Source organism: Azospirillum sp. VT-I1 (genome assembly GCF_055698305.1).
Genome location: NZ_CP168806.1, coordinates 56,206 through 112,929, shown reverse-complemented (window position 1 = coordinate 112,929; position 56,724 = coordinate 56,206). Strand labels below are relative to the sequence as shown.

Here is a 56,724-nt window from a genome sequence, read left to right as displayed (position 1 = left end):
TGCTGGGTCTGGCGGCGGCGCTGCTGGTGGCCGTCGCCGTGTTCGGCATGCCGATGGCGATGGCGGGAAAGACCGCGTTGCTGGGTGCGGCTTACGGCCTGCTGCCGATCGGCTGGATCGTCGTCAACATCATCTTCCTCTACCACCTGACCGAGCAGCGCGGCCAGTTCAAGATCCTGCAGGAAAGCATCACCGGCATCACAAACGACCGCCGGCTCCAGCTTCTGCTGATCGCCTTCTGCTTCGGCGCCTTCTTCGAAGGCGCGGCGGGATTCGGCACGCCGGTCGCCGTGACCGGCGCCATGCTGATCGGCCTGGGTTTCACCCCGCTGGCAGCCTCGGGCCTGTCGCTGATCGCCAACACCGCCCCGGTCGCCTACGGCGCGCTCGGCACGCCGGTGATCGCGCTGGCCGCCGTCACCGGCCTGCCGCTGCTCGACCTGTCGGCGATGATCGGCCGGCAGCTTCCCTTCTTCTCGGTGCTGGTGCCCTTCTGGCTGATCGTCGCCTTCGCCGGCTGGCGCGGCATGATCCAGATTTGGCCGGCCATCCTGGTCGCCGGTGTGTCCTTCGCCGTTCCGCAGTTCCTGGTGTCGAACTATCACGGCCCCTGGCTGGTTGACGTCGCCGCCGCCATCGTCTCGCTGGTCTGCGTCACGCTGTTCCTGAAGGTCTGGCACCCGAAGGCCATCTGGCACACCGCCGGCGGCGCATCCGCCCTGACGCATGCCGTCGGCGCCGCGGTGGTCCACGGCGAGGCGCGCCGCAGCCACGGCTACAGCGCCGCCGAGGTCCGCCGCGCCTGGACGCCCTGGGCGATCCTCAGCGTCGTCGTCTTCCTGTGGGGCATCCCGGAGGTCAAGGCCTTCCTCGACGGCATCTCGATCTTCAAGTTCCCGATCGAGGGCCTGCACAACATGATCCTGCGCGTTCCCCCGGTGGTGCCAAAGGCCCATCCGGAGGCCGCCGTCTACACCCTGAACTGGCTGTCGGCCACCGGCACCGGCATCTTCATCGCCGCCATCATCTCCGGCTTCGTGATGGGCTACTCGCCGGCCGCGATGCTGAAGACCTACGGCCACACGCTGTACGCCATCCGCAACTCGCTGCTGACCATCTCGGCCATGCTGGCGCTGGGCTATACCACCCGCTTCTCGGGCCTGGACACCACGCTGGGCCTCGCCTTCGCCAACTCCGGCTTCCTCTATCCGTTCTTCGGCACCTTCCTGGGCTGGCTGGGCGTGGCGCTGACCGGGTCGGACACAGCGTCCAACGTTCTGTTCGGCAGCCTGCAGAAGGTGTCTTCGGAGCAGCTCGGCCTGCCGCCGACGCTGATGGCCGCCGCCAACAGCTCGGGCGGCGTGATGGGCAAGATGATCGACGCCCAGAGCATCGTCGTCGCCGCAGTCGCCACCAAGTGGCATGGTCATGAGGGCAAGATCCTGCGCTACGTCATCTGGCATTCGCTGGCGCTGACCACGCTGGTGGGCCTGCTGGTGATGGCCCAGGCCTATCTGTGGCCCTTCACCGAAATGGTCATCGGCCGCTAACGCGGCCTTCCCTCCCACCGGCAGGAGCCGCCGCCGATGCTGCCTTCTCCTTACGACCATGTGCTGGCCGAGCTTCGGTCCGTCATCCCGCAGGCCCGGCTGATCACCGATCCGCTGCGCACGCTGGCCTATGGCACCGACGCCAGCTTCTACCGGCTGATCCCCAAGATCGTCGCGCTGGTGGAGACGGAGGAGGAGGTGGTGCGGCTGCTGCGCGCCACCCGCGGTCACAAGGTGCCGGTGACCTTCCGCGCCGCCGGCACCAGCCTGTCCGGGCAGGCGGTCAGCGACAGCGTGCTGGTGGTGCTGGGCGACGGCTGGCGCGGCTGCAGCATTGGCGCCGCCGCGGCCACCGTCACCCTGCAGCCGGGCGTGATCGGGGCGGAGGCGAACCGGCGCCTCGCCCCGCTCGGGCGCAAGATCGGTCCCGACCCGGCCTCCATCGCCACCGCCAAGATCGGCGGCATCGCCGCCAACAACGCCAGCGGCATGTGCTGCGGCACCGCGCAGAACAGCTACCGCACGCTGGAATCGATGCGGCTGGTGCTGGCCGACGGCACGGTGCTGGACACCGCGGATGCGGCCAGCCGCGCCCGCTTCCGCGACAGCCACGGCGCACTGCTCGACCGGCTGGCGGAACTTGGCGCCCGCACCCGCGCGGACGAGGCGCTGGCGACCCGCATCCGCGACAAGTTCCGCATCAAGAACACCACCGGCTACAGCCTGAACGCGCTGGTCGATTACGAGGACCCGGTCGACATCCTCCAGCACCTGATGATCGGGTCGGAAGGGACGCTGGGCTTCATCTCCGCGATCACCCTGCGCACCGTGCCGGAGCATCCGCACAAGGCCAGCGCGCTCCTGTTCTTCCCCGACATCGGCGAGGCCTGCCACGCCGTCTCGCTGCTGAAGGCGGCCCCGGTGGACGCGGCGGAGCTGATGGACCGCGCCTCGCTCCGCTCCATCCAGGACAAGCCGGGCATGCCGCCGCAGATCCGCGGCTTCGGTCCCGACGTGGCGGCGGTGCTGGTGGAGACCCGCGCGGAGAGCGCCGCGGCGCTGGAGGCCAACGTGGCGGCGATCGCCGCCGTCCTGGCCGACTGCGTCACCATCGGCGACACCCGCTTCACCACCGACGCCAAGGCGTGCGAGGGCTTCTGGAAGATCCGCAAGGGCCTGTTCCCGGCGGTCGGCGCCATCCGCCAGACCGGCACCACCGTCATCATCGAGGATGTCGCCTTCCCCCTGCCCCGGCTGGCCGAGGCGACGCGCGAGTTGCAGGCGCTGTTCGCCCGCCACGGCTATCACGAGGCGATCATCTTCGGCCACGCGCTGGAAGGGAACCTCCACTTCGTCTTCACCCAGGCCTTCGACACCCAGGCGGAGATCGACCGCTACCGCCGCTTCATGGACGATGTCGCCGTGCTGGTGGTCACCCGCTATGACGGCTCGCTGAAGGCGGAGCACGGCACCGGCCGCAACATGGCCCCCTTCGTCGAGATGGAATGGGGGCCGCAGGCCTATGGGCTGATGAAGGAGATCAAGGATCTCTTCGACTCCGACGGGCTGCTGAATCCCGGCGTCATCCTGAACGGGGATCCCGAGGCCCACCTGAAGAACCTGAAGCCGCTGCCCCCCGCCGACCCGCTGGTCGATACCTGCATCGAATGCGGATTCTGCGAGCCGACCTGCCCGTCCCACCGCCTCACCCTGTCGCCGCGCCAGCGCATCGTCGGCCGGCGCGAGATGGCGCGGCTGGTGGCCGCCGGCGACGACGCCCCCCGTCTGGCCGAGATCGCCGCCGCCTACGATTACCAGGGCATCGACACCTGCGCCGCCTGCGGCCTGTGCGCCACCGCCTGCCCGGTCGGGATCGAGACGGGTCTGCTGGTGAAATCCCTGCGCGGCGAGCGCCGCGGAGCCATCGCCCGCAAGGCGGGGACGCTGGTCGCCGACCATATGGAAGGCACGCTGGGCCTCGCCCGCACCGGGCTGCGGCTGGCCGACCTCGCCCGCCGCACGGTCGGGCATGGCGTTACCCAGGCGGCGGCGCGGGTGCTGACCGGCGGCACCCTGCCGGCCCTGCCCCGCAACCTGCCCACCGCCGCGACCTTCACGCCGCACCCCGACACCCCCGGCGCCGACGATGTGCCGACAGTGGTCTACGCCCCCAGCTGCGTCAGCCGGACCATGGGTCCCGCCGCCGGCGACCCGCAGCAGCGCCCGCTGCCCGAGGTCGTCGAGTCGGTGATGCGCAAGGCCGGCTTCCGCATCCTCTATCCGGAGGCGGCGGACGGCCAGTGCTGCGGCATGCCGCTGGAGAGCAAGGGCCTGATCGAGGCCGCCGACGCCAAGGCCGACGCCATGCTGGCCGCGCTGTCGAAGGCGAGCCGGGGCGGCCGCTATCCGGTGGTGATGGACACCAGCCCCTGCGCCCTGCGCCTGAAGAAGCGCTTGACCGACGCGGGCCTGCGGATTCTCGACGTGGCGGAGTTCCTGAGCGAGTTCGCCATGCCCCGCCTGGAGATCGCCAAGACGGCGGAGCCGGTGATGCTGCACCTGACCTGCTCCACCCGCCGGATGGGCCTGGACGGCGCGCTGACCGCGGTGGCGAAGACCTGTGCCGAGACGGTTGTCGTGCCCCCGGATGTCGGCTGCTGCGGCTTCGCCGGCGACAAGGGCTTCACCACGCCGGAACTGAACGCCCACGCGCTGCGCCACCTGCCGGCCGCTGTGCCGGAAGGCTGCGCGTCCGGCTACTCCACCAGCCGCACCTGCGAGATCGGGTTGTCCGACAAGGCGGGCGTGCCCTACCGGTCGATCGTCTATCTGGTCGACGCCTGCGCAACGGCGAAGGTGGAGGAGAAGCTGCGGGTGGCGGAGGTGGCTTTCTAGGGGGGCTGAAACCCCCGGCAACACTTACCCCCACCCTAACCCTCCCCCGCTGGGCGGGGAGGGGACTGCCGCCGAACGCCGACAAAGCTCCTGTCCCCCTCCCCGCCCAGCGGGGGAGGGTCGGGGTGGGGGCAATAACCAAGACGGTGAGGAAACGCCCATGGACCACCAGCCCCCCAAACCCACCCGCGTCTATTACTTCGGCACCTGCCTCGTCGACCTGTTCTTCCCCGACGCCGGCATGGCGGGGATCGAGCTGCTGCAGTCCCAGGGCCTGACCGTCGTCTTCCCGCAGGGCCAAAGCTGCTGCGGCCAGCCCGCCTATAACTCCGGCTACCGCGCCGACGCGCTGAAGGTCGCCCGCGCGCAGCTGGACCTGTTCCCCGGCGACGATCCAATCGTCGTGCCGTCGGGGTCCTGCGCCGGCATGATGAAGAAGCACTGGCCCGACCTGTTCCGCGGCGAGCCGGACGAGGCCAAGGCCGTCCAGGTCGCGGCCCGCGTGTGGGAGCTGACCCAGTTCCTGGTCCATGTCCTCGACGTCCAACTGACCGACAAGGGCGAGCCGCTGCGCGTCACCTGGCACGCCTCCTGCCATGCCCAGCGCGAGATGGGCGTGGTGGAGGAGCCGAAGGCGCTGCTGCGCCAGCTCGCCAACGTCGAGCTGGTGGAGCTGAAGCGGGAGAAGGAATGCTGCGGCTTCGGCGGCACCTTCGCCGTGCGCCATCCGGAGATCTCCGCCGCGATGGTCGGCGACAAGGTGGCGGACATCGAGGGCACCGGTGCCGCCCGCGTGGTGTCGGGCGACTGCGGCTGCCTGCTGAACATCGGCGGCGCGCTGGAGGCCGGAGCCAAGGCCGCGCGCGGCCAGCACATCGCCCAGTTCCTGAAGGAGCGCATCCATGGACGGTAACGCACCGGATTTCGCCGCCGCCTCCCGCGCGGCGCTGGCCGACCCGCAGCTGCGCGGCAATTTCCGCCGCGCCATGGACGGGCTGATGACCAAGCGTGCCGCCCAGTTCGCCGACACGGGCGAATGGCATGGCGTGCGGGCGCTCGCCGCCGCGGTCCGGCTGCGCGCCCTGTCGAAGCTGCCGGAACTGCTGGAAAAGCTGGAGGAGAACTGCACCCGCAACGGCATCACCGTCCATTGGGCCGCCACCACGGACGAAGCCAACGCCATCGCGCTCGACATCCTGCACAAGGCGAACGCCAAGCTGGTGGTCAAGGGCAAGTCGATGGTGACGGAGGAGATGCACCTGAACGCCGTTCTGGAAAAGGACGGCATAGAGGTGCTGGAAAGCGACCTCGGCGAATACATCGTGCAGCTGGACGGCACCATGCCGTCGCACATCATCATGCCGGCGATCCACCTGAACACCAAACAGATCGCCCATCTGTTCAAGCGCAAGATCAAGGATGCCGAAAGCCGGGAGGATGCGGCTTATCTGACCGACCTCGCCCGCCGGGTTCTGCGCGCCAAGTTCCAGGCCGCCGACGTCGGCATGTCCGGCGTCAACGCCGCAGTGGCGGAGACCGGCACCCTCTGCCTGATCGAGAATGAGGGCAACGGCCGCATGTGCACCACGGTGCCGCCGGTCCACATTGCCTTCATGGGGCTGGAGAAGGTGGTGGAAAAGCTGGAGGACGTGCCGCCGGTCATCAGCCTGCTGCCGCGCTCCGCCACCGGCCAGCCGATCACCACCTACGTCAACATGATCTCCGGACCCCGGAAGGACGGCGAGAAGGACGGCCCGCGCGAGGTGCATCTGGTCATCCTCGACAATGGCCGGTCCGGCATCTACGCCGACCCGGAGCTGCGCGACACCCTGCGCTGCATCCGTTGCGGCGCCTGCATGAACCATTGCCCGGTCTACACCAAGGTCGGCGGCCATGCCTATGAGGCGCCCTATCCCGGCCCCATCGGCAAGATCCTGGTGCCGCAGATCGAGGGGTTGGACAAGCGCGGCGCCATGCCCCACGCCTGCACCATGTGCAACGCCTGCGTCGAGATCTGCCCGGTGAAGATCCCCATCGTCGAGATCATGGGACGGCTGCGGGTTGAGGCGGTGAAGCCCGGCGGTGCGGTGAAGGACGGCGGCGCCAAGGCCAGCCGGGCGGAATCCATGGTGTGGAGCGGCTGGGCGGCGATGAACGCCTCCCCCACCGCCTACCGCATCGCGACGGCGGCGATGAGCAAACTCGGCAATGCGGCGCCGTCGTCGCTGCCCCTGTTGAAGGAGTGGACGAACGTCCGCACCAAGCCGCGCTTCGCCGGCCGCACCCTGCACGACCTCGCCCGCGCCAAGGGGGTTCCCGATGTCTGACGCCCGCAACTCGATCCTGACGAAGCTGCACGCCACCCGCGACGCCCACCCACTGACCCCGCCCGCCTCGGACTTCGCGCCCATCGAGGCGAAGCGCTGGCCGCCGGAGGAGCGCCTGCCCCGCATCCGCCGCCTGATGGAGGCCGTGCATACGGAGTTCCTCGACGCGACCGAAGCCGACTGGCCGGCGGTGCTGCGGGAGTTCCTGGCGCGGGAGGGGGTGGGGTCGCTGCTCTACGCGCCGGCGACTGAGACGGGGAAGCGGTTGGCCGAGGGGTGGAAGGCTGCATCCCCTCTCCCCCCGGGGAGAGGGTCGGGGTGAGGGGGAAGCACCGCATGAGTCCCCCGAAGGTCCCACCGCGCATCCCCCTCACCCTAACCCTCTCCCCGGGGGGAGAGGGGATTTGAAGGGATGGGAGAGGGACCGGCCCTCATCCCCTACGACCGTCCCCTCGAAGACCTCAAGCCCCAGCTGTTCGAATCCATCGAGGCCGGCCTGACCACCACCCGCGGCGCAATCGCCGAGACCGGCAGCCTGATCCTGTGGCCGACGGCCGAGGAGCCGCGCACCCTCTCGCTGGTCCCGCACATCCACGTCGCGCTGCTGCGCGCCGACGCCCTCTACGACACCTTCCTGCAGGCCATGCGCGAGCAGGGATGGGCACAGGCGATGCCGACCAACGTGCTGCTGGTGTCCGGCCCCAGCAAGACCGCCGACATCGAGCAGACGCTGGCCTACGGCGTCCACGGTCCGAAGCGGCTGATCGTCCTGGTGGTTCACCCATGACGGCCCGCCCGTCAGCCGCCCGCCCGACGGCGGAGCCGGCGACCCGGCTCTACGAGGCGATCCTGCATCTCAGGCGCCTCGGCCACCGGGTGGAGAAATGCGAAGGGCGGCGCGGGCGACATCGGCTGGATGGGGCCGAGATCACCGACGCCGCCCTTCTGGAGCTGGCGATGACCCGCGTCCGCCGGGCGGCGCGGGTCACCCTATCCCATTAGGCCGGACGGACGGCGGCCGGGCGCGACACTGCCACCGACGGCTTGCGGCCGTAGCGCTCGACGCTCAGGCCCTCCATGTCGATCTCGGTCTGGCGGCCGCTGACCACGTCGGCCAGCACGCGGGCGGAGCCGGCCGACATCGTCCAGCCCAGCGTGCCGTGGCCGGTGTTGAGGTACAGGTTGCGGACATGGGTCGGCCCCAGGATCGGCGTGCCGTCCGGGGTGTTGGGGCGCAGGCCGGTCCAGAACTCCGCCTTCGACAGGTCGCCGCCCTTCGGGAACAGGTCGCTGACCACATGGTCCAGCGGCCCGCGGCGGCTCTCGCGCAGGGTCAGGTCGAAGCCGGTCAGCTCCGCCGTGCCGCCGACGCGGATGCGGTCGCCCAGGCGGGTGACGGCGATCTTGTGCGTCTCGTCCATCACCGTGGATTCCGGCGCGTGGGCGGCGTCGGTGATCGGCAGCGTCAGCGAATAGCCCTTCACCGGATAGACCGGCAGGTCGATGCCCAGCGGCTTCACCAGCTTCGGCGAATAGCTGCCCATGGCGACGATGTAGCTGTCGGCGGTCAGCGTGCCCTGGTCGGTCTGCACGCCGGTGATCTTGCGCCCGTCGCTCTCCAGCCCGCGGATGGAGACGCCATAGCGGAACTCCACCCCGCGCTTGGCGGCATAGGCGGCCAGCTTGTTGGTGAACTGGAAGCAGTCGCCGGTCTCGTCCCCCGGCAGGTGCAGCGCGCCGACCAGCTTGTCCTTCACATGGGCCAAGGCCGGCTCGACCGAGGTCAGGCCGTCGCGGTCGAACAGGCTGTAGGGAACGCCGTAGCGCTCCAGCACCGCCATGTCGTAGCCGGCGGCGTCCATCTGCTTCTGGGTGCGGAAGACCTGCAGCGTGCCCTGGGTGCGCTCGTCATAGGTGATGCCGGTCTCGGCGCGCAGAGCCTTCAGGCAGTCGCGGCTGTATTCGGCGACGCGGACCATGCGGCTCTTGTTCAGCTGATAGCTCGCCTCGTTGGCGTTGGCCAGCAGCTTCAGGCACCAGGACCACATGGCCGGATCCAGCTTCGGCCGGATCACCAGCGGCGAATGTTTCATCATCATCCACTTGGCGGCCTTCAGCATCAGCCCCGGCGCCGCCCAGGGAGCGGAATAGCCCGGCGACACCTCGCCCGCATTGGCGTAGCTGGTCTCCAGCGCCGGGCCGGCCTGACGGTCGATCACGGTCACCTCATGCCCGGCGCGCGCCAGATAATAGGCCGTGGTGACACCGATGACGCCGCTGCCCAGAACGATCACGCGCATGAGACTGGCTCCCAAGGGGATGGATGACTTCGCTTGGGGAGCGATGTCGCAAAGGGCGTGCCAGAGACGAAAATGGCGGATTTGCTGTGGTGCGGGGGGAGTGATGGGGCGTGGGGTGTATGCAGAAGTTTACAGGGGAGAGACGATGAGGGCTGTGGGTGTTGTGGAGCAAGGGGTTGGTCGGGTGTAAAGATTTTGATACGGCGTAACGATATGTGTACAGTGGTCGCTGATTGCCCCCTCCCCAACCCTCCCCGCCCTCGGCCGGCCAAAGGCCGGTCCGATCGCGGGAGAGGGAGTTAAGCGCGAGAGCAGCGGAGTTCCCTCTCCTGCGGAACGCGGGGAGGGTTAGGGAGGGGGCAACAAGTACCTCCTAACCCCAACAGCCCCCCATGCGCATCGAAGTCACCTTCACCGACCGCGTCGGCATCGCCCATGAGATCCTCGCCGTGCTGGCGCTGCGCCGGCTCAACGTCGTCGGCGTCGAGGTCGATCCGCCGCTGATCCACATCGACGCTCCCGGCCTCGATCCGGCCGCGCTCCCCGCCCTGTCGGACGCGCTGCGCACCATCGCCGGCGTCCAGTCGGTGGCCGCCATCGACATGCTGCCGGGCACGCGGCGACGGCTGCATCTGGATGCGCTGCTCGCCGCCCTGCCCGACCCGGTGCTGGCGGTCGACCGTGCGGGCAGTGTCGTGGTGGCGAGCGCCGCCGCCGCCCAGGTCGCCGGACTGCCGGAATCGCGCCTCGCGGGCCTCGACCTCGGCGAGCTGTTCGGCGAACCCGGCCTGACGCGCGAGCTGGCCGACGGCGGCTTCCGCATGTCCGGCCGCGAGGTGACGCTGAACGGCCAGCCCTTCCTGCTGGAGGTGACGCCCATCGTCGATGTCGAGGCGGCGGGCGCCGTCATCACCCTGTTCACCCCGTCTCGCCTGGGCGAGCGTCTGAATGCGATCCAGAATTTCGATGAGGGCGGCTTCGACCGCATCCTCGGCGAATCGCCGCCGGTGCGGGCGCTGAAGGCGCGGGCCGCGCGCGTCGCCGCCATGGAGGCGCCGCTGCTGATCCTGGGGGAGACCGGCACCGGCAAGGAGCTGATCGCCCACGCCTGCCACCGCGCCAGCCCGCGCCGCGACAAGCCCTTCCTGGCGCTGAACTGCGCCGCCGTGCCGGAGAATCTGGCGGAGAGCGAGCTGTTCGGCTACGCCCCCGGTTCCTTCACCGGGGCGCAGCGCGGCGGCAAGCCCGGCCTGCTGGAACTGGCCCATGGCGGAACCGTCTTCCTGGACGAGATCGGCGAGATGTCGGCCTATCTCCAGGCCAAGCTGCTGCGCTTCCTCAATGACGGCAGCTTCCGCCGGGTCGGCGGCGAGCGCGAGCAGAAGGTGGACGTGCGCGTCATCAGCGCCACCCACCGCTCACTGGAGGCGATGGTCGCCGACCACAGCTTCCGCGAGGACCTGTTCTACCGCCTGAACGTGCTGACGCTGAGCGTCCCGCCGCTGCGGGAGCGCGGGCAGGACATCCTGTTGCTGGCCCGCCATTTCATCGCCCGTGCCGCAGCGCAGGCCCGCCGGCCGCCCGGCCGCCTGACCCCGGCGGCGGCGGCGGCGCTGCTCGCCAACCGCTGGCCCGGCAATGTCCGGCAGTTGGAGAACGTCATCTTCCGCGCCGTGACCATGAGCGACGGCGGCGCGCTGGACGCCGCGGACCTGGAATTGGCCGGCGCCGGGATGCAGTCCGCCGAGATGCCGGCGGAGGAGGCCGAAAGCTGGGAGGAGGCGGTGGACGGTTTCGAACGGTCGCTGCTGCGCCGGCTCTACCCGCGATTCCCGTCCAGCCGCAAGCTGGCGGCGCGGCTGAACACCTCGCACACCATGATCGCCAACAAGCTGCGCAAACACGGCATTCCGGAGCGCTGACCCCCCCGGATCGGTGGCCGGATCAGTGGCCGGAGGGCTTGGCCGCAGCCGGCTTCTCTGGCGCCTTCTCGGCCGGAGTCTTGGCGGCCGGAGCGTCCAGACCGGGCGGCGGGGCGCCGAAGGTGATGGTCACCTCGGTCACCGGGCCGGGATCCGGCTGGCTGTGGTGGAAGCTCACCACCGCACCCGGCAGCAGCACGGGCGCGGACGGTTCGATGGTCCAGCTCTGCAGCGGCTTGTGGTCGGCGCCGAAGGCGATGGCGCGCAGCGGCGGCAGCGCGCGCTCGACATCGGTGGTGTTGGCAATCTCGCCGTCCAGCAGCAGGACGGTGGTTCCCCCCTCGACCTTCTGTTCGGAGCGGACGTTGCGCAGCTCCAGCCCGAAGCCCGGCGGCTCGACCGGCAGCCCGACGGTCTCGTAGAGCAGGGCGGCGGGCGGCCAGCTGCGGACGATGGCATCGCGGCCGAAATAGCCGCCGGCAACGGTCCCCGCGACGAGCAGCCCCAGCAGGGCGAAGCCGATCACCGTGCTGCGCGCCGGCTTGGCGCGCGGAGCCTTCGGCGGCTTGACCTTCGTCTTGGCGGCCGGCTTTGCCGCTTTCGCCGGACGGATTTCCGTCGGCGCATCGGCAACCACCGGCTCGGGCTCGACCCGTTCCGGCATCTGCCACCATGTGTGGCCGCAGCGGGCACAACGCACCTTCCGGCCGTCGGTGCCGAGCGACTCGTCGGACAGGGTGTAGCGCGTTGAACAGGTCGGACAGGAAACGATCATCGCGCCGTCGCAGAGAGGTTACCGCTTGCGTTATAGATAGGAGTGGCCGGCGGCGCAACCGACACCCGCGTGCCGGCACCGTTCATCCTTTCGCATGCGGCGATGGGCGCGTACGTTTGCCCCCTCCCTTCCCATGCTGATGCATGGGCCCCTTCCCTCCCCGCCTTCGGCGGTGGAGGGGAGAGTTTGCGAAGCGGCGGCAGTCCCCTCTCCCTCGAAGAGGGGGAGGGTTAGGGAGGGGGCAAACGCCCCCACATCCCGACCCTTACATCCCGCCCGGATAGTTCGGACCCCCGCCGCCTTCCGGCACGACCCAGTTGATGTTCTGGGTGGGGTCCTTGATGTCGCAGGTCTTGCAGTGGACACAGTTCTGCGCGTTGATCTGCAGGCGCGGATCGCTGCCGTCGTCGTTGCGGACGATCTCGTAGACGCCGGCCGGGCAATAGCGCTGCTCCGGCGCGTCGTAGAGCGCCAGATTGACGCTGATCGGGACCGACTTGTCCTTCAGCGTCAGGTGCGGCGGCTGGTCTTCCTCATGGTTGGTGTTGGAGAGGTAGACCGAGGACAGGCGGTCGAAGCTGACCTTGCCGTCCGGCTTGGGGTAGGCGATCTTCGGCGCCTCGCTGGCCTTCACCAGGGTGGTGTGGTCGGCGTGGTGCTTCAGCGTCCAGGGCGACTTGCCCTTCAGCGCCGTCTCGTAGGCGGCATTCGCCAGACCGGCCCACAGGCCCTTCTGGAAGCCGGGGCGGATGTTGCGGACCGCGTACAGCTCCGGCCAGACCCAGGACTGCTTCAGCCGCTCCGGATAGGCGATGACTTCCGGACCATTGTCAGCGCCGCCGGTCAAATGGTCGAACACCGCTTCGGCCGCGACCATGCCCGACTTCATGGCGGTGTGGTTGCCCTTGATCTTCGGCACGTTCAGGAAGCCGGCACCGTCGCCGACGATCAGGCCGCCGGGGAAGGTCAGCTTCGGGATCGACTGGAAGCCGCCCTCCGACAACGCCCGCGCGCCATAGGCCAGACGCCGGCCGCCCTCGAAGGTCGGGCGGATCGCCGGGTGGGTCTTGTAGCGCTGGAACTCCTCGAACGGGCTCATGTGCGGGTTCCAGTAGTCGAGGCCGACGACGAAGCCGACCGACACCAGGTTCCCTTCCATGTGATACAGCCACGACCCGCCATAGGTCTTGGGGTCCATGGGCCAGCCGATGGTGTGGACGATCAGGCCCGGCTTCGACTGGGACGGGTCGACCTCCCACAGCTCCTTGATGCCGATGCCGTAGGTCTGCGGCTGGCAGTCGCGGCGCAGGTCGAACCGCTCGAACAGGGTCTTGGTCAGCGAGCCGCGGCAGCCCTCGGCGAAGATGGTCTGCTTGGCGTGCAGTTCCATGCCGGGGGTGTAGTTGCCGGTCTTCTCGCCGTCCTTGCCGATGCCCATGTCGCCGGTGGCGACGCCCTTCACCGCGCCGTTGTCGTCATACAACACTTCCGCCGCGGCGAAGCCGGGGTAGATCTCCACCCCCAGCTCCTCGGCCTGCGTCGCCATCCAGCGGGCCAGATTGCCCAGGCTGATGATGTAGTTGCCGTGGTTGTTCATCTGCGGCGGGGCGAAGGGCGACTTGTAGGCCTTCGTCTCCGTCAGGAAGAGGAAATGGTCCTCGCGCGCCGGGGTGGTGAGGGGAGCGCCCTTTTCCTTCCAGTCGGGGATCAGCTCGTCCAGCGCATGCGGTTCGAAGACGGCGCCGGACAGCAGGTGGGCGCCGACCTCCGACCCCTTCTCGATCACGCAGACGCTGAGTTCCTGCCCGGTCTCGACCGCGCGCTGCCGCAGGCGGATCGCCGCACTCAGGCCCGACGGGCCGGCGCCGACGATCAGAACATCGTATTCCATGACCTCGCGCGGTTCGCGTTCCATCACCACACTCCCCCACCGTCTTGTTTTGGTACTGTTTCCCTCGGGACGCCCTATGGTGTTTTGCGGGCGCGTGCTTGTAGCACGCTTTGCACCGCACCCAAATTGGGTATCTGGACATGTAAGACCACACGATCTGTGGTAAGGTCAAACGATGATTGACGTATGCGACATCCTCGACGCGCTGCGCTGGCATGCCGATATCGGCTGCGACGAGGCCATCGGCGACGAGCCGATCGACTGGGCCGCCTTCTCCGCCCGGCCGGCGGCGCGCGCCGTGCCCGCGGGCGCCGGTGCGGCGCCCAATGCAGCCATGGGCCCCGGAATGGCGCGCGGCCCGGCGCCGACTCGGGCACCTGCCCCCGCGGCCCCGCGCCCGGCCGCCCTCTTTCCCTCTCCCGACCAGCCGCTGGGCGCCAGCGAGGCCGGCATCCAGGCCCGCGCCCGCGCGCACGAGGCGCAGAGCCTGGAGGCGCTTGAGGCGGCACTGCGCAGCTTCGACGGCTGCCCGCTGAAGGCCACCGCCATGAACACGGTCTTCGCCGACGGCAATCCGCAGGCCCCGGTCATGCTGATCGGCGAGGCGCCGGGCGAGGACGAGGACCGGCAGGGCAAGCCCTTCGTCGGGGTCAGCGGCAAGTTGCTGGACCGCATGCTGGCGCAGATCGGGCTGGACCGCGGCAAGGTCTACATCACCAACATCCTGCCTTGGCGCCCGCCCGGCAACCGTAGCCCGACCCAGGCGGAGATCGCCGCCTGCCTGCCCTTCCTGGAACGGCATGTGGAGCTGGTCCGGCCGAAGCTGCTGGTGGCGCTGGGCGGCGTGTCGGCCAAGACCCTGTTGAACCGGGCGGAGGGAATCACCCGCCTGCGCGGGCAATGGCGGTCCTATGAGGGCACCGGTACTCCCATCCCTCTGATGCCGATGCTCCATCCGGCGTACCTCCTGCGCAACCCTATCGCAAAGAGGGAAGCGTGGCGGGACATGCTTGCGCTGCGGCAAAAGATCGACGAAGACGGAATCAAGTATTCGTAAGCAAAAGATCGATGTCACAGCCCTGCCGAAATCGTTCGTATGACGGGGCCGATCCCATGACACAAATGTAATCGTCCCATGCCGAAAGGCACCTTCCCAACGGGCTAAGGCCATTTTCCCGGCATCCTTAAGCCGTTGTAGAGACTGGCGAATACCGGCTCCGACACATTCCGCGCAAATCCGTTGCTTGCGGTTGGCGAGCGCCTGCGCTATTTCGGAACAATGCTCCGGATATTTTGCAGTGCAGCATACCGGGCCGCGAACGCGGTCCCGCTGCGGCGGAACCTTCTGGGGGTGCTGGGTCTCGCGGTGGCTTACACCATGGGGCCCGACGGTGCGGTCGGGTTCCGGCCCGCTTGCGCCGCCCTCATCATCCACGCGCCGGACGGTCACGCCGTCGTCCCGCCCGGCCCGGATTCCGTGCCTGATCCCGATACCCCCGATTTCGGCGAGCCCACAGGCGACCCGGCAATGGGACTCCCCGATCCGGCCGTTCCCAGCAGCCCTGCGACCGGCTCTGCGGCGGCCGATGCGTCCACCGGCCCGAGCGGTTCCCCCTGCTGCTCGCCGACGACGTCGAGGCCCGCGCCGTCCAGCTGGACGAGGAGGATGCCGGCCGCTACCGCCGCATCTTCGCGCTGCAGGAGCGGGCGGAGTGGGACGCCGCCGACGCCGAAATGGCGAAGCTGAAGGACCGCCGGCTGGTCGGCTATGTCCTGCGCCAGCGCTACCTCCACCCCGACCGCCGCGCCGGCTACGAGGAACTCGCCCGCTGGATGCAGGATTACGGCGACCTCGCCGGGGCGGAGCGCGTGCACAGCCTGGCCCAGAAGCGCCAGCCCGCCGGCCAGCGCGCCCCGAAGCCGCCGCGGGGGAGGAGCGCGTGCGCTTGGTCGGCTCGCTGGAACGGCTGGGCGGCCTGCGCACCGTCGCCGCGAGCGAGGAGGACGAGGACGACAGCGTCACCGTCGCCCCGCGCAGCCGCACCGTGTCGCGCGCCCGCAGCGACCGCGCCGCCGTGGCGCGGGTGGAGGAGCTGCTGCGCTCCGGCCGCACCGGCAACGCGCTGAGCCTGCTGAACCAGGACGAGTTCGGCGGCAAGCTGGACACCGTGCAGTATGACGCCGCCCGCGCCCGCATCGCGGCTTCTCTCTATTTCTCGGGCGAGACGGCGCAGGCGCTGACGCTCGCCTCGGCCAGCGCCGCCCGGTCGGGCGACATGCTGCCGGAAGCGCATTGGATCGCCGGGCTGGCCGCATGGCGGCTGAAGCAGACCGACCGCGCCGCCCGCCATTTCCAGGGCATGGCCGCCGCCGGTCCGCGGTCCCCCTGGAAGGCGGCCGCCGCCGACTATTGGGCGGCCCGCGCACTGTCCCGCAAGCCCGGCAAGGAGAAGGAGGCGGCGGAGCATCTGGCGGCCGCCGCGCGCTATCCCCACACCTTCTACGGCCTGATCGCGCTGCGCACCCTGGGCACGCTGCACCAAGTGCGCTGGCAGGCGCCGGATCTCAACGGGCGGAGTCTGGCGGCGATGGCGGCCAAGCCGGCGGGATCCCGCGCCATTGCCCTGCTGCAGGTTGGCCAGCGCGAACTGGCGGGCATGGAGCTGCAGCGCATCCACCCGCAGGGCGACCCGCTGGTGGAACAGGCGATGGTGGCGCTGGCCGACCGCGCCGGGGTGGCGACCCTGTCGCTGCGGCTGGGCAATGCGGTGGCTGGGCCGGACGGCGCGCCCTATGCCGCCGCCCTCTACCCCCTGCCCCACTGGACCCCGCGTGACGGCTTCGCGGTGGACCGGGCGCTGGTCTTTGCGGTGATGCGCCAGGAATCGCGCTTCGACCCGCGGCTGGTCAGCTCCGCCGGGGCGACCGGGCTGATGCAGATCCTGCCCAGCACCGCCCAGCATGTGCGCGAACGCCACGCCGACATCGGCAGCGAGGACGCCAACCGGGACGCCCTGTTCGATCCGGCGCGCAACATGGAACTCGGCCAGCGCTATCTGACCGAGCTGCTGGCGATGCCGGAGATCGACGGCAACCTGTTCCTGGCCACCGCCGCCTACAATGCCGGGCCGGGCACGCTGGCACGCTGGCGGCGGGAGCTGAGCGATATCACCGATCCCCTGCTGTTCATCGAAAGCCTTTCCTTCGGCGAGACGCGCGACTATGTGGAGAAGGTGATGGCCAACTTCTGGATCTACCAGCTGCGGCTGGGCCAGGAGACCGCCTCTCTCGACGCCGTCGCCGACGGGAAATGGCCGTCCTACACCCCGGTGGAGGCCGGCGCCACCCAGGTCGCGGCCCAGCCGGACCCGCTGCCGGCGGTGAAGCCGGCGGTTCCGGCTCCGGAAGCGGCCCCGGAGGCGCCCGCGGAAACGGTGGCTGAAACGCCCTCGGAAACGGCGGCGCCCGCGCGGGTCGAGACGGTGGCGGAGCGGGAGGAGGCCAGCCCGATACCCTGACCGCCGGTGCGCCCTTGCCGGGCTCCGGCCCGACATGAGGACACGCCTGCCGCCATGCCGAAGATCGACGAGAGCCGCCCCTTCCTGCCCGTGAACATCGCGGTGGTGACGGTGTCCGACACCCGCAGCGCCGCCGACGACCGGTCCGGCGACGCGCTGGCGGAGCGGATCGCCGGGGCCGGCCACAGGCTCGCCGCCCGGACCATCGTCCGGGACGACATCGCGGCGATCCGCGCCCAGGTCCAGGCCCACATCGCCGATCCGCAGATCGACGTGGTGCTGACCACCGGCGGCACCGGGGTCACCGGGCGCGACGTCACGCCGGAGGCGGTCGAGGCGCTCTATGAAAAGGCGATTCCCGGCTTCGGCGAGTTGTTCCGTTACCTGAGCTACGCCAAGGTCGGCACCTCCACCATCCAGAGCCGGGCAACCGGCGGCGTCGCCAACGGCACCTACATCTTCGCCCTGCCGGGTTCGCCCAGCGCCTGCCGCGACGCCTGGGACGACATCCTGGTCTGGCAGCTCGACAACCGCCACCGCCCCTGCAATCTGGTGGAGCTGATGCCCCGCCTGCGCGAGCATATGGCGTGAGAGGAGTTGGAATGAGTGGAGTGGCCGGCTTCTCCATGGAGGCCCTGCACGCCGCCCTGATCCGGCTGCCGCGCCTTGCCGACCTCTCCCCCGACGCGCTGGAGCCGATGCCGCTGAAGGGCGTCGCCCACGACCATGTGCGGCTGCGCGGCCGCCGGCTGGTCGCCCGCATCCCGCGCTGGAGCCAGCTGGGCCTCGATGCCTGGACGGCGCTGGACCGGCAGGCCGCCGCCTTCCGGCGGGCGGAGCCGTCGGGGCACACCCCGCGCTTCGCCGGCCTGCTGCCGCCGGGCGAGGGGCTGCCGCTCGGCGCGCTGGTGGTGGGCGAGGTGGAAGGGCGCACTCCCATCCTTCCCGCCGACATGCCGGCCATCGCCCGCGCACTGGCGGCGATCCACCGCATGGCCCCGCCCGACTTCTACGAGCCGCTGCCCGCCCCGCCCGATCCGGTCGCCGCATTGCTGGCCCAGGTGGAGCGGCAGGCGGAGTGGTTCGACCGCGCCGCGCTGGACGCCGACGCCCGTGCCCTGATCGCGGAGGAGCTTGCCGCCGCCCGCAGCGACGACCTCGCGCCGCCGCCGGAGGCCCCAATGCCGCTGACCGCGGTGGGGGTGGACGTGCATCCCGGCAATTTCCTGATCGACGATCACGGCAAGGCTTGGTTCACCGACCTTGAGAAGCTGCAATACGGCCACCCGGCCAGTGACCTCGCCCATGCCAGCCTCTACACCTCCACCAAATGGGACCCGGCGGTGAATGCGGAACTGGCGCCGGCCGACATCGACGCCTTCGTCGAGGCCTGGGCGATGGCGGTGCCCGGCGACCTTGCCGACGAGGTGCGGCCCTGGTTGAAGCCGCTGCGGCGTCTCACCTGGCTGCGCACCCTGTCCTGGATGGCCCGCTGGTCGGTGGAGGGCGCCACGCTGTCGCCGGGCATGCCGGAGCCTCTGCGCGCCCATATGGACGCCCACGCCACCGACATCCTGCGCGCCGGACGGATCGAGCAGGTGCGGCGGGATTGGCGGTGATCGAGGTGCGAAAAGGGGAGGAGCACGAAAGTCTCTTGCCCGCGCCCCGCCGAAAATGATGGGATACCGACTCGGAAAACGAGGTGACGAGAGCATGACGAGTTTCCGACGCCGGTTGCTGCCGACCTCCCTGGCCGCCCTGCTGGCCAGCGGCGTATTTGCAGGGCCAATGCTGGCCCCGGCCTTCGCCGCCGGTCCGGCCGGCGAGAGCGCCGGCTCCGCCACCGGCAGCTATCTGGCCGGCCGCTATGCCCAGCACCAGGACGACTGGACGGCGGCGGCGCGCTTCACCGCCCAGGCTCTGGCCGCCGATCCCGACGATCAGGCCCTGCTGCGCCGCACCTTCCTGCTGCGGCTGGGCGAAGGGCAGATCGACACCGCCATCGGCTATGCCGCCCGGCTGCTGGGCGAACAGGGCGAGCCGCAGATGGCGCTGACCCTGCTGGCCGCCGATGCACTCGCGAAGGGCAAGCTGGACGAGGCCGACGGTTATGCCGCCCGCCTGCCGACCGACGGGCTCGGCCGCTTCATCACGCCGCTGACCCGCGCGTGGCTCGCGACCGCCCGCGGCAAGACGGACGAGGCGCTGGCCGCGCTGGAACCGCTGGCCGCCGTCCAGGGCTTCGGCGCGCTCTACAATCTGCACGCCGCCCTGATCCTCGACCTCGCCGGCCGCAGCGAGGATGCGGCGGCCCGCTACGTCAAGGTGACGGACACCGAGGCGCCGCTGCGGGTGGTGCAGATCGTCGGCAACTTCATGGTGCGCACCGGCAAGACGGACGAGGCGCGCAAGCTCTACGAGACCTTCCAGGTCAACAACCCCGACGGGCTTCTGGTGGAGCCGGCGCTGGACGCCATGGCGAAGGCGCCGTCCGCCACCCGCCCGGTACCCGATGCCCGCTCGGGTCTGGCGGAAGCGCTGTTCGACCTGGGCAGCGCCCTGCATCACGAGAATGCCGACGAGCCGGCGCTGCTGTTCGGCCGCATCGCGCTGCACCTGCGCGACGATCTGGCGCTGGCCCATCTGCTGATCGGCGACATCGTTGCCTCCCGCGACCATCACGAGGAGGCGCTGACCGCCTATCGCCGGCTGGCGAAGGACCCGCTGCTGGGCTGGACCGCCCGCATGCGCGAGGCCGACAGCCTCGCCCGCATGAACCGCAACGACGAGGCCATCGCGATCCTCGCGGCCCTGTCCGCCGAACGGCCGGAACGCACCGACGCCGTGACCCGGCTGGGCGACATCTACCGCTATTCCAAGCGGTACGACGAGGCGATCCCCGCCTACACCACCGCGCTGGAGCGGATCGGCGCGCCGCAGGAACGGCATTGGCCGCTGCTGTACGCCCGCGCCATGAGCTATGAGAAGACCAAGCAGTGGCCGAAGGCGGAGGCCGACCTGCAGACCGCGCTGAAGCTGCGTCCGGACGAGCCGTCGCTGCTGAACTTCCTCGGCTACAGCTGGATCGACCGGGGCGAGCATCTGGACAAGGCCAGGGCGATGGTGGAGCGCGCGGTGGAACTGCGCCCGCGCGACGGCTACATCGTCGACAGCCTGGGCTGGGCGCTCTACAAGCTGGGCGACTTCGAGGGCGCGGTCGCGAAGCTGGAGCGCGCGGTGGAACTGAAGCCGGGCGACCCCACCATCAACGACCATCTCGGCGACGCCTATTGGCGTGCCGGCCGCCGCAACGAGGCCCGGTTCCAATGGATGCGCGCGCTGCGCAACGCCGACGAGGACACCGACAAGGCCGCCATCCAGGCCAAGCTGGAGGAAGGGCTGGCCGAGCAAAAGGCCGCGGCGAAGTAGCTGTTTAATGCCCTCTCCCCGGGGGGAGAGGGAGACTTCCCCCACATAGGGTTTGTACAGGCTGTCCGTCTGCTGGATGTGCTCCACGAACCAATCCTTCAGCAGAAGGATCAGGTCGACGCGCAGCATGGTGGGGTTGTCGCCGTCGAAGTCGCGGGCCAGCTTCTCCACCTCGTCGGCAAAATAGCGGTGGGCGGCGAGGTGGCCGTCCAGGTCGGGATAGCCGCAGCGCTCCATCATCGCCTCCTCCCGCGCGAAATGGACGGCGACATAGTCCTGCAGGCTGGCGAGCAGGCTGGACAGCTCCTCCCGGTTGGCGGGGGTGATGCCGCTTTCCAGCAGGCCGTTGAACAGGTCGAGGAGCCGCCGATGCTCGTCGTCAAGGACGGGCACGCCGACGCTCATGGATTCGTCCCAGACGACATAGGTCATCGCAGCGACCTCCCCCTCGCATCCCGCGAAATCAAGCGCCTTCCGCCTGTTTCAAGCGGTTGCGGCCGGCCATGGCTGGGTTGTGGACATCTTGACAGGGATCCTAAAACCGGCAACCGTGCCCGTCCAAGCGGCAAATCCCCGCAGGGGGCGCGGCATGATGCGCCGGGCACCCTCCCTGACCAACCCTCCTCCGCCACCAGACCAGAGTGACCGATGGCCCTGCTCGACGAGATCGCGGAGAAGAAACGGGCGCTGGACGCGGCCCGCCCCCTGCCGCAGGAGGTCGTGCACGGCATCGCCGACCGCTTCGAACTGGACCTCACCGTCAGCGCCGCGGCGCTGGAGGAGGTGCCGGTCAAGCCCGCCGACGTCAAGGCGATCCTGGAGCGCGGCAGCATCCTGCGCCACCGCGCGGTGGAGGAGCAGCGCTTCGTGCTGAACCATCGCGCGGCGCTGGAGCTGATGGCGCGGCTGTCCTTCGATCCGGCGGGCGCCGTGACGGAGCGGACGGTCGCCGCCTTCCACAGCGTGCTGTATCGCGGGATCGAGGACGAGGCCGGCAAGTACCGCAACGGCCCGCCGAAGGACGATCCGGCGGAAACGGCGCCCGACCCGGCCAAGCTGCGCGTGTCGATGTCGGCGCTGTCGACCTGGATGCGCAAGACGGAAGCCGGTCCCGATACCGCCTTCGAGGCGCATCACCGGCTGAGCGCCATCCGTCCCTTCCACGCCGGCAACCGGGCCACCGCCCTGCTGCTGTGCAACCTGATCCTGAACCGCGCCGGCTTTCCGCCGGTGGTGGTCCTGGCGGAGGACCGCGGCCTGTATCTCGATCTCGTCGAGCGGGCATGGGCGGTCGGCGACAAGACGCCCTTCCGCGACCTGATGATGCGCTTCCTGTCGCAGAGCCTGGATTTCTGCCTGAAGGCGGCGGGAAAGGCCGACGCGGACGAGGCCGGCGACCTTCCGTGACTTTATGGCCCTGACTTTTTGGCCCGGACTTTCTCAGGCCGGCAGGCGCAGGCGCGATGGCCGGTCCGGACCGCTGTGGATCAGCAGCGTGATCGGCAGCGCATCGACCCGGCGGGTCTCGCCCGGCTCGGCCCCGGTACCGGGATTGACCGGATAGGCCGGGAAGCAGGAGCCGGCGAGGCTGAGGCGCAGCGCCGATCCCGGCGCCAGCGTGGCGCAGGCCGCCCGCATGGCGATGGTCAGCGGCCGGGTCGGATCGCCCGGCTCCACCCGCGCATGGCCCTGGGTCAGCGGCAACACCTGTCCGTCCGGGCGCATCACCGACAGCACGGCGCTGACGTCGAAGGACGGGGCGTCGGCCTCCACCCACAGGTCCAGCGCCACCCGCCCGGCCAGCATCAGCGGCTCGTCCAAGGGCAGGCTGGTGTAGGTCGCCACATCCGGCCGGCGGTCGACGGCGGCGCGGTCGAAGCGCCCGGCAGCGGTCGGCACCGCATGGCCGCCAACCGTCGGCACCGGGCTGCGCGGATCATGCACCACCACGTCGAGCGCCTCGAAATCGGGCATCTCCGGCCCCAGCCGACCGCCCTGCCGGTTGGCGAGGCCATCGCTGGCCAGATGCAGTACCGCCTCGGCTGCCGGCAGGGCGGGCAGGTCGTGCCAGCGCCCGCTCTCAACGTCATGCAGGCGCACCGGCCCGCCGCGGTCGGCCCCCTGCCCCTTCAGCACGCGGTCGAACCAGGCGAGCTGCAGCGTGTCGAGCGTCGGCGCCTCCCCCGGCGCCGCGGCGGGACCGTCGGCACCCCAGGGACCGACCACCAGCCGCACCGGCGCCCTGCCGCGAGCGACAAGCCGGTCGGCCGCAAGCAGGTCGTGGGCGTCCAGCGTTCCGGCCAGCCGCGGGTCGTACCAGCCGCCCAGCTGCAGCACGGCGACGTCCGCCGGCATGTCGGACAGCATCGCCTTGGGCGACAGCGCGGTCCAGGCCGGGCCGGGCACCGGGTTGGTCAGCCAGTCGTCGTAATGGGAATAGCGGGCATAGTCGCGCAGGGCCTGCGGCCGCGACGGGATCTCGTCGTCGATGGGCAGGCTGCGCGCCGCGTCGGAAAGGATGCGGTGACCCGTTCCGTCCTCCACCCGCCGCGCCGCCTCGGCGGCGGTCCGCAGGGCCCAGCCCATGGCGTCGGCCAGCCGGAAGGCGCCGCCCTCATAGGCCCAGTCGGAGAAGACGTCCCAGCCGGCGAAGGCCGGCGCCACGGCGCGCAGGGCGCCCGGCTGCTCCGCCAGCGCCAGCCATTGCGCCATCCCGGCATAGCCGCAGCCATACATCGCCACCGCTCCCGACGATCCCGGCAGCGAGGCCGCCCAGGCCACGGCGTCGGCCCCGTCCTCCCGCTCCGCCTCGAAGGGGCGGAAACGACCATCCGACGTGCCGCAGCCGCGCACATCCTGCACCACCACCACATAGCCGCGCGCCGCATACCAGCGGGGATGGGCATAATGGCTGGTCAGCGCGGTGCGCCGGCCGCAGGGGACGCGCAGCAGCAGCACCGGCCATGTGCCGGCGGCGTCCGGCCGGTAGAGGTCCGCATCCAGCCGCGCGCCGTCCCGTGTCCGCATCGACACGGTCTCCGGCGGCCGGACCGGCAGCAGGTCATGTGACTGGTGGATCACCGGGGCCAGATGGGTCATGGCTGATCGGGCTCGCTCGATGACGAACAACTGATAATGTGCTGTCGTGGCAAAGCCTGTGCCAGAGGGTCCGGGCCCGTTGCTGCCGATTTTTAGACAAAAGCCCGTCCGCTCGAAACCCCCTCTCCCCTTGCGGGAGAGGGGGTGGGGTGAGGGTGCGGCGGCCGACAGGCCGATGGAATTCTTGAGTTTGCGACCCCTCACCCCGGCCCTCTCCCGCAAGGGGAGAGGGGGAATCGCCTGCATGACCGTGTCGTTCCCCAGAACGATCGGACTCCGCTCACTTTCCAACCTTCTGCCTCATTCCCGGGCAACCCGCCCGTTCAGGCGGCAATCAGTTCGAAACAGTCGACGTCCACCATGCCGCGGTCGGTGATCTTCAGGTGTGGAATGACCGGCAGCGGCAGGAAGGCCAGCTGCAGGAAGGGCTCGGCCAGCGGGCAGCCCATGGCGCGGACGGCGGCGCGCAGGGTGCGCAGCCTCGCCTCCACCGTCTCGAACGGCTCCAGGCTCATCAGCCCGGCCAGCGGCAGGGCCAGCTCGCCCACCACCTTGCCGTCGCGCACGGCGACGAAGCCGCCCTGCAGCTCGATCAGCCGATTGACTGCGATGCGCATGTCGGCGTCGCTGGCCCCCACCACGCAGATGTTGTGGCTGTCATGGCCGACCGACGAGGCCAGCGCCCCTTCCGCGAAACCAAAACCCTGGACGAATCCGCGTCCGATGTTGCGGTTGCTGCCGTGGCGGGCGAAGACGCAGATCTTCAACAGGTCGCGCGACGGATCGGCCACCATGTGGCCGCCCACCACCGGCACCTCGATCCGCCGGTGTTCGGTCAGGATCTTACCCGGTTCCAGCCCGATCACCGACTGGACCGACCCGCCGGCCGGCACGATGAAATCCTCCTCCGCCACCGGCTCCAGCTTCACCGAATCCAGCCCCACCGGCGTCACCGCAGGCCGGCCATCGAAGCTGTGCGGGCCGACGACGCGGCCGTTGCGGATAACCCGGTTGACCGCGCACTCCTCCAGATCGTCGAGCAGGACGAGGTCGGCGCGGTGCCCCGGCGCCACCAGACCGCGGTCGTACAAACGGAAGCCGCGGGCGGCCGACCAGGTGGCGGCGCGGTAGACATGGGCGACCGGGGCGCCGAGGCGGATGGCGCTGCGGATCAGGTGATCCATGTGCCCTTCCTCCGCGATGTCCAGCGGGTTGCGGTCGTCGGTGCAGAAGCCCAGGAAGGGCGAGGTCTCGGGACCGATGACTTCGGCCAGGGCATGGACGTCCTTCGACACCGACCCGTCGCGGATCAGCACCTGCATGCCCTTGCGCAGCTTCTCCATCGCCTCCGCGGCGCTGGTCGTCTCATGGCAGTTGCGGATGCCGCAGGAGAGATAGGCGTTCAGCTCCTTCCCAGTCACCAGCGGGGCGTGGCCGTCGATGTGGCGCCCGTCGAAGGCGGCCAGCTTGTCCAGCACCCCGTCCACCTTGTGGAAGACGCCGGGGAAGTTCATGAACTCCGCCAGCCCCAGAACGCGGGGATGGTCCATGTGGCGGATCAGGTCCGGCGCCTCCAGCCGCGCGCCGGAGGTCTCCAGCTCCGTCGCCGGCACGCAGGAGGACAGCTGCACGAACAGGTCGAGCGTCGTCCCGCCGGCACTGTCCAGGAAGTAACGCAGCCCCCGCTCGCCCAACACATTGCAGATCTCGTGCGGGTCGCAGATGGCGGTGGTGGTGCCGCGCGGCAGAACGCAGCGGTCGAACTCCTGCGGGGTGACGCAGGTGGATTCGCAATGGACATGGGTGTCGATGAAGCCCGGAACCACGGTCAGCCCGCGCCCGTCGATCTCCTCCACCCCGTCATAGGACTCGTAGGTGCCGACGATGACCTCGCCGCAGACGGCGATGTCGCCCTCGGCGATCTCGCCGGTGACGACATTGAGGAAGCGCGTGTTCTTGATGACGAGATCGGCCTTCGCCTCGCCCAGCGCCTGCCCGATGCGCGTCTTCAGATCGTCGCGGCTCACCGCCATGTCCCACTCCGCCGGTCGTCTATTCAAACAGGCAAAGTGGCCCGCCGCGCCGCCGCGCGCAAGCGGCTAACGCCCGCCCGCTGGCCGAAAGGGCGAGCGGGCCTGTTCCTGCGCAAGGATGGCGAGGACTTTCGCGTTGTGCTGGCCCAGCCCCTCCGCCACCGCGCGGTGCATGCTGGTGTGGCGGAACCAGTGGCAGGCATGGGCCAGCTTCGGACGGAAGCCGCGCGCCAGTTTGTGCGGCCCGCCCCGGCCGCCATCCACCGCACTCAGGCCGCGGGCGATCGCCCGCTCGATGGTCCGGTAATAGCAGACCTCGAAATGGACCAGCCTCGCCTCCTCCCGCGCCCCCCAGTTGCGCACATAGAGCCGGCCGTCCCCCTCGACGGCCAGCAGCGTGCCGATCACGACACCATCGGCTTTGGCGAAGGTCAGCGTTACCGCATCCCCCAGCGCGGCGCAGAGCCGGTGGACGAAGTCGGCGGTCAGGGGCTGGCGCGTCGCCCGGCGGGCATGCAGGTCGTCCAGCAGAGCGAGGAAAAGAGCGACATCGGCCTCGCCCACCGCGCTGCCCGGCACGTCGCGGACGCTCACCCCGCTCGCCAGAACCTTGCGGCGTTCCCAGAGCAGGTTTTCGCGGCGGTGTTTCGACAAGGCGGCGGTGAAGTCGCCGAATTCCCGGTATCCGTCGTTCCGCCATTCATATTCCACGGCATGACGGGTCAGCCATCCCGCGGCTTCGAAGCGGGAGCGGTCGGCTTCGTCCGGAAAATTCACATGGATGGAGGACAGGCCGTTGCGGTGGGCGAGCGTCCGCATCGCGTCGATCAATGCATCCGCCGTGCCCGGCGGTGCCCCCGCCCGCAGCAGCAGCCGCGGACCGGTGACCGGCGCATAAGGGACAGCCGCCACCAGCTTCGGGAAATAGCGGCCGCCGGCAGCATGAAAACCGTCGATCCAGGCCTGATCGGACCAATGCTCGTCCTCGGAGCGGTCCCGCAAATAGAGCGGAACCGCGCCGATCATCCGCCCGGACGCCTCCCGCGCCGTCAGATGAACGGGATTCCAGCCGTTCGCCGGCCCGGCCAGTCCGCTGTCCTCCCCCGCCCGCAGACAGGCATGGCCGAGGAACGGTCCATGGCCGTCGGCGCAGGCATCCCATTCCAGCGGATCGATCCCTGAAATGCCCAGGACCACCGCGACGGCCGGCTGGGCTTCGGCCCGTCCGCCGGCCGGCAACACGGCATGCTCCATCACCGGCCTTCGATCTCCGTGCTATTCGCCGTCATAGGGTGGAGCAACCGGCAGGCGCACGCTGACCGTCGTGCCTTCCCCTTCGCGGCTGCGGATGTCCAGCGTGCCGTTCAGCAGGTCGACGAAGGAGCGGACCAGCGGCAGCCCCAGCCCGGTGCCGCCGGAGCGGCGGGACAGCTGGCTGTCGACCTGTCCGAAAGGCTGCAGCGCCACGGCGATGCCTTCCGCGCTCATGCCGATGCCGGTGTCGGCGATCTCGATCAGGATGCGGCCGCAGTCCGGGCGGACGCGCAGCGCGATGCTGCCGCCGGCCGGGGTGAACTTGACGGCATTGGACAACAGGTTCAGCAGGATCTGCTTCACCCGCACCGGGTCGCCCAGCAGGTGCGGGGTATCGGGGGCGATGTCCTGGGTCAGGGTCAGGCCGTTCTCCTCCGCCCGCTCGGCGATCAGCAGCAGCGAGCTTTCCACCGCGTCGCGCACGTCCATCGGCTGCGGGTGCATCTCCAGCTTCCCCGCCTCGATCTTGGCGACGTCCAGGATGTCGCTGATGACGGCCAGAAGATGCTGCCCCGACTTGCCGATCACCTTGGCGTAGTCGAGATATTTGGGATGGCCGAGCGGCCCGACGATCTCGCTCTCCATCATCGACGAGAAGCCGATGATGGCGTTCAGCGGCGTGCGCAGCTCGTGGCTCATGTTGGCCAGGAACTCGCTCTTGGCGCGGTTGGCCAGTTCGGCCTGCTCCTTGGCCTGGATCAGTGCCTTCTCGGCGCGGCGGCGCTCCTGGATTTCCTGCATCAGGGCGCGGGTGCGTTCGGCGACGCGCATCTCCAGCTCGTCGCGGGCCTGCCGCAGCGCCAGTTCCGCCCGCTTGCGCCGGGTGATGTCCTGGCCGACGCACAGAATGCCCGGCGGCACGCCGTCCGCCTCCGGCAGGCGGTTCAGGTTCCACAGCAGCACCCGCTCGCTCATGCAGTCCTGCTCGCGCAGCGCCTGTTCGAAGTTGCGGATCTCCGTGCCCTGGACGGCGATGGCGAGCTGGGCGGCGAAGGCGCCGGTCGGACGCTCCCCCATCACCTCCGTCCAATGACGGCCGAAGGCGCCGCCGACGGTCATGCCGAAGGCACGCTCGGCCTCCCGGTTGGCCTCCTGCACGCGGCCGTCCTCGCCCAGCACCAGGATGATGCTGGCCGCGGTCTGCACCAGGGAGCGGAAGCGCGCCTCGCCCGCCCCCGCCTCGCTCTGCCGCAGAGCGGCCTCAAGCTCGGCTACGCGGGCTTCGAGACGGCGGACGGTCTCCGCGGAACCGGCGGAGCTTGCATCCGTAGAGACCATCCTGTCGGTCACGCCGCGGCGTTTTCCGGCTGCATGATGTCGCCCAGCTTCGCCAGCAGGAATTCCAGATCCTCGGGCGCCAGATCCTCGTACTGGGTCAGGATGCGCTCGATGACGCGGCGGCGGTGGCGTTCGCGGTCGCCGGGCTCGCCGTCATAGGGGGTCTCCTTCAGCACGTCGATGGCGATTCGGCAGGCCGGCAGCAGGGCCGGCGGCAGCTTCGCCTTGTCGTACAGCGACTTCAGCCCCAGCCGGCCGGCGTCGTGGATCAGCAGGCGGGCGTTGGTCAGCGGCACGTTCGCCATGCGCGACATGGCCATCTCGAAGAAGGCGATGTCGCCGGTGCATAGCGAACGGACCAGCAGCGAGGGCGTCAGGCGGCCGGTGCGGGCAAGCTGGCCGACCAGCCGGTCGAGCGCCCCTTCGTCGCTTTCCCCGGTGAACAGCGCCACGGTCGCCCGTTCGCGGCTCTGCAGGATCAGCTCCGACGCGACCTTGGCCGGCAGCTCGTGATGGGCGACGAGATGCTGGCGCAACCGTTCCGACACCACGGCGACCAGCCGTTCGGCGATGGTGATCGGCAGTTTGGAGCGGTGGACCAGCGGGTCCTGCACCGCCTCGCTGGCGCCGAAGCGGTCGATGACGCGGCCCAGGCTCTGCTCGCCCAGTTCCGCCCCCTCGTTGGCGACCAGCGCGGCGACGGCGCGTTCGGACCCGCTTTCGATCAACGCGTCGGCGACCACCGCCGGCACGGTCGGGCGCTGGGCGATGGCGGTGCTCTTCGCCTCGGCCCCGGCTCCCCCGGATCGCACGATCTCGACCAGATCGGCCGGGGTCAGCACGGTGGAGACGCTGAGGAGCGGGATCGCCACCGCCTCCACGTCGCGGGCCAGGGTCAGGGCGACGTCGCGCGGCAGGGACGGGCTGGACTTCAGGTTCTCGGCCAGGGTCTGGCGGACGCGCAGGACCGTATCGTTGACCATCAGGCGGATGATGTCCTCCGCCAGCTTGTGCTCCGCCTGCGACAGCTCGGGACTGTCGAACTGCTGGGCCAGCTTGGCGGCCAGATCGGTCCGGCTGCTCGGCGACGGGTCGGCCAGAAGGCGCGCCACGTCCTGCTGGGTCAGATGACCCGACTTCATACCGTCACTCATGGGTCCGGGACCCTTCCTGCCCTGGTCCGTCTCCTTATCTGTCGCGAAGAGGCGATACCCGCGCGGATGTGGGCGGAGACTTGTCCACACGGTCGAGGATCTTCCGAAACGGTTGAACCTTCATTAACGCCGGCGGGTCATAGATCGTAGGACGGATCCGGGATCGCAGGGAGGATCAGGGCAGTTCGACGAAGCTGGGCGGCTCCGGCAGGATCGGACGGCGGCGGCGGGCACCGCGCAGCTGGATGGCGACCTCGGCGATCTGCTCCTCCACCGAGATGTGGCGCTGCGAGGCGACCTCCAACCCGCGGTCCTCGTAGACATAGGCGTCGGGATGCGCGTCGGCCCAGCGGCGGATGGCGGCATCGCGCTCGCGCAGCAGGGCGACGATGGTCGGGCGGAACAGCCGCATCATCGCGGTGATCCAGCGGTTGGCCGGCCAGGACGGGCGGGCATGGTCGATCTCGAAGGCGTCGAGCATGGCGATCACGTCGTCGGCCCCGTACCAGGTCTCCCCCGTCACCCAGCGGTTGGTGGTGAACAGGCGCACCGGCTGGCCGGCGACGTCCATGGCGATGCCGATCAGGTGCGACAGTGCGTCGTTGTCGTTCTCCGGCGGCTGGAAATCGGGCAGCGGCGCCGGCCACAGGCCGGACGGCATGCCGTGGGGCCGCAGGAAGGTGTGGAAATGCCCATGCTCCCCATCGGGCCGCTCGCCTTCCGGGTGGCAGTGGTAATAGTACTGGGCGTGGAATTCGGCATCGTAGACGTCGCCCGGCGGATAGTGCTTCCACTCATAGAGCGTGCCATGGCCGCGCAGAAGCTCGCCCACCACCGTGTCGCCAGTCTTGGCCAGGACGCGCTGGCACAGGCGGACCTCGCGCCCCGCCTCGGCCATCGCCTCCAACTCTTCCCGGGACACGTCCGACAAATCCGTCATCGCCCGATCCTGCGCTGCGCGAACATCCCTATTACGTACGTGGCTATGCGGGCGTGGCAAGGTCTTTTCGGATGCGGCACCTGCGGTTGCAGCCGTGCTCCAGCTTGGCCGCTCAGCCGCCGGAGGCGCGGAAGCGCTGCGACAGCGACCAGGTAACCAGGTCGCCGGTGACCTTGCCCAGCGCCTCGTCGAAGGCGGCGACGATGTCGGTGAAGGACCGGCCGCGCACGGGCACCGATGCCTCGAAGGTCTCGCCCGCTTCGATGGTCCGGCGCGGCATGGCGACCAGCTTGGCCGACAGGCGCACATGCACCCGGTCCGGCAGGGCGGCCCCCGGCGTGGCATATTCGGCCTGGAAGTCGCGCAGTTCCGACTTCAGCACATAGTCGGAGCGCAGGCCCACCGTATCGCGCCCGACCGACACGATCCGCCCGCTGTCCTCGAAGGTCTGGACGATCAGCCCCTGCACCATGTTTGGCGCCCGGTCGGCCCAGGACACGTCGGCGTAATAGTCGAGCGAGGTCGGCGTGCGGGCCAGCGCGATGCGCGGCGTGTCGATCCCGGCGGCGGCGGACGGCGTCTCGACCAGCAGCTGCCAGTCGGCCTTGGGACCGGGGGCGACGCTGGCGCGCGGGGTCAGCGTATAGAGATGCGGCGCCGTCGGGTTCAGCGTGGAGCAGGCGGCAAGCCCCAGCAGCAGGACGGCCCCCGTCACTGCGCCCAGCACCGACCGCGCCGCCCCTTTGCCCGTCCCCTTCCGCAAGATCGCCGTCCCCGTCATTTCCCACGCACCTCCACACCCTGCCGCGTCCCGCCGAAGAGGAAGTTCGACGGGTCGTTCTCGATCCGCGTGATCACCCGCGACAGCTGCCCGGACAGGTCGCGCAGCTGGGAGATCAGCAGCGTCAGATCATACAGCCCGGTGGCGGTAAAGTCCCGCACCGGCTCGCGATTTTCGGCCATCAGGCTGTTCAGCGTGTCGGAGGTGCGCTTCAGCGAACGCATCAGCTCGCGCGTTTCCCCCGTCAGCTGCTTGGCGCTGCCGTCCACCGTCGCCAGCGTTTCCCGCGCCTGCGCCAGCGTGCGGTCCAGCTGCGGCCCGACCGTCTCGAAGCCGTTCAGCGTCTGCCGCGCCTGGGCCATCGTCTCCTCCAGGCCGGAGCCGGCGCGGGCAAGCTCGCCGCTGAGGATGCGGGCGTTGTCCAGGATCTCGCCGATGGCCTTCTGGTTCTCGCCGTTCAGCAGCTCGCCCAGTCTGGTGATGACCTCCAGCGCGCGGTTGACCAGCTGCGGCGCGCTGTCCACCACCGCGGTCAGCGAGCTTGGCCGCGACGGGATGGTCAGCACGCCGTCGGCATCGGTGGCGGTCAGGCGCTTGCCCCCCACCGTCCCGCCGGAGATCTGGACATAGGCGCCGCCGGTGATGCCCTGCACCTCCAGCGAGGCGATGGAATCGGCCATGACCGGCGTGCCGTTCTGCACCTGGGCCGTCACCCGCACCCGCGTCACGTTGTCGGGGTCGAGCCGGATGTCCGACACCGTGCCCACCGGCACGCCGCGATAGCGCACCGGGCTTCCCTGCTGCAGGCCGGTGACCGATCCGGTGAAGTAGATGCGGTAGGTCTCGCGCGTCTCGTCGAGCTGGACCTTGGCGATCCAGGCGGTGAAGACCAGCAGTCCGGCGACCAGAGCCAGCACGAAGCTGCCGACCAGGATATAGCTGGCACGGGTTTCCATGAGGTGCCCCTAGCCTTTCGCAAGCTGTCGAGCGTCGTTGCGCTCTTTCGCGTCGAGGGCCGCGCGGCCGCGCGGTCCGTGGAAGTAATCGCGGATCCAGGGATGCGGATCGGCCAGATGCTGGGCCAACGTCCCCACCCTGATCTTCTTGTCGACCAGCACGGCGATGCGGTCGCAGATGGAGGTCAGGCTGTCCAGGTCGTGGGTGACCATGAAGACGGTCAGCCCCAGGCTGCGCTGCAGCCCCTGGATCAGGGTGTCGAAGGCGGCGGCGCCGATGGGGTCGAGGCCGGCGGTCGGTTCGTCCAGGAACAGGATGTCGGGGTCGAGCGCCAGCGCGCGGGCCAGACCGGCGCGCTTGATCATGCCGCCCGACAGCTGGGCCGGATGCTTGGTCCCGGCATCGGGCGGCAGGCCGGCCATGGCGATCTTCACCCGCGCCACCTCGGCGATCAGCGCCGGCGGCAGATCGGTGTGCTCCTTCAGCGGCAGCATCACATTCTCCGCCACCGTCATGGAGCTGAACAGCGCGCCGTTCTGGAACAGCACGCCGGTGCGGGCCTGCAGCGCCGTGCGCTCCGCCCGGCCGAGTTCGGCGGTGTCGTGGCCCAGCAGCTCGATCCGGCCGGCGGACGGTTCGATCAGCCCCAGGATTTCCTTCAGCAGCACCGACTTGCCGGTGCCGGACCCGCCGACGACGCCCAGCACCTCCCCGCGCTCGACATCGAGGTCGAGCCCGTCATGGACGGTCTGCGGGCCGAAGCGGGTGACCAGCCCCCGCACCCGGATGACGGGAGGGGCGATCATCACACCCCCAGCATGGAGAAGACGACGGAGAACACGGCGTCGATGACGATGACCAGGAAGATGCCCTCCACCACCGCCTTGGTGGTCATGATGCCGACGCTCTCGGCGCTGCCGGAGACCTTCAGCCCCTCGTAGCAGCCGACCATGGCGATGACGAGCGCGAAGACCGGCGCCTTTATGAGGCCGGCGATGACCGTGTTGATGCCGACGGCGCTGTGAAGCTGGCGGATGAACTGCCCGAAGGTGATGTCCAGCGTGGCGTAGGCCATCACCGCCCCGCCGAACAGCCCCATCACGTCGGCGTAGAAGGCCAGCAGCGGCAGCGAGATCATCAGCGCCAGCGCCCGCGGTACCACCAGCAGTTCAATCGGGTCGAGACCCATGGTGCCGATGGCGTCGACCTCCTGGTTCACCTTCATCGTGCCGATCTGCGCGGTGAAGGCGGAGCCGGAGCGGCCGGCGACGATGATCGCCGTCATCAAAATGCCGATCTCGCGCAGGACGGAGATGCCCAGCAGGTTGACGACATACAGCTCCGCCCCGAAGCGCTTCAGCTGGTCCGCTCCCTGGAAGGCCAGGACGACGCCGATCAGGAAAGACAGCAGCCCCAGGATCGGCAGGGCGTTCAGGCCCGTCTGCTCGATATGGAACAGGACGGAGGTCAGGCGCAGGCGCGACGGGCGCAGGATCAGCCGGCCGAAGGTGACGGTGACGAGGCCGAGGAAGCCGACGAGGTCCAGCAACTCCTTGCCGGCATTCACCGTCGTCTGGCCGGTGCGGACGACCATGTCCATGATCGGGTGATGGTCGCGCTCGATGGGATGGGGCGGCGCCTTGCCGGCATCGCGCACCGCGCCGAACAGGGCGGCATGCTCCGGCCGCAGCCCGACCACCTCCACCGCGTGCCCGTCCGCCCGCAGCCGGTCGGTGAGGCGGTTCAGCAGATAGGCGCCGACGGTGTCGAGAGCCTCCACCCGTGCCAGATCGAGCCGCACGGCGGCACCGCCCTGCGGCTTCGGCGCCCGGTCCAGCGCGTCCGACGCGGCCCCGGCGGCATGCAGCGTCCAGCGCCCGGCGGCATCGATCCGCCAGCCGCCGTCCTCCGGCCCGGCATCGATCCGGGCCGTCTCCGCCGCCGCTCCGTCCTTTGCCAATGTTACAGCCACAGGCTCCGCCGCACGCATCCGCACACCGACCGGTGCGTCTCGAACGTGGCGGAGCACCGCCGAATGGTCAACCCCATGCGGCATAGCCGCGCAGCACGGCGGCCATGCCCGGCGCCGAACACGGCGTCTCAGGCCGCGTCCAATCGCGTCTTTCCGCGCAGGCGGGCAGCCGCTAGAGTGCCGGGCGGCGGACCCGGCCGTTCCCGCCGGCACCGGACCCTTTACGGACAAGATTTCCGATGAACCTGAAAGACCATATCCGCGGCATTCCGGATTTCCCGAAGCCCGGCATCCTGTTCTACGACGTCTCGCCGCTGCTGGCGAACGGCGCTGCCTGGAAGGCCGCCATCGACGAGCTGGCCGAGGCCGTGCGCCCGCACAAGCCGGATCTTCTGGTCGGGATCGAATCGCGCGGCTTCCTGGTCGCCGCCCCGCTGGCTTTGGCGCTGGGCATCGGGTTCATCATGGTGCGCAAGCACGGCAAGCTGCCGGGCGACAAGATCGCCCATTCCTACAATCTGGAATACGGCACCGACACCATCGAGGTGCAGGCCGACGCGGTGAAGCCCGGCCAGCGCGTGGTGGTGCTGGACGACCTGCTGGCGACCGGCGGCACCATGGTCGCCGCCATCAACCTGCTGCGTCAGGTCGGCGCCGACGTCCGCGCCGCCGCCTTCCTGGTGGAGCTGACCTTCCTCAACGGCCGCGACCGCATCGACGTGCCCAGCGTCTCGCTGATGGCATACGATGAGTGAGACCCGCAACTGAGGTCAGCGCCGGGCGCGCCAGCCGTCGATGCTGAAACGCCCGGCACCCGCCGCGACCAGCGCCAGCAAGCCGCCGATGATGGCGAGGTTCTTCATGAACTGGATCTGCTGCATCTTCATCGCCTCCGGCGGGACGTCCCAATAGCGGTGGGCGATCAGGGTGGCGGCGACGGTGAAGGCCGCGACCAGCAGCGCCGCCAGCCGGGTCCAGGCGCCCAGCACCACGGCAAGCCCGCCGAACGTCTCCACCAGCGCGCCGATGGTGCCCATCACCGCCGCCATCGGCACGCCCTGGCTCTCCAGCCCGGCGATGAAGCCGCCGAGCGCCATCAGCTTGCCAAAGCCGCTCTGCACGAAAATCGCGCCCAGCAGGACGCGGGCTCCCAGAAGCAACGCGTCCTGTCCGGCGGTGGCGGTTCCCGCACCGGTGGCGAAGCCGCCCGACGTGGTCGAATCGTTGGTCATCGCACTCGTCCCTTCTCCCGATTTTTCTTGGAACAGGTGACGGCGGCGGAAAGCCCGTTATTCCGCCGATGGTCGAAAGAACGGCCTCAGGCGGTCTTCCACAGCGTGATGATCATGACGCCGGCCACCGTCAAGGCGGCACCGGCCAGCTGCAGCCAGCCCATCGGCTCCGCCAGCACCAGATAGCCGAAGACAGCGGCGGCCACCGGGCCGATGGCGCCGCTCAGCGCCACCAGATTGGGGCCGACCCGCCGCAGCGCCTCCGCCGTCATCAGCACCGGCAGCACGGTACAGACCACCGCCATCACCGCCGACAGCCCATAGACCGGCAGCGGCAGCTCCAGCGCCGACAGGGGCCGCAGCACGGCGAATTGCAGGATGCAGCACAGGCAGGCCGCCGTCATCGCATAGGCGGTGAAGCGCATGGAGCCGATCCGCTGCACCACCCGGCTGCTGCCGACCAGATAAACCGAATAGAGGAAGGCCCCCATAAAGACCAGCCCGGCCCCGGCCATGAAGTTGGGGTGGCCGGTCCCGACCTCCGACCACACCACCAGCGCCACGCCGGCATAGGAGACGACCAGCGCCACCACCTCGCGCAGGCCGATCCGCTTGCCGAGGAACATCGCCGACAGCAGGACGACGATGGTCGGGTAGAGGAACAGCAGCAGCCGCCCCATCCCGGCCGAGACGTAGCGCAGCCCCAGGAAATCGCAGAAGCTGGCGGCGTAGTAGCCGGTGACGCCGAGCCCGATGGTCAGAGCGAGGTCGCGCCCGGAAACCGGCGCGCGCTCTCCCTTCCGGGCGCCCGACCACAGTGCCATGCCGAGGAAGAAGGGCAGCGCGAAGACCATGCGCAGCATGATCAGCGTCACCGGATCGACATTGTAGCGGTAGGCCAGCTTGATGATGACCGGCCGCAGGGAGAAGGCCACCACCCCCGCGACGGCAAGACCGAGCCCGGCCAGAAGCTGGACCGGCGGCAGGACGGACGCCGCGGCGTCGCCGTCGGACGGCAGGCTGGCCTGGGGAGCGCTGGCTTGGGACAAGGGGATGGATCCGGCGACGGGAAAGGGAACGCCATTCAAGCATCCCCGCGCCCGTTTGGCTCGCCCGAAGGCGGTGGACGGCCATGCCGCCCGCCCCACCCTGGATTGCACCATCCGCGACGCTGACGGTTGAAGCGTCCGGACTGTCAGGCGGCGGGCGCCGCCGAGATGGTCAAGCGACGGACGTCGCCGCGACTGCGGTGCCGCTCATCGGGGCAAGGCCGGTGAAGGCGATCCGCGCCTGCTGGCCGATGGCGATGGAATGCACGCCGGTCAGGGCGCCGGTGGACACCCACTGCCCCGCCTTCAGCGGCCGGCCAAGGCGGACCGCCATGCTCAGCGCAACCGCCAGCGCCGCCGGGATGCCGCCCGGCAACTTGGCCGCGCTGCCGACCCCGACGCTCTGCCCGTCGATCAGCACCTCGGCCCGCAGGGCCTCGGCGCCTTCGACGCCGCCGACGATCTCCTCGCCGACGATCAGGCCGGCGTTGTTGCCGAAGACGGCGGTCGAGGCGGTCGGCCCCAGCTCGTTGACCGGGGCCAGCGGCCCGCCCGCCACCTCGACGGCGGCATGGACGGCGGCGATGAAGGCCGCGGCCTCCGCCGGGCTGTAGTCCAGCTTGTCGGCGGGGGCGTCGGCGGCGATGCGCACCGCGAACTCCGCCTCCACCGCGCCGAATCCGCCGGGGATCACCGGAAAGCTCAGCGCTCCGCCATCGGCCGCCGCGACCGTGCCGGCGAAGACCGGGCCGATGTAGCGCATGGCGCCCAGCGCTTCCTCCAGGGCCGGCGGCACCCGCGCCACTTTCCAGCCGGCGACCTCGTCGGGCCAGGCCGCGGTCGCCGTCGCCTGGATGGCGTAGGCGGTGGCGAGATCGGCCGGCAGCGGACCGGGGAACTCGGCGAGGCCGGTCGCGCTGCGGCGGGCGGCGACGAAGCGGGCGGCGGCCTCGGCGATCACCGGATCGGCCAGGGTCGGGGCGCTCAGCCCGATGGGGTGCATGACGGTCATGGCAGGGACTCTCCGCTGAGGGGTGCGGCGACTGTAGCCGCCCCGGCCGGTCCGGGAAAGTGCGCTGCACAAAACACAACCCGGCAACGCCACCTGGGCACTTCCCGAAAGGCGGGGTGGACGGACCATCCGCTTGGTACGACACTGGTGGCGTCCTTGCCGCGGGAGAGGCCATGCGCTCACACACCGACGCCGCAACCAGCCGGCTGTTCAGCCGCATCGAGGCGCGGCGCGACGATCTGGTCGCGCTGACCCGGGACTTGATCCGCATTCCCACCGTCAACCCGCCCGGCGACGTCTACACCGACTGCGCCGAGCTGATCGGCCGGCGGCTGGCGGCGCGCGGCTTCACGGTGGAGTATGTGCGGGCGGAGGGGGCGGCCGGCGACAGCGACCGCTACCCGCGCACCAACGTCGTCGCCCGCATCGAGGCGCCGCGGCCCGGCCCTTGCGTCCATTTCAACGGCCATATCGACGTGGTCCCTGCCGGCCAGGGCTGGACCGTCGATCCCTTCGGCGGGGTGGTGAAGGACGGCCGGGTCTATGGCCGCGGCGCCTGCGACATGAAGGGCGGCATCGCCGCCTCGATCGTCGCGGTCGAATCGCTGCTGGAGGAAGGGCTGCTGACCGCCGGCGCCCTGGAGATCTCCGGCACGGTGGACGAGGAATCGGGCGGTTACGGCGGCGTCGGGCATCTGGCGAAGCTCGGCTATTTCTCCCGGCCCAGGGTCGACCACGTCATCATTCCGGAGCCGCTGAACGTCGACCGCGTCTGCATCGGCCACCGCGGCGTCTGGTGGGCGGAGATCGAGACCAAGGGCCGTGTCGCCCATGGCTCCATGCCCTTCCTCGGCAACTGCGCGGTGCGCCACATGGGTGCGGTGCTGCACCGGATCGAGACCGAGCTGATCCCCCGCCTCGCCGCCAAGCGCACCGACATGCCGGTGGTGCCGGAAGGGGCGCGCCAGTCCACCATCAACATCAACGCCATCCATGGCGGCCAGCGCGAGGACCATGACGGCCTGCCGAGCCCGATGGTGCCCGACCGCTGCCGCATGGTCATCGACCGCCGCTACCTGATCGAGGAGGACCCCGAGGCGGTCCGCGGCGAGATCGTCGCCATCCTGGAGGATCTGCGCCGCAGCCGCCCCGGCTTCGACTACGAACTGCGCGAGGTGCTGGCCTTCCTGCCGACGATGACCGACGCCGACGCGCTGGTGGTGCGGGCGGTTGCCGCCGCCATCGAGACGGTGCTGGGCCGCCCGGCGCAGCATGTGGTTTCCCCCGGCACCTACGACCAGAAGCATGTGGTGCGCGTCGGCCAGCTGAAGGACTGCATCGCCTACGGCCCCGGCATCCTCGACCTCGCCCACCAGCCTGACGAGTGGGTCGGCATCGACGACATGGTGCAGTCGGCCCAGGTGATGGCGCTGGCAACGCTGGGGCTGCTGGGAGGAGACGATGGGTTGCGGTTCTGAACGCGCCCGCACTGCGGTCAGGGACGTGACATCGGCCATCGATCCGCCTGCCGGACAGTGAATGGAACTTCCCGCAGGCGGAGTTCCAAAACATCAGAGATAGGATTAAATGACCTCGATAGGTCGTCGATCATATTTCCGACGCATGTTGTTTCAAAATATTTACGCCGCGCTCGCCCTTCATTTTATGAAAATTGTTGAGTTTTACTCATTCCGACACATCACCGTTATGGAAATTCAGTTCAATATCAGCCTTACGCACTTGCGACCGGGAATGATGCGATTTCAAAACGGTCAAATTTGAAACGCACTACGGACGCTCTCTTCTCCTTTCCCTCTGATTCGATGCGGTTCATTTAACCGCCTCGGGCACAGATCCAGCGTCGCTTCACGAACGTATTCATACCGTCTGGCATGGAGAAACCGCGCGGGCGGCACCATCCATCGGCATTAGGACACATGGCCTATAACGTGGCGGTTGGATCATGCGGATGCTGTCGAGAGAATGCGAGTCTTTGTTCCCGGAGAAGCCAGAACTGATTGGATGCAAAATCTATCAAGAGAATAATTATGATCCTTAAACAATCAATTTGAATTCAATTTCACCTCACTCACACCGTTACGCAAAATCAGGCGAGGGAACCTTGATTAGCAATGCTTTGACCGACCTGACCATCCTGATCGTCGAAGACGAGCCTTTGATCGCAATGAGTTTGGAAGATGTGCTGAGCGACCAGGGCGCCATCTGCCTTGGCCCCGTCGGCTCGATCGACAGCGCTCTGAAAATCATCGCAACAAACCGCTTTGACATTGCGCTGCTCGACATCAACCTGCGAGGCCAGACCATCGATCCCGTTGCAGACCGTCTGGCCGCCGCGGGCATTCCGTTCATTTTCACCACTGGTCATGGTGAGGATGGACTGCCCAAATCGCACCGCCACCGTCCGGTGATTGCGAAGCCCTACAGCGACAAGGCCGTGATCGACACGCTGTTGCAATGCCGAACGGACTGCGGCCCGACTTCAGCGGACTTCCCAGGATAACGGGTGTCCGCTCCCGGTCGCTCCGGTCGAATCGATACCCCTTCGATGACAGATCCCGCTGCGGCCGTCACTCCACCGCCACCACATGGGCAGCACCCTGCCGGTCCAGCAGCCGCTCCACATCCTCGGCCGGGACCGGGCGGCTGAACAGGAAGCCCTGGTAGCTTTCGCAGGCGAGATCGCGCAGAAGCTGCAGCTGTTCCTGCGTCTCCACCCCCTCGGCGATGACCGACAGGCCCAGGCTGCGGCCCAGCCCGACGATGGCGCGCGGGACGGAGGCGTCGCTGGCGCCGGTCGACAGGTCGTGGATGAAGGACCGGTCGATCTTCAGCTTGTCGATCGGCAGCCGGTGCAGGTAGCTGAGGCTGGAATAGCCGGTGCCGAAATCATCCAGCGCGATCAGCACGCCGCGCTGCTTCAACGCCCCCAGCGTCGCCGCCGCCGATTCGACGTCGTCGATCAGGGTGCTTTCGGTCACCTCGATCTCCAGCTCCGGCCCGCTCAGGCCGTTGGCGTCCAGCGCGCGGGCGACCTTGGCCGGCAGCTGTCCGTCACGGAACTGGGCGCCGGAGACGTTGACCGCCACCGGGATCGACAGGTCGAAGCGGGAGCGCCAGCGGCGGATCTGGGCGCAGGCTTCGAACAGCACCCAGTCGCCCATCGCCAGCACCAGCCCGGTCTCCTCCGCCACCGGCAGGAAGCGGCCGGGCAGGATCAGCCCCTCCTCCGGGTGACGCCAGCGGATCAGCGCTTCCAGCCCGACGATGCGGCCGGTCAGGGTATCGACCTGCGGCTGGTAGACCAGGAACAGCTGGCCCTCGCGGATGGCGTTGCGCAGGTTGCCCTCCAGGTCCATGCGCTCGCGCGATCTGGCGCCCATCTCCTTGGTGACGAAGCGGAAGCCGTTCCGGCCATTTTCTTTGGCGTGGTACATGGCGATGTCGGCGCAGCGGATCAGCCCTTCCGGGTCGTCGGCGTCGTCGGGATACAGGCTGATGCCGATGCTGGGCGTCACGACGAAGTTCTGACCGCCGACGGCGAAGGGGCTGGCCAGATGCGCCACCACCTTCTCGGCAACCCGCGCCGCATCCTCCGGCTCGTTCACGCGGCGCAGCACGATCAGGAACTCGTCGCCGCCCAGCCGCCCGACCGTGTCCGATTCCCGCAGCCCGGCCTGCAGCCGCCGCGCCACCGACCGCAGCACCTCGTCGCCGAAGCTGTGGCCAAGGCTGTCGTTGATGACCTTGAAGCGGTCGAGGTCGATGAACAGCACCGCCACCTTGCCGCCCTCGCGCCGCGCCTCGCGCAGGGCCTGGGCGATGCGGTCGAACAGCAGGACCCGGTTGGGCAGGCCGGTCAGCGCGTCGAAATGCGCCAGATACTGGATATGCTGCTCCGCCCGGCGCTTCTCGCCGATGTCCTCGACGAAGGCCAGGACGAATTTCAGCTCTCCCGCCAGGGTGACGGGCTGGAAATGCAGGCTGAAATGGCTGCGCCGCCCGCCGAGCACCAGCGGCTGGTCCGATTCGAGCTTGCCGCTTTCCCCCTGCAGCGCCGCTTCCAGCGCGAAGACGGACGCCTGGTCACCGAAACGCAGCCGGACATCGGCGCCCAGCAGCTCCTCCCGCACCAGCCCCGCGGCGGCGGCGAAGGCCGGATTGCAGTCCATCAGGAGCCCGTCGGTGCCGACCAGCGCGATCCCCAGCGGCGCCTGGGTGAACAGCTGCTGCCGTTCCGCCTCCTGCAGGCGCAGCGAGGCCGTGATCTCCCCGGCCAGCTCCACCGCGCGGGAATGGGTCGCCAGCATCATGCGCAGGATCAGCGACAGGGCGATGCTCAGCGCGATCCCGCCGGCCAGCACCGCACCCGGCACCCATTCATGCGCGGTCAGCACCCCATCGGGCAGACTGTCGTAGCGCACGGTCCAGACCCGTCCGCCGACCGGCAGTTCCCGCATCAGGCGGATGGCGGACGTACCCTCCGGCGGGCGGTGGCTGCGGTAGAGCGGGAACTCCGCCTCGGCCGGCGGCACGTCGTAGATCTCGATCCCGGTGTCCGGCCTCCGTCCGTCGACCAGCCCGTCCACCAGCGGACCGATCCGCACCGGGACCAGCACCACGCCGGTGAAGGAGGCCCGCCGCGCCTCCAGCGACGGCGGCAGCGGATCGCCGCGATAGGTCGCCTGATAGAGGATGAAGGCGGGCTTCGCCCCCGCCGCCTCGTCGATCTTCAGCGTGACCGCGCGGGTGGCGGCGGGCTCGCCGCTGTCGCGCGCCCGCTCGATGGTGGACCGCCGCGTCGCCTCCGACATCATGTCGAAGCCGATGGCCCGCACATTCGCCTGGTCGACCGGCGCGGTGAAGATGTTGACCACCCGCTCCGCCCCGGCGCTCTCGGGCCAGATGCGGAAATCCGTCAGGCCGGCGGCCCGCATCGCCGCCACCAGTTCGCCGGACTTGGCCGCGGGCACGGCGCGGGCATAGGCGACGGAGATGATGCCGGGATAGCGCTGCGGCATGTCCAGCGCCTCGACGAAGCGGCTCCACTGCGTCCAGTGCAGGTCGGGGAAGGTCATCACCAGCGACGCGGCGCTGCGGGCGACCTGCTGGTAGACCTGCAGCCGGTCCGCCAGCTGGCCGTGGATCTCCTCGACCCGCGCGGCGAAGCGGTGCTCCTCCTCGCTGGTCAGCAGGCGGTCGGACTGGAGCGTCGCCAGCGCGGACAGTCCGCAGCCGGCAATCAAAGCCAGAACGGGGACGGCGCCCGGCAAGGGAAGATTGCGCAGAAGGCGACGGAAGAAGGGTTCCTGGCGCGAGGCCGGCGGACGGTCCGCAGAGTGGTCGGCTGCGGGATCGGCTGCCGGTTCCGCCATCAGAACTCCTCTAGGATCTTGGGGCTGGTCAGCAGCAGCGTTTCGATCATGCCCAGGATCTGCTCGATCTTCGTGCGGGTCGCGTCGAGTTCGTCGGCGGTCTTGTCGTCGATGCCCGCCTCCATCAGCATGGTGTCGAAAGTGTGCAGGGTCTCGTTGAAGGCCTTCTGCTCCGCCACCAGCACGTCGAAGGCGCCCAGCGAGGAGGTCAGCGCCAGCGGCGGGTCGCTGACGAAGGAATGGCTGATGTCGGTGAAGATGGCGATGGCGCTCAGCTTCTGCCTGAGCACCCATTGCGGGAAGTTCGGCGGCAGCTCGGTCCCGGCGGCCTCCAGCCTTTCCTGGATCGAGAAGATCAGCCCCTGGATATCCAGGTAGGCCGCCCGGATCTCGCGGAATCGCGGAAAGGTCTTGGGCTTTCCGGCGGCGCGCAGCCGACCCAGGGCGGCGATGTCTTCGGTCAGCTTCCGGGACATCCGAAGCACGACGTCCGTCACCTTCGACATCACACCCCTCCGCTCAACGGCCCGCCCTCGCGCATCCTTGCCGGGCCGTCTTCGCCGCCCCGCCTATATCGGCCAGCCTACACCAGAACCTTCCCCGATCGTTAGTATTACCGATGGGGCCGGTCAGAAGCCGACCGCGGCGGCCGGGGTCGGGCCGTTCTCCAGCCCGGCCTTGTCGAGGGTATCGAGCAGGGCGATGACGTCCCGGGATGCGCTCTCCACCTCCGCCACCTCGGCCAGGGCGCGCTCCATGTCGCCGTCCAAATAGGCGCGGGCGGCGGCCTTGCCGTGGTCGTGGACCAGCCGGTGAGGGCCTCCAGCCGGGCGAAGGCGGAATGGGCGCGGTAGGCCATCGACGAGGGGCCGTAATACCATTTGCCCAGCCGGCAGGCCTCGTGGCTCGCCAGCTCCTCCGGACGCAGGGTCTCCAGCCCGACCAGCATGTCGGCCAGCCGCTTCTTCCAGATGACGTGGTCGACCTTGGCGATCTTCACAATCTTGCCGGGGATGTCCTGCTCCATCAGCTGGGTCAGCTGGTTGCCCAGAAGGGTCTCAACGCCGCGGGTCGCCTTGACGCTGCGCAGGATGGCGGCGCTGTTGGACGCGCTGCTCTCGGCGATGCGGGCGGTTCCGGAGGCCACCTGGTTGGCGGCGGCGGACTGCTGGGTCAGGATGCTGGCGATGTCGGACATGCGCTGTTCGGTGCGGCCGATATGGTCGCCGATGTCGGCCATGCGTTCGCTGACCTCGCGGATCGCCTGCTGGCCGGCGGCGACGGCGCGGGTGCCGTCCTCCATCGACGCGACGATGGCGCCCATCTCCGCCTTCAGCGCGTCGATGCGCAGGCGGATGTCCTCGGTCGCGCGGGCGGTCTGGTTGGACAGGTTCTTCACCTCGCTGGCCACCACGGCAAAGCCCTTGCCGGCCTCCCCCGCCCGCGCCGCCTCGATGGTCGCGTTCAGCGCCAGCAGGTTGGTCTGCTTGGCGATCGCCTCGATGGTGGAGACGATCTCCGCGATGCGTTCGGAGGCGACCGACAGCTCGCCCACCCGCGTCGCCGCCCCTTCGACCGCCGTGGCGATCTGTTCCATGCGGGCAACCGCCTGCTGCACGGTGTGGCCGCCGTCGGCGGTCACCGACCGCGCCTCCCCGGCCAGCGCCGCGACGTCGCGGCTGCGCGCCCAGATCTCCTGGATGCCGGTCACCGTCTCCTCGGTCGCGGCGGCGATGCCCTGGGATTCATGGTCGACCGCGCGCAGCTGCCCCACCATCTGGGCGTTGGCGACCGCCGATTCGTTGATGGCCATCGCCACCTCGATGGTGCGGTCCATCAGCGCCGAGGCGAAGCCGCCCAGCGCCTGTCCGCAACCGGCCCCGCCGGCCGTTCCGGCCGCAGAGAGGCCGTAGCCCGCGAGCGTCCGGTCCATGTCGAAGGCCACGGCGCGGGCCACCGCCGCCACCGCCCGCCGCGCCATGGCCGGACGCCAGCGCAGCGCCCCCTGCACCAGGGCCAGCAGGTCGCTCAGCACCACGCCGTAGGCGCCGATGTACCAGGACGGCTCCAGCCCGATGCGCAGATGCGCCTCCCCGGCCGCCCGGCAGCGCGCCTCGTGCGCCGGCGAGCCGGCATCCTGGAACATCAGGCGCCAATGCTCGGCCTGCTGCCGCTTCAGCCGGGTCAGGTCGCCATGGGCGTCCAGCAGCGCCCGGGTCTCCGGCCAGCGCGACAGGTGGGCATAGAACCGCTCGGACAGGTCCGGCAGGCTGCGGTCAATCAGCCGGCCCATGCTCGCCAGCAGGCCGCGTTCCTCCGCCTCCAGCCCGAAGAAGCCCGCATCCGCACCCGGAACCCGCCCGCCAACCGCCCCGCCAACCGCCATGTCGCCCATCCACGATGATGATGCGGCATACGCACAGTAAGCGCCAAGCCGCCATGTCCTCGGCGACAGTTATATGACAATTGTCGCAAAGCGCAACCCAGAGCCGGCCCTTACCGATCAAAGGAACGGCAAAAGGCTGCGCATAATGGTCGCACCTGCCCGCAAATCAGGCATCCTTGCGAAACCGAACCGATTACCAGGATACTGTTGCGGGAACGATCATTTGTCTACGAATGACTGGACGGCGTCTGCGATCAGGCCGCCGAGGGACAGGGCATTCGACGGGTGGGGCACACCATCGCAGGACAGCGGGCGGCCCAGCCCCTCCGCCTCGAAGCGTCCCGCGACCGTCTCGTTGAACAGGGCATGGACGCCGTACACCTGCACCCTGTCGGCCCCCAGCACCCGCGCCGCCCGCGCGCAGGAGAAGATCGTCTCGCCGGAACTGATGACGTCGTCGACGATCACCACCGGGCGTCCATGGAACGGTGCGTCGGGCGGCAGCGCCACCGTCACGTCACGGTCGCCGCGCCGCTCCTTGCGCCCGACCACCCCGGTCAGGCCGAGCGGGCCGGCCACCGCCTCCACCAGCGGGGCGGACTCCTCGTCGGGGCCGACGATCACCGTGCCGGGCGCCACGCCGGCGGCGCGCAGATGGTCGGCGATGGGGGCCGCCCCGCTCAGCGCGATGGAGGGACGGCCGACGAACACCTCGTCCAGCGTGTGGGTGCGGTGCAGGTGCGGCTCGACGCAGACGAACCGGTCGAAGCAGCGGCCGAGCCATTCCCCGACCACCGTCTGGCTCACCGGCTCGCCCGGCCGGAAGATGGCGTCCTGGCGCATGTAGGCCATGTAGGGCGCCACCAGGCAGAGGTCGGTCGCCCCCTGGCGCCGCAGCACCGACGCGGCGAGCGTCAGCTCCACCAGCTTGTCGTTCGGGCGGTCGAGCGAGCGGTAGACGATGGCGCGCTCGACCGGCTCGGGCAGGCGGACGAGGCTCTCGCCGTCGGGAAAGCGGTGCAACTCGGCGATGTGGCAGGGGATGTCCAGCGCCTGGGCCAGCCGGTGCGCCGAGTCCGCCGACTCCGGAAACCCGTAGACCGCCGTGTATCTGCCCGTATTGCGGGGCATGCCCCATCTCCCTCTACCACCTTGGATGCGGGCAAGCTTGGCGCAGGCGGCATGGGCGGGTCAATGATGGCAAAAGGCGGACGCTGCGGCCCCTTGCCCCGTCTTGTCGGCCTATGCCCTGGTGGTTCCGTCTTCGTCCCCTCGCTTGTCGTCCTCGGCCTCGTCCGCTTCCGAAACGGCGGGATCGACATAGATGCTTTCCGCCTTGCGCGCCAGCCACTGGAAGGCGCCCAGCCCGACCACCAGCAGCGTGACCACCCCCAGCAGCATCACCGGATAGACGATGGCGGAGATCTCGCTGGTGCGCGCCTCGAACACCAGGACGAGGCCCTCCAGGCTGGCGGCGATGATGATGGTTGTCAGGAACTTGGTCAGGGTGCGGCGGGCCTCGTCGGCGCGACGCAGCTCGCGTTCGCGGACGATCTCCTCCTCGTAGAGGTACTTGGCGATCTCGAAGACGGCGATGGCCAGCACGATCATCCCGACCCCTTCCAGCATGGCGGAGGTCAGCGCATGACTGTCCAGCGCCACCATCCCCTCCACGACGGTCAGGGCGGACAGGCCGATGAACAGCAGGGCGAACAGGCTGAGCGTCACCGCCGCCAGCAGATACATGCCGCGCGCCGCCGTTTGGAACATCGTGCTTCCCCTTCGCGATCCGAAACTGGTCCTTGGCAATGACAACGCGCGGAACGCCCGGCCGGCGCCATCGGCACCGTCGACGCTGCCGGGGAACCTCTTTAGAGTGCCGCCACTCCGCCGCCCGAAGTCCGGTTTTCCGAACCATGACACTGCCGCCCTCCCCGTTCCCACCCACGATCCCGTCATGGCCAGCGCCGCCTATTGCGACGGCCGGCGCATCGCCGACGTGCCGGTCGCGGAGGCGGGAGCCTGGGCGGCGAAGGACGGCCACTTTGTTTGGATCGGGCTGTGGGAACCGGACGAGGCGCTGCTGATGGAGGTGAAGCGCCAGTTCGGCCTGCACGAGCTGGCGGTGGAGGACGCGCTGCACGCCCACCAGCGCCCGAAGGTGGAGGTCTATGGCGACAGCCTGTTCATGGTCCTGCGCACCGCCCGGCTGGAACAGGGGGTGCTGGTGCTGGGCGAAACCCATGTCTTCGCCGGGCGCGGCTATGTCGTCACCGTCCGTCACGGCGCGTCGAGCAGCTATTCGCCGGTGCGCGCGCGGGCCGAAAGCGCCCCGCATCTGCTGAAGCACGGCGAGGACTTCGTCGTCTACACGGTGATGGACTATGTGGTGGACTGCTACGCCCCGGTCCTTGACCAGATGGCGGCGATGGTGGAGGAGCTGGACGCCCTGCTGATCGCCCGCCCGCCCGGCACGGCGGAGATCGAGCGCATCCACCAGCTGCGCCGCGACCTGGAGCGGCTGCGCCGCAACGCCTCGCCCCTGCTGGAGGTCTGCTCGCGGCTGGAGCGCTTCGACCTGCCGATGATCGATCCGGCGATCCGCCCCTATTACCGCGACGTGCAGGACCATGTGATCCGCGTCAACGAACAGATCGGCTCGCTGCGCGAGGTGCTGTCCTTCGCCTTCGAAACCAGTATGATCCTGGCCGCCGCAAGGCAGAATGACGTGACGCGCAAGCTGGCCGCCTGGGCCGCCATCCTCGCCGTACCGACGGCCATCGCCGGCCTCTACGGCATGAACTTCGAGCATATGCCGGAGCTTCACTGGCGCTACGGCTACCCGGCGGTGCTTGCCGTGATCGCCGCCGTCTGTGCCGGCCTGTACATCCGCTTCCGGCGGACGGGCTGGCTCTGACGTGGCCGCGGCGGGCTGACCTCCGGACTTGTGTGTTTTTGGGAAGCCAGGACGATGACCGACGCAAAGAACACGCTGCACGCCCTGCTGGACGCCTATCTGCGCTGCCCGGTGGACGCCGCGCGGAGCGAGCTGGAACAGGCGCTCCGCAGTTATCAGACCGACTGGATCCGCGCCCATGCCGGGTCCGGGGCCGACGCCACGCCCCTGCCTGCGGCCGCCACCGCCGCCGCGGTGAAGCCGGCGGTGTCCAAGCCGCGCTTCCCCATCGCGTCGGCCGACCTGGAGGTGCTGAAGCGCCTCGCCGACGGCTGGCCCGGCACCACCGCCGAGGTGGCGCGCTGGGCCTGGTTCGAGAACCGGGAACTGGTGGCGCTGGAGACCAATCCGGCCGGCGAGGGGCCGGAAATGCTGCGCCTGACCCCGCTGGGCTGGGCCGCCATCGGCCGCCTGCCGCCGGACTGAGCCGGCGGCCGGCTCTCGGTTCACAGATCAGTTCACCTGCGGCAGCGAGAAGATCTGGCCGGGATAGATCAGGTCCGGGTCGCGGATCTGTTCGCGGTTGGCGGTGTAGATGGTGGTGTAGAGCATGCCGTCGCCATAGGTGCGGCGGGCCAGCCGCCACAGGCTGTTTCCGGGCTGGACGACGATGCTGCGCCCGTCGGTTGCCCCGGCAGGCATGGCGGAGACCTGGACCGGCAGTTCGGCCCGCGCCACCACCTTGCCGGACTGCGTGACCTGATCGGCGCGCAGGGTGTAGAGGCCGGGATCGATCAGCTTTTCCGGGATCAGGCGCCAGCCGCCCTTGGGATCGGTGTGGGCGCGGCCGACCAGGATATTGTCGAGATAGAGCTGCACCGCGCTGTTGGGCGCCGCCCGCCCGCCCAAGGCAACGCGGCCGGCGGGATCATAGTCCATCGTCTCCACCGACATGCCGCCCGGCGGCGGAGGCGCGCCGTTGGCGGGAACCGGCGGCGCCTGCAGAACCGAGCTGCCGCCCATCGACGCCGGGGCGCCGGCCAGCCCGTCGCGCGGAACCGCCACGGCCACAGCAGTGGTCTGCGAGGCCGAGTCGGCCGCAGTGGCCTGCGTCGTGGCGGCCGGTTCGGGCACCATCACCACGACCACCTTGTCGGCGGGCACCGGCGCGTCGGCCCCGGGGCGGGCCTCCGTCAGGTTCAATTCGCGCGTGCCGGGGGCCAGCGGCTTGTCGGGCAGCATCACCCATTCGCCGCGCTGGTCGGCCTTGGCGGTGGCGACGGGCGCGCCGCCGTCGGTGACCGTCACCTGCGATCCGGGTGCGGCGCGGCCGGCCATCACAGTCGCCCCGTCCGGCGCCACCCGCACCACGTCGAAGCTGGGCGCCGCCGGAGCGGGTGCAGGAACTGCCGCCGCTTTCGCGGGGGCCGCCGGCTGGACCGCCGCGGGAGAGGCAGGAGCCGCAGGAGCGGACGCCGCGGGAGGCACTGCCGGAGCCGCTGCCGGAACCGGCGCCTGCCCGGGCCCCCCGGCCGGCCACAGGGCAACCGCCGTGGCCCCCCGATCAGAGCCACGCCCAAAACTGCGAACAACGCGTTTCGTTTCACCTGAGCACCCATCCGGCGGCCCGCCACCACGGCAGGATGAGCAACTATAGCAGAAGGACAGGCGCCAAAAGAATGGCGCCGTTGGAACCTTTCCATCGGCCAAACGGCATCGATTGCCCCCTAAGATCACGATTTGGCGGCATTCACTGCTTCGCCGGCATGATCTCCAGATAGGCGGCGATGTCGGCGCGGTCATCGGCTATCGGTCCGGCCTTCAGTGTGGATGTGCTGTTTTCCACGACCTCGCCCGAGGCGCCGCCGACGACGGCGCCGGCGTTGTCCGCCGACATGCCGAACAGCGCGAACATCAGACCGGCGACGGATGCCGCCGCAAGGACATTGACGACGCGGTTGCTCATGTGGTCCCTCCCGATGATGCCCTGGTATAACGGTGCCTGTGCCGCGGTTGACGCGCCGCCCTCTCCGATATTCCATGGCTTTCACCGGATTGTTTACGCCCCGCCCGCCGGTGGGCGGTGGTGGCGAGAAAGGTTGACCCGCGATGAAGAGCCTGTCGTCCGTCTGCGTCTATTGCGGTGCATCCAGCCGCGTCGCCGATGTCCACAAGGAAGCCGCCCATGCGCTGGGCGACGGGCTGGCCCGCCGCGGCATCCGCATGGTCTATGGCGGCGGCCGGGTCGGACTGATGGGCATCGCCGCCGACGCCGCCATCGCCGCCGGCGGCGAGGTGATCGGCATCATCCCAGAACACATCCAGTCGGCGGAGGTCGAGCATACCGGCCTGACCGAGCTGCATGTCGTCGACAGCATGCACACCCGCAAGCGCATGATGGTGGAGCGCGCCGACGCCTTCGTCATCCTGCCGGGCGGGCTCGGCACGCTGGACGAGGCGTTCGAGATCCTGACCTGGAAGCAGCTGCAGCTGCACGACAAGCCGATCGTCATCGCCGACGTCGACGGCTATTGGCGCCCGTTGCTCGGCCTGATCGACCACATGGTCGCCCAGGGATTCGCCCGCATCGACCGCTCCGCCCTCTACAGCGTCGCCGACCATGTCGACGCGGTGTTCGAGGCGCTGGAGGTGGCGCCCGCCCCCGCCCACCCGACGCAGCCGAAGAAGCTCTGAGCCGGAACCGGGCCTTCCCGCGGTTTTCCCCAGACTTCCCAGCCTGTGGATAACTTCTGTGCACAGCTTTTGTGGAGGGTCCCCCACCCTTCACCGAGCGTTCCCGTTATGTTTCTGCTATTGTGTCCTTCATGAGCAACCAGACCTCATCGCTGTTCGATCCCCGCCCTTCATCCGCGGTCAAGCCGACGGCGGAATACCGCACGCCCCCCAACAACGAGGAGGCGGAGCAGGCGCTGCTGGGCGCGATCCTGGTCAACAACAAGGCCTACGAGAAGGTCGGCGAGTTCCTGCGGCCGGAGCATTTCTACGACCCGGCCCACCAGCGCATCTTCGCCGCCATCACCAAGATGATCGACCGCGGCCAGATCGCGAACCCGGTCACGCTAAAGTCGCTGTTCGACAACGACCCCGAACTGGCGGTGGAAGGCGGCAGCGCCTATCTGGCCGAGCTGGCGGCCAACGTCGTGACGGTGGTCAACGCCGCCGATTACGGCAAGACCATCCACGACCTGTTCATCCGCCGGCAGCTGATCGAGGTCGGCACCGACATGGTGAACGAGGCGTACCGCCACGACCTCGACATCACGGCGCTGGACCAGATCGGCGAGGCGGAAAAGCAGCTGTTCGACCTCGCCTCCACCGGCGACGTGCAGGGCGGCTTCGTGGCGTTCGGCGAGTCGGTCAAGCATGCCATCGCGACGGCGGAGGTGGCCTTCCGCCGCTCCAGCCACGTCACCGGCGTCACCACCGGCCTGATCGACATCGACCGCAAGCTGGGCGGCCTGCACCCCTCGGACCTCATCATCCTCGCCGGCCGCCCGTCGATGGGCAAGACGGCGCTCGCCACCAACATCGCCTTCAACGCTGCCAAGGCGCACATGCGCTCCTCCGGCCAGGAAGGCGGCGTGGTCGGTTTCTTCTCTCTCGAAATGTCGGCGGAACAGCTGGCCACCCGTATCCTCGCCGACGAGGTGCAGGTGCCCGGCGACAAGATCCGCCGCGGCGAGATCCGCGACACCGACTTCCCCAAATTCGTCCAGGCCAGCCAGGATCTGGCGCGCTGCCCCTTCTATGTCGACGACACGCCGGCCCTGTCGGTCGCCGCGGTGCGCACCCGCTGCCGCCGGCTGAAGCGCACGTCGGGCCTCAGCATGGTGGTGGTCGACTATCTCCAGCTTCTGCGCGGGTCGTCCTCGCGCGGGTCGGAGAACCGGGTGCAGGAAATCTCGGAGATCACCCGCGGCCTGAAGGCCATCGCCAAGGAGCTGGACGTGCCGGTGGTTGCGCTGTCGCAGCTGAGCCGCGCGGTGGAGCTTCGCGAGGACAAGCGTCCGCAGCTGGCCGACCTTCGCGAATCCGGCTCGATCGAGCAGGACGCCGACGTCGTGATGTTCGTCTTCCGCGAACAGTATTATCTTGAGCGCGCCGAGCCTTCCCGCCGGCCCGACGAGAGCGACGACAAGTTCAACGACCGTTATCAGCGCTGGCAGCAGCGCCTGGGCGAGGTGCACAACACCGCCGAGGTCATCATCGCCAAGCAGCGCCACGGTCCGATCGGCACCGTCCGTCTCTACTTCGACGGCCAGTTCACCAAGTTCGGCGACCTCGACCAACGTCATCAGGACGACGAATAAAGTGCTTTCCTCCGACCCCGCTTCCCGCGCCGGCGCCATCCTCACCGTGGATCTCGGCGCGGTGGTCGCCAACTGGACCCAGCTGCGCGACCGCGTCGCCCCGGCGGAATGCTCCGCCGTGGTCAAGGCCGACGCCTATGGTCTGGGCGTTGCCCGCGTCGTTCCGGCCCTGGCCGCCGCCGGCTGCCGGACCTTCGTCGTCGCCCAGTTCGAGGAGGCGCTGGCCGTCCGCCGCGCGCTGGAGCCGGTCGCTCCGGAGGCGCAGGTCTTCTCGCTGGGCGGCCTGCCGGCGGGCTGCGAAGGGGACTTCCTCGCCGCCCGCATCCTGCCGGTGCTGAACCATCTGGGCGAGATCGCGGCGTGGCGGGCCTTCACCGCCTCGCGGGGGAGGTTCTGCCGGCGGTGATCCACATCGACACCGGTATGAACCGCCTGGGCCTCGGCCCCGACGAGCTGGACGATCTCGCCGCCCATCCGGAATGGCTGGAGGGCATCGACGTCCGCTATTGGATGACCCATCTCGCCTGCGCCGACGAGTTCGACAGCCCGATGACCGGGGAGCAGCTCGACCGCTTCCGCGCGGCGCTGGCGCGGCTGCCCAAGGCGAAGGCCAGCTTCGCCAATTCGTCGGGCATCTTCCACGGCAAGGACCATCATTTCGACCTCGCCCGGCCGGGCTGCGCGCTCTACGGCGTCAACCCGACGCCGCACCTGCCCAACCCGATGCGGGGCACGGTGCGTCTGGACGCCCGCCTGCTGCAGGTCCGCAACTGCGCGGTTCCGATGACCGTCGGCTACGGTGCCGCCCACAAGGTCGCCGGCCCGGCGCGGATTGCCACCATCGGCGTCGGCTATGCCGACGGCTATCTGCGGTCGCTGAGCGGCAAGGGGCACGTCTTCGTCGACGGCGTCGCCGCCCCCATCGTCGGCCGCATCTCCATGGACCTCATCACCATCGACGTCACCGGCCTGCCGGAATCGGTTGCGCAGCCGGGCCAGATGGTCGAGCTGATCGGCCCCAGCCGCCCGGTCGATCAGGTTGCGGCGGAGGGCGGGACCATCGGCTATGAGGTTCTGACCTCGCTCGGCCGGCGCTATCACCGGGTTTACGTCGGCGGGTGATCCCGATCCCCTCTCCCCCCGGGGAGAGGGTCAGGGTGAGGGGGATGCGTGGCGAGGATTCCCGCGAAGGTATGCGGTGCATCCCCCTCACCCTCCCCACTTCGTGGGTCCCCTCCCTCTCCCGGGGCGGGAGAGGGCGAAGGGTCGCCCCACCATTGCAAAGTCCAAGGATGACCGCGGCGCTCATCGGTGCTATGACCGCAGCGCCCAAACGAGATTCAAACCAAGGATGCGGGCCGACTGATGGGTTTCCTCGCCGCCACCGGCCGGGCCTTCCTGATCTTCCTGGAAGCGACCGGACGCCTTGCCCTGTTCACCGGGTCAGCCCTGTCGCACTGCGTGCGCCCGCCGCTCTATCCGCGGCAGATCCTGCGCCAGATGATCGACATCGGCTATTATTCGCTGCCGGTGGTCGGGCTGACGGCGCTGTTCACGGGCATGGTGCTGGCCCTGCAGAGCTATAGCGGCTTCTCCCGCTTCCAGGCGGAGGGCGCCATCGCCACCGTCGTCGTGCTGTCGGTGACGCGCGAGCTGGGGCCGGTGCTGGCCGGCCTGATGGTCGCGGGCCGCATCGGCGCCGCCATGGCGGCGGAGATCGGCACCATGCGGGTGACCGAGCAGATCGACGCGCTGTCCACCCTTTCCACCAACCCGTTCAAGTATCTGGTGGCTCCGCGCCTGATCGCCGGCCTGACCATGCTGCCGCTGCTGGTCATCGTCGCCGACATCATCGGCGTGTTCGGCGGCTTCCTGGTCGGCGTCTACCGGCTGGACTTCAACGCCGCCAGCTACATCAACCGCACCTGGGAGTTCCTGCAGCCGGTCGACGTGATCTCCGGCCTGGTCAAGGCGGCGATCTTCGGCTTCCTGATCGCGCTGATGGGCTGCTACCACGGTTACCATTCCAAGGGCGGCGCCCAGGGCGTGGGTGCGGCCACCACCAACGCGGTGGTGTCGGCCTCCATCCTGATCCTGGTGTGGAACTATCTCATCACCGGCCTCTTCTTCTCGACCAAGTGAGCGCCATCGCATGACCACCGTCCCGAAGATCGCGCTCAAAGGCGTCTACAAGCATTTCGGCACGAAGAAGGTGCTGAACGGCATCGACCTGGAGGTCGCGAAGGGCGAGTCGCTGGTGGTCATCGGCGGGTCGGGCACCGGCAAGTCGGTGATGCTGAAGAGCATCCTCGGCCTGCTGACGCCGGATTCCGGCTCGATCCAGGTCGACGGCGTCGAGACGACCCGCCTGCGCTCGCGCGAGCGGGAGAAGATGCTGCACAAGTTCGGCATGCTGTTCCAGGGTGCCGCCCTGTTCGACAGCCTGAAGGTCTGGGAGAACGTCGCCTTCGGCCTGATCCAGGGCGCCCACATGCCCCGCGCCCAGGCCAAGGAGATCGCGGTCGCCAAGCTGGGCGCGGTCGGCCTGACCCCCGACGTGGCGGAGCTGTCGCCGTCGGAGCTGTCGGGCGGCATGCAGAAGCGCGTCGGCCTTGCCCGCGCCATCGCCGACGAGCCGGAGATCATCTTCTTCGACGAGCCGACGACCGGCCTCGACCCGATCATGGCCGACGTCATCAACGAGCTGATCGTGCAGTGCGTGAAGGACCTCGGCGCCACCGCGGTCACCATCACCCACGACATGGCGTCGGCCCGCAAGATCGCCGACCGCATCGCCATGATCTACCAGGGCCGCATCATCTGGACCGGCCACGCCCGCGACATCGACAATTCGGGCAACGCCTATGTCGACCAGTTCGTCCATGGCCGGGCGGAAGGGCCGATCAAGATGCAGATCAAGGCGCTCTAAAGGGAACAATCGCGGGGACTTGCCGGTTGACGAACGGGGTGCCGCAGCAGCCCGTTCCCCGGAGGTGGTTCTCCCGTGAGTTTGCAGTCCGCGACCTCCCACGCCTTCGACATCGATGAAGCCTTCCGCCGCCTGCGGATCGCGGTCGCCCCCTACCCCAAGGCGGCAATGTTCGAGCTGCGCGACCGCGGCTATGCCAGCCCCTTCCAGCAGCTGGTCGCCAGCCTGATCTCCGCCCGAACTCGGGACGAGACGAGCCTGACGGTCGCCGAACGGCTTTTCGCCGTCGCAGACACTCCCGCCGCCATGGCCGCCCTGCCGGAGGAGCGGCTGGTGGAACTGCTGCACGGCGCCACCTTCCCGGAACCCAAGGCGCGCGACATCCGCGAGCTGTCCCGCCGCATCGTCGAGGAGCATGGCGGCGAGGTGCCGGACACGCCCGACGGGCTGATGCGCTTCCGCGGGGTCGGTCCGAAAATCGCGGCGCTGACGCTGGCGGTCGGCTTCGACATCCCGGCGCTGGCGGTCGACATCCACGTCCACCGCGTCACCAACCGTTGGGGCTATGTGTCGGCGCGCACGCCGGAAAAGACCATGGCGGCGCTGCTGACGGTGCTTCCCAAACGCTATTGGGTGGAGATCAACGAGCGGCTGGTGCCCTTCGGCAAATGGATCTGCACCGGCGAGCGGCCGCGCTGCTCCACCTGCCCGCTGCTGTCGATGTGCGCCCGCGTGGGCGTCATCGAGTCGCGCTGAGGGCCGGCGATTGATGCAGATCCTGGCGGGGCGGCCGAGGCTTGGCTAGAAGAGCGGCCGAAACCCCGCTTTTCGAGGCTTTGCGATGATCGTCTACGCCCTGCACTGCGCCTGCGGCCACGATTTCGACCAGTGGTTCGACAATATGGCCGATTACGATGCCAAGAAGGCCGCCGGCATCCCCTGCCCGTCCTGCGGCGGCACCGAGGTCGCCAAGGCCATCATGGCCCCGCGCGTCGGCAAGTCCCAGCCCGCGCCGGCCCCCGCCTGCGCCCCCGGCGGCTGCGGCGGAGGCGGCTGTCCGATGATGATGTGAGGCAGGAGCGGAAAGGGTTGCCCCCACCCTCCCACGGCTCCGCCGCGGGTCCCTCCCTCCCCTCTTCGAGGGAGAGGGATAGATTTGCAACGTGGCGGCAGTCCCCTCTCCCTCGAAGAGGGGAGGGTTAGGGAGGGGGCAGCGCTCAGCGCCGCCGCGCCTCTGCCGTCAGCCGGGGTTCGATGGTCAGTTCCTCCCGGCGGCGCGGGCTGCCGAAGCTCGGCTCCACGCGCGACTCGCGCGGCCGGTCGTCGCCGGCCGGCGCCCGGCTGAGCGGGTCGACGCCGCG

At 69.4% G+C, this 56,724-nt stretch carries 48 protein-coding genes and 3 pseudogenes (2 of these 51 cut by a window edge); 25 read left to right on the top strand and 26 right to left on the bottom strand.

Annotated elements, in window-relative coordinates:
- The 6 genes and pseudogenes from AB8P05_RS29070 to AB8P05_RS29045 form a co-directional block, all read left to right on the top strand.
- Positions 1–1,550, top strand: partial view of an L-lactate permease gene (locus tag AB8P05_RS29070; protein WP_472761895.1) — the 3' portion only. Its footprint begins 127 nt before the window's first position; 1,550 of the gene's 1,677 nt are visible here — the last part of the coding sequence; the start codon falls outside the window, past its left edge; it ends in the stop codon at positions 1,548–1,550.
- Positions 1,551–1,586: 36 nt separating this feature from the next.
- Positions 1,587–4,445, top strand: a complete 2,859-nt coding sequence (locus AB8P05_RS29065) for an FAD-binding and (Fe-S)-binding domain-containing protein (RefSeq protein ID WP_472761894.1) — start codon at positions 1,587–1,589, stop codon at positions 4,443–4,445.
- 160 nt (positions 4,446–4,605) lie between these two features.
- Positions 4,606–5,358 carry a (Fe-S)-binding protein gene (locus AB8P05_RS29060; RefSeq protein ID WP_472761893.1) on the top strand — a complete coding sequence of 251 codons (753 nt, stop codon included), beginning with the start codon at positions 4,606–4,608 and terminating at the stop codon, positions 5,356–5,358.
- Positions 5,348–6,772 (top strand): LutB/LldF family L-lactate oxidation iron-sulfur protein, encoded by a 1,425-nt coding sequence (locus AB8P05_RS29055; protein ID WP_472761892.1) that lies wholly within the window; start codon positions 5,348–5,350, stop codon positions 6,770–6,772. Before AB8P05_RS29060 ends, AB8P05_RS29055 begins: the two co-directional genes overlap by 11 nt.
- Positions 6,765–7,559 (top strand): annotated as a pseudogene (locus tag AB8P05_RS29050) (LutC/YkgG family protein). The gene AB8P05_RS29055 and the pseudogene AB8P05_RS29050 overlap by 8 nt, the downstream one beginning before the upstream one ends.
- Positions 7,556–7,774 (top strand): hypothetical protein, encoded by a 219-nt coding sequence (locus tag AB8P05_RS29045; protein WP_472761891.1) that lies wholly within the window; start codon positions 7,556–7,558, stop codon positions 7,772–7,774. The pseudogene AB8P05_RS29050 and the gene AB8P05_RS29045 overlap by 4 nt, the downstream one beginning before the upstream one ends.
- On the opposite strand, the gene AB8P05_RS29040 is transcribed toward AB8P05_RS29045, so the two are convergent.
- Positions 7,771–9,072, bottom strand: a complete 1,302-nt coding sequence (locus tag AB8P05_RS29040; RefSeq protein WP_472761890.1) for a D-amino acid dehydrogenase — start codon at positions 9,070–9,072, stop codon at positions 7,771–7,773. The genes AB8P05_RS29045 and AB8P05_RS29040 overlap by 4 nt on opposite strands.
- Positions 9,073–9,464: 392 nt before the next feature.
- Between AB8P05_RS29040 and AB8P05_RS29035 the strand changes: the two genes are divergently transcribed.
- Positions 9,465–10,994 carry a sigma 54-interacting transcriptional regulator gene (locus AB8P05_RS29035; RefSeq protein WP_472761889.1) on the top strand — a complete coding sequence of 510 codons (1,530 nt, stop codon included), beginning with the start codon at positions 9,465–9,467 and terminating at the stop codon, positions 10,992–10,994.
- Positions 10,995–11,016: 22 nt separating this feature from the next.
- On the opposite strand, the gene AB8P05_RS29030 is transcribed toward AB8P05_RS29035, so the two are convergent.
- Both AB8P05_RS29030 and AB8P05_RS29025 read right to left on the bottom strand, forming a co-directional pair.
- On the bottom strand, positions 11,017–11,769 hold the full coding sequence (locus AB8P05_RS29030; protein ID WP_472761888.1) for an MJ0042-type zinc finger domain-containing protein: 753 nt from the start codon (positions 11,767–11,769) through the stop codon (positions 11,017–11,019).
- A 265-nt stretch (positions 11,770–12,034) separates the two neighbouring features.
- Complete coding sequence (locus AB8P05_RS29025; protein WP_455175963.1) at positions 12,035–13,684, bottom strand: electron transfer flavoprotein-ubiquinone oxidoreductase; 1,650 nt, start codon at positions 13,682–13,684, stop codon at positions 12,035–12,037.
- Positions 13,685–13,835: 151 nt separating this feature from the next.
- Here AB8P05_RS29025 and AB8P05_RS29020 point away from each other — a divergent pair, with 151 nt between their 5' ends.
- Positions 13,836–14,717 carry a uracil-DNA glycosylase gene (locus AB8P05_RS29020; RefSeq protein ID WP_472761887.1) on the top strand — a complete coding sequence of 294 codons (882 nt, stop codon included), beginning with the start codon at positions 13,836–13,838 and terminating at the stop codon, positions 14,715–14,717.
- A gap of 389 nt (positions 14,718–15,106) precedes the next feature.
- Here the strand turns inward: AB8P05_RS29020 and AB8P05_RS29015 are convergent, their stop codons facing one another.
- Positions 15,107–15,535, bottom strand: coding sequence for a hypothetical protein (locus tag AB8P05_RS29015; protein WP_472761886.1), 429 nt, complete (start codon positions 15,533–15,535; stop codon positions 15,107–15,109).
- Between the two features lie 65 nt (positions 15,536–15,600).
- Between AB8P05_RS29015 and AB8P05_RS29010 the strand changes: the two genes are divergently transcribed.
- The 4 genes from AB8P05_RS29010 to AB8P05_RS28995 all read left to right on the top strand — a co-directional run bounded on the left by AB8P05_RS29010 (position 15,601) and on the right by AB8P05_RS28995 (position 20,607).
- Positions 15,601–17,178 (top strand): lytic transglycosylase domain-containing protein, encoded by a 1,578-nt coding sequence (locus AB8P05_RS29010; protein ID WP_472761885.1) that lies wholly within the window; start codon positions 15,601–15,603, stop codon positions 17,176–17,178.
- A gap of 54 nt (positions 17,179–17,232) precedes the next feature.
- Positions 17,233–17,769 carry a molybdenum cofactor biosynthesis protein B gene (gene moaB / locus AB8P05_RS29005; protein WP_472761884.1) on the top strand — a complete coding sequence of 179 codons (537 nt, stop codon included), beginning with the start codon at positions 17,233–17,235 and terminating at the stop codon, positions 17,767–17,769.
- A gap of 11 nt (positions 17,770–17,780) precedes the next feature.
- On the top strand, positions 17,781–18,797 hold the full coding sequence (locus AB8P05_RS29000) for a phosphotransferase (RefSeq protein WP_472761883.1): 1,017 nt from the start codon (positions 17,781–17,783) through the stop codon (positions 18,795–18,797).
- 94 nt (positions 18,798–18,891) lie between these two features.
- Positions 18,892–20,607 carry a tetratricopeptide repeat protein gene (locus AB8P05_RS28995; RefSeq protein WP_472761882.1) on the top strand — a complete coding sequence of 572 codons (1,716 nt, stop codon included), beginning with the start codon at positions 18,892–18,894 and terminating at the stop codon, positions 20,605–20,607.
- A gap of 54 nt (positions 20,608–20,661) precedes the next feature.
- Here the strand turns inward: AB8P05_RS28995 and AB8P05_RS28990 are convergent.
- A pseudogene (locus AB8P05_RS28990) lies at positions 20,662–21,039 on the bottom strand (bacteriohemerythrin); the annotation flags it as partial.
- A 216-nt stretch (positions 21,040–21,255) separates the two neighbouring features.
- On the opposite strand from AB8P05_RS28990, the gene AB8P05_RS28985 reads away from it, so the two are divergent.
- A complete protein-coding gene (locus AB8P05_RS28985) occupies positions 21,256–22,014 on the top strand; it encodes a Fic family protein (RefSeq protein WP_472761881.1) in 759 nt (252 codons plus the stop codon).
- Positions 22,015–22,047: 33 nt separating this feature from the next.
- Here the strand turns inward: AB8P05_RS28985 and AB8P05_RS28980 are convergent, their stop codons facing one another.
- The 10 genes from AB8P05_RS28980 to AB8P05_RS28935 form a co-directional block, all read right to left on the bottom strand.
- Complete coding sequence (locus tag AB8P05_RS28980; protein ID WP_472761880.1) at positions 22,048–23,706, bottom strand: CocE/NonD family hydrolase; 1,659 nt, start codon at positions 23,704–23,706, stop codon at positions 22,048–22,050.
- 323 nt (positions 23,707–24,029) lie between these two features.
- Positions 24,030–25,739, bottom strand: a complete 1,710-nt coding sequence (gene ade, locus AB8P05_RS28975) for an adenine deaminase (RefSeq protein WP_472761879.1) — start codon at positions 25,737–25,739, stop codon at positions 24,030–24,032.
- Positions 25,740–25,805: 66 nt separating this feature from the next.
- Positions 25,806–26,993 (bottom strand): GNAT family N-acetyltransferase, encoded by a 1,188-nt coding sequence (locus tag AB8P05_RS28970; RefSeq protein WP_472761878.1) that lies wholly within the window; start codon positions 26,991–26,993, stop codon positions 25,806–25,808.
- 21 nt (positions 26,994–27,014) lie between these two features.
- Positions 27,015–28,343, bottom strand: a complete 1,329-nt coding sequence (locus AB8P05_RS28965; protein WP_472761877.1) for a PAS domain-containing sensor histidine kinase — start codon at positions 28,341–28,343, stop codon at positions 27,015–27,017.
- On the bottom strand, positions 28,340–29,485 hold the full coding sequence (spbR, locus tag AB8P05_RS28960) for a SpbR family protein (RefSeq protein ID WP_472761876.1): 1,146 nt from the start codon (positions 29,483–29,485) through the stop codon (positions 28,340–28,342). The genes AB8P05_RS28965 and spbR overlap by 4 nt, the downstream gene beginning before the upstream one ends.
- 175 nt (positions 29,486–29,660) lie before the next feature.
- Positions 29,661–30,425 (bottom strand): DUF6969 family protein, encoded by a 765-nt coding sequence (locus AB8P05_RS28955; RefSeq protein ID WP_472761875.1) that lies wholly within the window; start codon positions 30,423–30,425, stop codon positions 29,661–29,663.
- Between the two features lie 112 nt (positions 30,426–30,537).
- Positions 30,538–31,188: an ABC-type transport auxiliary lipoprotein family protein gene (locus AB8P05_RS28950; protein ID WP_472761874.1), complete on the bottom strand. Its 651-nt coding sequence runs from the start codon at positions 31,186–31,188 to the stop codon at positions 30,538–30,540.
- Positions 31,189–31,202: 14 nt separating this feature from the next.
- Positions 31,203–32,162 (bottom strand): MlaD family protein, encoded by a 960-nt coding sequence (locus AB8P05_RS28945; protein WP_455175948.1) that lies wholly within the window; start codon positions 32,160–32,162, stop codon positions 31,203–31,205.
- Positions 32,163–32,171: 9 nt separating this feature from the next.
- Entirely contained in the window at positions 32,172–32,969 is a 798-nt protein-coding gene (locus tag AB8P05_RS28940) for an ABC transporter ATP-binding protein (protein ID WP_472761873.1), read from the bottom strand.
- A complete protein-coding gene (locus AB8P05_RS28935) occupies positions 32,969–34,153 on the bottom strand; it encodes an ABC transporter permease (RefSeq protein WP_472761872.1) in 1,185 nt (394 codons plus the stop codon). The genes AB8P05_RS28940 and AB8P05_RS28935 overlap by 1 nt, the downstream gene beginning before the upstream one ends.
- A 221-nt stretch (positions 34,154–34,374) precedes the next feature.
- Between AB8P05_RS28935 and AB8P05_RS28930 the strand changes: the two genes are divergently transcribed.
- Entirely contained in the window at positions 34,375–34,890 is a 516-nt protein-coding gene (locus AB8P05_RS28930) for an adenine phosphoribosyltransferase (RefSeq protein ID WP_324869812.1), read from the top strand.
- A gap of 15 nt (positions 34,891–34,905) precedes the next feature.
- On the opposite strand, the gene AB8P05_RS28925 is transcribed toward AB8P05_RS28930, so the two are convergent.
- From AB8P05_RS28925 to AB8P05_RS28915, 3 genes are all read right to left on the bottom strand, one after another.
- Positions 34,906–35,367 carry a DoxX family protein gene (locus AB8P05_RS28925; protein WP_472761871.1) on the bottom strand — a complete coding sequence of 154 codons (462 nt, stop codon included), beginning with the start codon at positions 35,365–35,367 and terminating at the stop codon, positions 34,906–34,908.
- A gap of 86 nt (positions 35,368–35,453) precedes the next feature.
- The gene (locus tag AB8P05_RS28920; protein WP_472761870.1) at positions 35,454–36,416 is read right to left on the bottom strand and encodes a DMT family transporter; all 963 of its coding nucleotides are present in this window, start codon (positions 36,414–36,416) and stop codon (positions 35,454–35,456) included.
- A 172-nt stretch (positions 36,417–36,588) separates the two neighbouring features.
- Positions 36,589–37,428 (bottom strand): 2-keto-4-pentenoate hydratase, encoded by an 840-nt coding sequence (locus AB8P05_RS28915; RefSeq protein ID WP_472761869.1) that lies wholly within the window; start codon positions 37,426–37,428, stop codon positions 36,589–36,591.
- 173 nt (positions 37,429–37,601) lie between these two features.
- Between AB8P05_RS28915 and AB8P05_RS28910 the strand changes: the two genes are divergently transcribed.
- The gene (locus tag AB8P05_RS28910) at positions 37,602–38,906 is read left to right on the top strand and encodes an acetylornithine deacetylase/succinyl-diaminopimelate desuccinylase family protein (RefSeq protein WP_472761868.1); all 1,305 of its coding nucleotides are present in this window, start codon (positions 37,602–37,604) and stop codon (positions 38,904–38,906) included.
- A gap of 659 nt (positions 38,907–39,565) precedes the next feature.
- Positions 39,566–39,949 carry a response regulator gene (locus AB8P05_RS28905; protein WP_472761867.1) on the top strand — a complete coding sequence of 128 codons (384 nt, stop codon included), beginning with the start codon at positions 39,566–39,568 and terminating at the stop codon, positions 39,947–39,949.
- Between the two features lie 67 nt (positions 39,950–40,016).
- Here AB8P05_RS28905 and AB8P05_RS28900 read toward each other — a convergent pair whose 3' ends face one another.
- The 5 genes from AB8P05_RS28900 to AB8P05_RS28880 all read right to left on the bottom strand — a co-directional run bounded on the left by AB8P05_RS28900 (position 40,017) and on the right by AB8P05_RS28880 (position 46,977).
- Positions 40,017–42,821, bottom strand: a complete 2,805-nt coding sequence (locus tag AB8P05_RS28900) for a bifunctional diguanylate cyclase/phosphodiesterase (protein WP_472761866.1) — start codon at positions 42,819–42,821, stop codon at positions 40,017–40,019.
- Entirely contained in the window at positions 42,821–43,327 is a 507-nt protein-coding gene (locus AB8P05_RS28895) for a hypothetical protein (protein WP_472761865.1), read from the bottom strand. The genes AB8P05_RS28900 and AB8P05_RS28895 overlap by 1 nt, the downstream gene beginning before the upstream one ends.
- A 107-nt stretch (positions 43,328–43,434) precedes the next feature.
- Positions 43,435–45,207: a methyl-accepting chemotaxis protein gene (locus tag AB8P05_RS28890; RefSeq protein WP_472761864.1), complete on the bottom strand. Its 1,773-nt coding sequence runs from the start codon at positions 45,205–45,207 to the stop codon at positions 43,435–43,437.
- A gap of 219 nt (positions 45,208–45,426) precedes the next feature.
- Positions 45,427–46,338, bottom strand: a complete 912-nt coding sequence (locus tag AB8P05_RS28885; protein ID WP_472761863.1) for a ribose-phosphate diphosphokinase — start codon at positions 46,336–46,338, stop codon at positions 45,427–45,429.
- A 111-nt stretch (positions 46,339–46,449) separates the two neighbouring features.
- On the bottom strand, positions 46,450–46,977 hold the full coding sequence (locus AB8P05_RS28880) for a hypothetical protein (RefSeq protein ID WP_455175935.1): 528 nt from the start codon (positions 46,975–46,977) through the stop codon (positions 46,450–46,452).
- Between the two features lie 187 nt (positions 46,978–47,164).
- On the opposite strand from AB8P05_RS28880, the gene corA reads away from it, so the two are divergent.
- A complete protein-coding gene (corA, locus tag AB8P05_RS28875) occupies positions 47,165–48,124 on the top strand; it encodes a magnesium/cobalt transporter CorA (protein WP_472761862.1) in 960 nt (319 codons plus the stop codon).
- Between the two features lie 54 nt (positions 48,125–48,178).
- Positions 48,179–48,589: a hypothetical protein gene (locus tag AB8P05_RS28870; protein WP_472761861.1), complete on the top strand. Its 411-nt coding sequence runs from the start codon at positions 48,179–48,181 to the stop codon at positions 48,587–48,589.
- A 27-nt stretch (positions 48,590–48,616) separates the two neighbouring features.
- Here AB8P05_RS28870 and AB8P05_RS28865 read toward each other — a convergent pair whose 3' ends face one another.
- On the bottom strand, positions 48,617–49,441 hold the full coding sequence (locus AB8P05_RS28865; RefSeq protein WP_472761860.1) for a LysM peptidoglycan-binding domain-containing protein: 825 nt from the start codon (positions 49,439–49,441) through the stop codon (positions 48,617–48,619).
- A gap of 412 nt (positions 49,442–49,853) precedes the next feature.
- A complete protein-coding gene (locus AB8P05_RS28860) occupies positions 49,854–50,069 on the bottom strand; it encodes a hypothetical protein (protein WP_472761859.1) in 216 nt (71 codons plus the stop codon).
- Positions 50,070–50,212: 143 nt separating this feature from the next.
- On the opposite strand from AB8P05_RS28860, the gene AB8P05_RS28855 reads away from it, so the two are divergent.
- From AB8P05_RS28855 to AB8P05_RS28825, 7 genes and pseudogenes are all read left to right on the top strand, one after another.
- Positions 50,213–50,797 carry an LOG family protein gene (locus tag AB8P05_RS28855; RefSeq protein WP_472761858.1) on the top strand — a complete coding sequence of 195 codons (585 nt, stop codon included), beginning with the start codon at positions 50,213–50,215 and terminating at the stop codon, positions 50,795–50,797.
- A 131-nt stretch (positions 50,798–50,928) separates the two neighbouring features.
- A complete protein-coding gene (locus AB8P05_RS28850; protein ID WP_472761857.1) occupies positions 50,929–52,434 on the top strand; it encodes a replicative DNA helicase in 1,506 nt (501 codons plus the stop codon).
- A gap of 1 nt (position 52,435) precedes the next feature.
- Positions 52,436–53,556 (top strand): annotated as a pseudogene (alr, locus tag AB8P05_RS28845) (alanine racemase).
- A 243-nt stretch (positions 53,557–53,799) separates the two neighbouring features.
- Entirely contained in the window at positions 53,800–54,576 is a 777-nt protein-coding gene (locus AB8P05_RS28840; protein ID WP_455175926.1) for an MlaE family ABC transporter permease, read from the top strand.
- A 10-nt stretch (positions 54,577–54,586) separates the two neighbouring features.
- Entirely contained in the window at positions 54,587–55,363 is a 777-nt protein-coding gene (locus AB8P05_RS28835; protein ID WP_472761856.1) for an ABC transporter ATP-binding protein, read from the top strand.
- A 75-nt stretch (positions 55,364–55,438) separates the two neighbouring features.
- A complete protein-coding gene (locus tag AB8P05_RS28830) occupies positions 55,439–56,119 on the top strand; it encodes an endonuclease III domain-containing protein (RefSeq protein WP_472761855.1) in 681 nt (226 codons plus the stop codon).
- Positions 56,120–56,204: 85 nt separating this feature from the next.
- Entirely contained in the window at positions 56,205–56,435 is a 231-nt protein-coding gene (locus tag AB8P05_RS28825) for a DUF1178 family protein (protein WP_063635920.1), read from the top strand.
- A gap of 145 nt (positions 56,436–56,580) precedes the next feature.
- On the opposite strand, the gene AB8P05_RS28820 is transcribed toward AB8P05_RS28825, so the two are convergent.
- On the bottom strand, positions 56,581–56,724 hold the final stretch of the coding sequence (locus AB8P05_RS28820) for a peptidoglycan-binding domain-containing protein (protein WP_472761854.1). The gene runs 810 nt beyond the window's last position; only the last 144 of its 954 coding nucleotides appear in the window; the start codon falls outside the window, past its right edge; it ends in the stop codon at positions 56,581–56,583.

What these genes read in the sequence shown, in the direction of transcription:
- AB8P05_RS29065 (WP_472761894.1), top strand. Translation starts at nt 1,587, where the DNA reads ATGCTGCCTTCTCCTTACGACCATGTGCTGGCCGAGCTTCGGTCCGTC.
- AB8P05_RS29060 (WP_472761893.1), top strand. Translation starts at nt 4,606, where the DNA reads ATGGACCACCAGCCCCCCAAACCCACCCGCGTCTATTACTTCGGCACC.
- AB8P05_RS29055 (WP_472761892.1), top strand. Translation starts at nt 5,348, where the DNA reads ATGGACGGTAACGCACCGGATTTCGCCGCCGCCTCCCGCGCGGCGCTG.
- AB8P05_RS29045 (WP_472761891.1), top strand. Translation starts at nt 7,556, where the DNA reads ATGACGGCCCGCCCGTCAGCCGCCCGCCCGACGGCGGAGCCGGCGACC.
- AB8P05_RS29040 (WP_472761890.1), bottom strand. Translation starts at nt 9,072, where the DNA reads ATGCGCGTGATCGTTCTGGGCAGCGGCGTCATCGGTGTCACCACGGCC.
- AB8P05_RS29035 (WP_472761889.1), top strand. Translation starts at nt 9,465, where the DNA reads ATGCGCATCGAAGTCACCTTCACCGACCGCGTCGGCATCGCCCATGAG.
- AB8P05_RS29030 (WP_472761888.1), bottom strand. Translation starts at nt 11,769, where the DNA reads ATGATCGTTTCCTGTCCGACCTGTTCAACGCGCTACACCCTGTCCGAC.
- AB8P05_RS29025 (WP_455175963.1), bottom strand. Translation starts at nt 13,684, where the DNA reads ATGGAACGCGAACCGCGCGAGGTCATGGAATACGATGTTCTGATCGTC.
- AB8P05_RS29020 (WP_472761887.1), top strand. Translation starts at nt 13,836, where the DNA reads ATGATTGACGTATGCGACATCCTCGACGCGCTGCGCTGGCATGCCGAT.
- moaB (WP_472761884.1), top strand. Translation starts at nt 17,233, where the DNA reads ATGCCGAAGATCGACGAGAGCCGCCCCTTCCTGCCCGTGAACATCGCG.
- AB8P05_RS29000 (WP_472761883.1), top strand. Translation starts at nt 17,781, where the DNA reads ATGAGTGGAGTGGCCGGCTTCTCCATGGAGGCCCTGCACGCCGCCCTG.
- AB8P05_RS28995 (WP_472761882.1), top strand. Translation starts at nt 18,892, where the DNA reads ATGACGAGTTTCCGACGCCGGTTGCTGCCGACCTCCCTGGCCGCCCTG.
- AB8P05_RS28985 (WP_472761881.1), top strand. Translation starts at nt 21,256, where the DNA reads ATGGCCCTGCTCGACGAGATCGCGGAGAAGAAACGGGCGCTGGACGCG.
- AB8P05_RS28980 (WP_472761880.1), bottom strand. Translation starts at nt 23,706, where the DNA reads ATGACCCATCTGGCCCCGGTGATCCACCAGTCACATGACCTGCTGCCG.
- ade (WP_472761879.1), bottom strand. Translation starts at nt 25,739, where the DNA reads ATGGCGGTGAGCCGCGACGATCTGAAGACGCGCATCGGGCAGGCGCTG.
- AB8P05_RS28970 (WP_472761878.1), bottom strand. Translation starts at nt 26,993, where the DNA reads ATGGAGCATGCCGTGTTGCCGGCCGGCGGACGGGCCGAAGCCCAGCCG.
- spbR (WP_472761876.1), bottom strand. Translation starts at nt 29,485, where the DNA reads ATGAGTGACGGTATGAAGTCGGGTCATCTGACCCAGCAGGACGTGGCG.
- AB8P05_RS28955 (WP_472761875.1), bottom strand. Translation starts at nt 30,425, where the DNA reads ATGACGGATTTGTCGGACGTGTCCCGGGAAGAGTTGGAGGCGATGGCC.
- AB8P05_RS28945 (WP_455175948.1), bottom strand. Translation starts at nt 32,162, where the DNA reads ATGGAAACCCGTGCCAGCTATATCCTGGTCGGCAGCTTCGTGCTGGCT.
- AB8P05_RS28940 (WP_472761873.1), bottom strand. Translation starts at nt 32,969, where the DNA reads ATGATCGCCCCTCCCGTCATCCGGGTGCGGGGGCTGGTCACCCGCTTC.
- AB8P05_RS28935 (WP_472761872.1), bottom strand. Translation starts at nt 34,153, where the DNA reads ATGCGTGCGGCGGAGCCTGTGGCTGTAACATTGGCAAAGGACGGAGCG.
- AB8P05_RS28930 (WP_324869812.1), top strand. Translation starts at nt 34,375, where the DNA reads ATGAACCTGAAAGACCATATCCGCGGCATTCCGGATTTCCCGAAGCCC.
- AB8P05_RS28925 (WP_472761871.1), bottom strand. Translation starts at nt 35,367, where the DNA reads ATGACCAACGATTCGACCACGTCGGGCGGCTTCGCCACCGGTGCGGGA.
- AB8P05_RS28915 (WP_472761869.1), bottom strand. Translation starts at nt 37,428, where the DNA reads ATGACCGTCATGCACCCCATCGGGCTGAGCGCCCCGACCCTGGCCGAT.
- AB8P05_RS28910 (WP_472761868.1), top strand. Translation starts at nt 37,602, where the DNA reads ATGCGCTCACACACCGACGCCGCAACCAGCCGGCTGTTCAGCCGCATC.
- AB8P05_RS28900 (WP_472761866.1), bottom strand. Translation starts at nt 42,821, where the DNA reads ATGGCGGAACCGGCAGCCGATCCCGCAGCCGACCACTCTGCGGACCGT.
- AB8P05_RS28895 (WP_472761865.1), bottom strand. Translation starts at nt 43,327, where the DNA reads ATGTCGAAGGTGACGGACGTCGTGCTTCGGATGTCCCGGAAGCTGACC.
- AB8P05_RS28890 (WP_472761864.1), bottom strand. Translation starts at nt 45,207, where the DNA reads ATGGCGGTTGGCGGGGCGGTTGGCGGGCGGGTTCCGGGTGCGGATGCG.
- AB8P05_RS28885 (WP_472761863.1), bottom strand. Translation starts at nt 46,338, where the DNA reads ATGCCCCGCAATACGGGCAGATACACGGCGGTCTACGGGTTTCCGGAG.
- AB8P05_RS28880 (WP_455175935.1), bottom strand. Translation starts at nt 46,977, where the DNA reads ATGTTCCAAACGGCGGCGCGCGGCATGTATCTGCTGGCGGCGGTGACG.
- corA (WP_472761862.1), top strand. Translation starts at nt 47,165, where the DNA reads ATGGCCAGCGCCGCCTATTGCGACGGCCGGCGCATCGCCGACGTGCCG.
- AB8P05_RS28870 (WP_472761861.1), top strand. Translation starts at nt 48,179, where the DNA reads ATGACCGACGCAAAGAACACGCTGCACGCCCTGCTGGACGCCTATCTG.
- AB8P05_RS28865 (WP_472761860.1), bottom strand. Translation starts at nt 49,441, where the DNA reads ATGGCCGGCCGCGCCGCACCCGGATCGCAGGTGACGGTCACCGACGGC.
- AB8P05_RS28860 (WP_472761859.1), bottom strand. Translation starts at nt 50,069, where the DNA reads ATGAGCAACCGCGTCGTCAATGTCCTTGCGGCGGCATCCGTCGCCGGT.
- AB8P05_RS28855 (WP_472761858.1), top strand. Translation starts at nt 50,213, where the DNA reads ATGAAGAGCCTGTCGTCCGTCTGCGTCTATTGCGGTGCATCCAGCCGC.
- AB8P05_RS28850 (WP_472761857.1), top strand. Translation starts at nt 50,929, where the DNA reads ATGAGCAACCAGACCTCATCGCTGTTCGATCCCCGCCCTTCATCCGCG.
- AB8P05_RS28840 (WP_455175926.1), top strand. Translation starts at nt 53,800, where the DNA reads ATGGGTTTCCTCGCCGCCACCGGCCGGGCCTTCCTGATCTTCCTGGAA.
- AB8P05_RS28835 (WP_472761856.1), top strand. Translation starts at nt 54,587, where the DNA reads ATGACCACCGTCCCGAAGATCGCGCTCAAAGGCGTCTACAAGCATTTC.
- AB8P05_RS28825 (WP_063635920.1), top strand. Translation starts at nt 56,205, where the DNA reads ATGATCGTCTACGCCCTGCACTGCGCCTGCGGCCACGATTTCGACCAG.